This window comes from Rhodoferax sp., assembly GCF_028689295.1.
In the GTDB taxonomy this organism is placed as follows: domain Bacteria; phylum Pseudomonadota; class Gammaproteobacteria; order Burkholderiales; family Burkholderiaceae_C; genus Rhodoferax.
This window is the reverse complement of sequence record NZ_JAQTWL010000003.1, coordinates 174143-230712: the sequence shown is the minus strand read 5'-3', so window position 1 is coordinate 230712 and position 56570 is coordinate 174143. Positions and strand designations below refer to the sequence as shown.

Annotated in this window: 55 protein-coding genes (2 of these 55 running past the window's edge); 20 read left to right on the top strand and 35 right to left on the bottom strand. The window is 62.2% G+C overall.

What is annotated here, in order from left to right; translation table 11 throughout:
- The 3 genes from panC to PHF15_RS05040 all read left to right on the top strand — a co-directional run.
- Positions 1–99, top strand: partial view of a pantoate--beta-alanine ligase gene (gene panC / locus PHF15_RS05050; RefSeq protein WP_300119452.1) — the 3' portion only. It extends 750 nt beyond the left edge of the window; the window shows 99 of its 849 coding nt (coding positions 751–849); its start codon lies beyond the left edge, outside the window; its stop codon occupies positions 97–99.
- A 190-nt stretch (positions 100–289) separates the two neighbouring features.
- Positions 290–937, top strand: a complete 648-nt coding sequence (locus PHF15_RS05045; RefSeq protein WP_300119451.1) for a cyclic nucleotide-binding domain-containing protein — start codon at positions 290–292, stop codon at positions 935–937.
- 59 nt (positions 938–996) lie between these two features.
- Positions 997–2151: a cyclic nucleotide-gated ion channel gene (locus PHF15_RS05040; RefSeq protein WP_300119450.1), complete on the top strand. Its 1155-nt coding sequence runs from the start codon at positions 997–999 to the stop codon at positions 2149–2151.
- Between the two features lie 54 nt (positions 2152–2205).
- Here the strand turns inward: PHF15_RS05040 and PHF15_RS05035 are convergent, their stop codons facing one another.
- Genes PHF15_RS05035 through hemC form a run of 4 tightly spaced genes read right to left on the bottom strand, consistent with a single transcriptional unit; the run spans position 2206 to position 6333 of the window.
- Positions 2206–3492, bottom strand: a complete 1287-nt coding sequence (locus PHF15_RS05035) for a heme biosynthesis HemY N-terminal domain-containing protein (protein ID WP_300119449.1) — start codon at positions 3490–3492, stop codon at positions 2206–2208.
- A 2-nt stretch (positions 3493–3494) separates the two neighbouring features.
- Complete coding sequence (locus tag PHF15_RS05030; RefSeq protein WP_300119448.1) at positions 3495–4574, bottom strand: uroporphyrinogen-III C-methyltransferase; 1080 nt, start codon at positions 4572–4574, stop codon at positions 3495–3497.
- Complete coding sequence (locus tag PHF15_RS05025; protein WP_300119447.1) at positions 4571–5380, bottom strand: uroporphyrinogen-III synthase; 810 nt, start codon at positions 5378–5380, stop codon at positions 4571–4573. The genes PHF15_RS05030 and PHF15_RS05025 overlap by 4 nt, the downstream gene beginning before the upstream one ends.
- Before the next feature lie 2 nt (positions 5381–5382).
- Positions 5383–6333, bottom strand: a complete 951-nt coding sequence (gene hemC, locus PHF15_RS05020) for a hydroxymethylbilane synthase (RefSeq protein ID WP_300119446.1) — start codon at positions 6331–6333, stop codon at positions 5383–5385.
- A gap of 103 nt (positions 6334–6436) precedes the next feature.
- On the opposite strand from hemC, the gene ppc reads away from it, so the two are divergent.
- A complete protein-coding gene (gene ppc, locus PHF15_RS05015) occupies positions 6437–9286 on the top strand; it encodes a phosphoenolpyruvate carboxylase (protein WP_300119444.1) in 2850 nt (949 codons plus the stop codon).
- 12 nt (positions 9287–9298) lie between these two features.
- Here ppc and PHF15_RS05010 read toward each other — a convergent pair whose 3' ends face one another.
- On the bottom strand, positions 9299–10042 hold the full coding sequence (locus tag PHF15_RS05010; RefSeq protein WP_300119442.1) for a LytTR family DNA-binding domain-containing protein: 744 nt from the start codon (positions 10040–10042) through the stop codon (positions 9299–9301).
- A 19-nt stretch (positions 10043–10061) separates the two neighbouring features.
- Positions 10062–11105, bottom strand: coding sequence for a histidine kinase (locus PHF15_RS05005; RefSeq protein ID WP_300119440.1), 1044 nt, complete (start codon positions 11103–11105; stop codon positions 10062–10064).
- An 87-nt stretch (positions 11106–11192) separates the two neighbouring features.
- Here PHF15_RS05005 and argH point away from each other — a divergent pair, with 87 nt between their 5' ends.
- Both argH and PHF15_RS04995 read left to right on the top strand, forming a co-directional pair.
- The gene (gene argH / locus PHF15_RS05000) at positions 11193–12644 is read left to right on the top strand and encodes an argininosuccinate lyase (RefSeq protein WP_300119438.1); all 1452 of its coding nucleotides are present in this window, start codon (positions 11193–11195) and stop codon (positions 12642–12644) included.
- Positions 12645–12648: 4 nt separating this feature from the next.
- The gene (locus PHF15_RS04995) at positions 12649–13164 is read left to right on the top strand and encodes an anti-sigma factor (protein WP_366520579.1); all 516 of its coding nucleotides are present in this window, start codon (positions 12649–12651) and stop codon (positions 13162–13164) included.
- A 63-nt stretch (positions 13165–13227) separates the two neighbouring features.
- On the opposite strand, the gene PHF15_RS04990 is transcribed toward PHF15_RS04995, so the two are convergent.
- Positions 13228–14355, bottom strand: coding sequence for an FAD-binding oxidoreductase (locus PHF15_RS04990; protein ID WP_300119434.1), 1128 nt, complete (start codon positions 14353–14355; stop codon positions 13228–13230).
- Between the two features lie 97 nt (positions 14356–14452).
- Here PHF15_RS04990 and PHF15_RS04985 point away from each other — a divergent pair, with 97 nt between their 5' ends.
- Complete coding sequence (locus PHF15_RS04985; protein ID WP_300119432.1) at positions 14453–15607, top strand: alpha-hydroxy acid oxidase; 1155 nt, start codon at positions 14453–14455, stop codon at positions 15605–15607.
- 21 nt (positions 15608–15628) lie between these two features.
- Here the strand turns inward: PHF15_RS04985 and mdcH are convergent, their stop codons facing one another.
- Genes mdcH through dctP form a run of 10 tightly spaced genes read right to left on the bottom strand, consistent with a single transcriptional unit; the run spans position 15629 to position 24748 of the window.
- A complete protein-coding gene (mdcH, locus tag PHF15_RS04980; RefSeq protein ID WP_300119430.1) occupies positions 15629–16546 on the bottom strand; it encodes a malonate decarboxylase subunit epsilon in 918 nt (305 codons plus the stop codon).
- Complete coding sequence (gene mdcB / locus PHF15_RS04975; protein ID WP_300119428.1) at positions 16543–17529, bottom strand: triphosphoribosyl-dephospho-CoA synthase MdcB; 987 nt, start codon at positions 17527–17529, stop codon at positions 16543–16545. Before mdcB ends, mdcH begins: the two co-directional genes overlap by 4 nt.
- Positions 17530–17589: 60 nt before the next feature.
- Entirely contained in the window at positions 17590–18315 is a 726-nt protein-coding gene (mdcG, locus tag PHF15_RS04970; protein ID WP_300119426.1) for a malonate decarboxylase holo-[acyl-carrier-protein] synthase, read from the bottom strand.
- Complete coding sequence (gene mdcE / locus PHF15_RS04965; RefSeq protein WP_300119424.1) at positions 18299–18997, bottom strand: biotin-independent malonate decarboxylase subunit gamma; 699 nt, start codon at positions 18995–18997, stop codon at positions 18299–18301. Before mdcE ends, mdcG begins: the two co-directional genes overlap by 17 nt.
- Positions 18994–19890: a biotin-independent malonate decarboxylase subunit beta gene (locus PHF15_RS04960; protein WP_300119423.1), complete on the bottom strand. Its 897-nt coding sequence runs from the start codon at positions 19888–19890 to the stop codon at positions 18994–18996. The genes mdcE and PHF15_RS04960 overlap by 4 nt, the downstream gene beginning before the upstream one ends.
- Entirely contained in the window at positions 19887–20222 is a 336-nt protein-coding gene (gene mdcC, locus PHF15_RS04955; RefSeq protein WP_300119422.1) for a malonate decarboxylase acyl carrier protein, read from the bottom strand. The genes PHF15_RS04960 and mdcC overlap by 4 nt, the downstream gene beginning before the upstream one ends.
- A 17-nt stretch (positions 20223–20239) precedes the next feature.
- Entirely contained in the window at positions 20240–21892 is a 1653-nt protein-coding gene (gene mdcA, locus PHF15_RS04950) for a malonate decarboxylase subunit alpha (RefSeq protein ID WP_300119420.1), read from the bottom strand.
- 12 nt (positions 21893–21904) lie between these two features.
- Positions 21905–23212 carry a TRAP transporter large permease gene (locus PHF15_RS04945; protein WP_300119418.1) on the bottom strand — a complete coding sequence of 436 codons (1308 nt, stop codon included), beginning with the start codon at positions 23210–23212 and terminating at the stop codon, positions 21905–21907.
- Positions 23209–23754 (bottom strand): TRAP transporter small permease, encoded by a 546-nt coding sequence (locus PHF15_RS04940; RefSeq protein ID WP_300119416.1) that lies wholly within the window; start codon positions 23752–23754, stop codon positions 23209–23211. Before PHF15_RS04940 ends, PHF15_RS04945 begins: the two co-directional genes overlap by 4 nt.
- Positions 23744–24748, bottom strand: coding sequence for a TRAP transporter substrate-binding protein DctP (dctP, locus tag PHF15_RS04935; protein ID WP_300119414.1), 1005 nt, complete (start codon positions 24746–24748; stop codon positions 23744–23746). Before dctP ends, PHF15_RS04940 begins: the two co-directional genes overlap by 11 nt.
- Before the next feature lie 173 nt (positions 24749–24921).
- Here dctP and PHF15_RS04930 point away from each other — a divergent pair, with 173 nt between their 5' ends.
- From PHF15_RS04930 to PHF15_RS04920, 3 genes are read left to right on the top strand one after another with little or no spacing between them, the layout of a single operon-like run.
- Positions 24922–25584 (top strand): GntR family transcriptional regulator, encoded by a 663-nt coding sequence (locus tag PHF15_RS04930; protein ID WP_300119412.1) that lies wholly within the window; start codon positions 24922–24924, stop codon positions 25582–25584.
- Positions 25585–25602: 18 nt separating this feature from the next.
- A complete protein-coding gene (locus tag PHF15_RS04925; RefSeq protein WP_300119410.1) occupies positions 25603–26850 on the top strand; it encodes a rhodanese-like domain-containing protein in 1248 nt (415 codons plus the stop codon).
- 23 nt (positions 26851–26873) lie between these two features.
- The gene (locus PHF15_RS04920) at positions 26874–27497 is read left to right on the top strand and encodes a flavin reductase family protein (protein WP_300119408.1); all 624 of its coding nucleotides are present in this window, start codon (positions 26874–26876) and stop codon (positions 27495–27497) included.
- 56 nt (positions 27498–27553) lie between these two features.
- Here PHF15_RS04920 and PHF15_RS04915 read toward each other — a convergent pair whose 3' ends face one another.
- Positions 27554–28477 carry a DUF808 domain-containing protein gene (locus PHF15_RS04915; RefSeq protein WP_300119406.1) on the bottom strand — a complete coding sequence of 308 codons (924 nt, stop codon included), beginning with the start codon at positions 28475–28477 and terminating at the stop codon, positions 27554–27556.
- Between the two features lie 143 nt (positions 28478–28620).
- Here PHF15_RS04915 and PHF15_RS04910 point away from each other — a divergent pair, with 143 nt between their 5' ends.
- Complete coding sequence (locus PHF15_RS04910; RefSeq protein ID WP_300119404.1) at positions 28621–29739, top strand: beta-ketoacyl-ACP synthase III; 1119 nt, start codon at positions 28621–28623, stop codon at positions 29737–29739.
- Positions 29740–29746: 7 nt separating this feature from the next.
- Here the strand turns inward: PHF15_RS04910 and PHF15_RS04905 are convergent, their stop codons facing one another.
- Positions 29747–30277 (bottom strand): GNAT family N-acetyltransferase, encoded by a 531-nt coding sequence (locus PHF15_RS04905; protein WP_300119402.1) that lies wholly within the window; start codon positions 30275–30277, stop codon positions 29747–29749.
- Positions 30278–30363: 86 nt separating this feature from the next.
- Entirely contained in the window at positions 30364–31212 is an 849-nt protein-coding gene (locus PHF15_RS04900) for a 3-hydroxybutyryl-CoA dehydrogenase (protein ID WP_300119400.1), read from the bottom strand.
- 128 nt (positions 31213–31340) lie between these two features.
- Between PHF15_RS04900 and ipdC the strand changes: the two genes are divergently transcribed.
- Positions 31341–32963 (top strand): indolepyruvate/phenylpyruvate decarboxylase, encoded by a 1623-nt coding sequence (gene ipdC / locus PHF15_RS04895; protein ID WP_300119398.1) that lies wholly within the window; start codon positions 31341–31343, stop codon positions 32961–32963.
- A 38-nt stretch (positions 32964–33001) separates the two neighbouring features.
- Here the strand turns inward: ipdC and PHF15_RS04890 are convergent, their stop codons facing one another.
- From PHF15_RS04890 to PHF15_RS04880, 3 genes are all read right to left on the bottom strand, one after another.
- Positions 33002–33397: a hypothetical protein gene (locus tag PHF15_RS04890; RefSeq protein WP_300119396.1), complete on the bottom strand. Its 396-nt coding sequence runs from the start codon at positions 33395–33397 to the stop codon at positions 33002–33004.
- A gap of 53 nt (positions 33398–33450) precedes the next feature.
- Positions 33451–33930 (bottom strand): hypothetical protein, encoded by a 480-nt coding sequence (locus tag PHF15_RS04885; RefSeq protein ID WP_300119394.1) that lies wholly within the window; start codon positions 33928–33930, stop codon positions 33451–33453.
- Positions 33931–34031: 101 nt separating this feature from the next.
- Positions 34032–35402 (bottom strand): tryptophanase, encoded by a 1371-nt coding sequence (locus PHF15_RS04880; RefSeq protein ID WP_300119392.1) that lies wholly within the window; start codon positions 35400–35402, stop codon positions 34032–34034.
- Positions 35403–35614: 212 nt separating this feature from the next.
- Here PHF15_RS04880 and PHF15_RS04875 point away from each other — a divergent pair, with 212 nt between their 5' ends.
- Positions 35615–37723, top strand: coding sequence for a bifunctional diguanylate cyclase/phosphodiesterase (locus PHF15_RS04875; RefSeq protein WP_300119390.1), 2109 nt, complete (start codon positions 35615–35617; stop codon positions 37721–37723).
- Between the two features lie 9 nt (positions 37724–37732).
- Here PHF15_RS04875 and parC read toward each other — a convergent pair whose 3' ends face one another.
- Both parC and PHF15_RS04865 read right to left on the bottom strand, forming a co-directional pair.
- Positions 37733–40105: a DNA topoisomerase IV subunit A gene (gene parC / locus PHF15_RS04870; RefSeq protein ID WP_300119388.1), complete on the bottom strand. Its 2373-nt coding sequence runs from the start codon at positions 40103–40105 to the stop codon at positions 37733–37735.
- A gap of 135 nt (positions 40106–40240) precedes the next feature.
- Positions 40241–42211 carry a DNA topoisomerase IV subunit B gene (locus PHF15_RS04865; protein ID WP_300119386.1) on the bottom strand — a complete coding sequence of 657 codons (1971 nt, stop codon included), beginning with the start codon at positions 42209–42211 and terminating at the stop codon, positions 40241–40243.
- A gap of 109 nt (positions 42212–42320) precedes the next feature.
- Between PHF15_RS04865 and PHF15_RS04860 the strand changes: the two genes are divergently transcribed.
- The 5 genes from PHF15_RS04860 (at position 42321) to bamC (ending at position 46329) form a co-directional block, all read left to right on the top strand.
- A complete protein-coding gene (locus PHF15_RS04860) occupies positions 42321–43541 on the top strand; it encodes an MFS transporter (protein WP_300119384.1) in 1221 nt (406 codons plus the stop codon).
- A gap of 4 nt (positions 43542–43545) precedes the next feature.
- The gene (locus PHF15_RS04855; protein WP_300119382.1) at positions 43546–43671 is read left to right on the top strand and encodes a hypothetical protein; all 126 of its coding nucleotides are present in this window, start codon (positions 43546–43548) and stop codon (positions 43669–43671) included.
- 56 nt (positions 43672–43727) lie between these two features.
- On the top strand, positions 43728–44258 hold the full coding sequence (locus PHF15_RS04850; protein WP_300119483.1) for a class I SAM-dependent methyltransferase: 531 nt from the start codon (positions 43728–43730) through the stop codon (positions 44256–44258).
- Between the two features lie 28 nt (positions 44259–44286).
- Positions 44287–45180 (top strand): 4-hydroxy-tetrahydrodipicolinate synthase, encoded by an 894-nt coding sequence (gene dapA, locus PHF15_RS04845; RefSeq protein WP_300119380.1) that lies wholly within the window; start codon positions 44287–44289, stop codon positions 45178–45180.
- A gap of 66 nt (positions 45181–45246) precedes the next feature.
- The gene (bamC, locus tag PHF15_RS04840) at positions 45247–46329 is read left to right on the top strand and encodes an outer membrane protein assembly factor BamC (protein ID WP_300119378.1); all 1083 of its coding nucleotides are present in this window, start codon (positions 45247–45249) and stop codon (positions 46327–46329) included.
- On the opposite strand, the gene PHF15_RS04835 is transcribed toward bamC, so the two are convergent.
- The 6 genes from PHF15_RS04835 to PHF15_RS04810 form a co-directional block, all read right to left on the bottom strand.
- Positions 46322–46978 (bottom strand): nitroreductase, encoded by a 657-nt coding sequence (locus PHF15_RS04835; protein ID WP_300119481.1) that lies wholly within the window; start codon positions 46976–46978, stop codon positions 46322–46324. The genes bamC and PHF15_RS04835 overlap by 8 nt on opposite strands.
- A 65-nt stretch (positions 46979–47043) precedes the next feature.
- The gene (locus tag PHF15_RS04830; protein WP_300119376.1) at positions 47044–47475 is read right to left on the bottom strand and encodes a thioesterase family protein; all 432 of its coding nucleotides are present in this window, start codon (positions 47473–47475) and stop codon (positions 47044–47046) included.
- A 3-nt stretch (positions 47476–47478) separates the two neighbouring features.
- Positions 47479–48912 (bottom strand): LutB/LldF family L-lactate oxidation iron-sulfur protein, encoded by a 1434-nt coding sequence (locus PHF15_RS04825; protein ID WP_300119374.1) that lies wholly within the window; start codon positions 48910–48912, stop codon positions 47479–47481.
- Positions 48909–49631: a lactate utilization protein gene (locus PHF15_RS04820; RefSeq protein ID WP_300119372.1), complete on the bottom strand. Its 723-nt coding sequence runs from the start codon at positions 49629–49631 to the stop codon at positions 48909–48911. Before PHF15_RS04820 ends, PHF15_RS04825 begins: the two co-directional genes overlap by 4 nt.
- Positions 49628–50446, bottom strand: coding sequence for a (Fe-S)-binding protein (locus PHF15_RS04815; RefSeq protein WP_300119371.1), 819 nt, complete (start codon positions 50444–50446; stop codon positions 49628–49630). The genes PHF15_RS04820 and PHF15_RS04815 overlap by 4 nt, the downstream gene beginning before the upstream one ends.
- Before the next feature lie 110 nt (positions 50447–50556).
- Positions 50557–51507 (bottom strand): histone deacetylase, encoded by a 951-nt coding sequence (locus PHF15_RS04810; protein ID WP_300119369.1) that lies wholly within the window; start codon positions 51505–51507, stop codon positions 50557–50559.
- Between the two features lie 256 nt (positions 51508–51763).
- Here PHF15_RS04810 and PHF15_RS04805 point away from each other — a divergent pair, with 256 nt between their 5' ends.
- Positions 51764–52306: a phasin family protein gene (locus PHF15_RS04805; protein WP_300119367.1), complete on the top strand. Its 543-nt coding sequence runs from the start codon at positions 51764–51766 to the stop codon at positions 52304–52306.
- Between the two features lie 193 nt (positions 52307–52499).
- On the opposite strand, the gene PHF15_RS04800 is transcribed toward PHF15_RS04805, so the two are convergent.
- The gene (locus PHF15_RS04800; RefSeq protein ID WP_300119366.1) at positions 52500–53435 is read right to left on the bottom strand and encodes a DHHA1 domain-containing protein; all 936 of its coding nucleotides are present in this window, start codon (positions 53433–53435) and stop codon (positions 52500–52502) included.
- Positions 53436–53543: 108 nt separating this feature from the next.
- On the opposite strand from PHF15_RS04800, the gene PHF15_RS04795 reads away from it, so the two are divergent.
- Positions 53544–53840 (top strand): 2Fe-2S iron-sulfur cluster-binding protein, encoded by a 297-nt coding sequence (locus PHF15_RS04795; RefSeq protein ID WP_300119364.1) that lies wholly within the window; start codon positions 53544–53546, stop codon positions 53838–53840.
- Positions 53841–53842: 2 nt separating this feature from the next.
- On the opposite strand, the gene ylqF is transcribed toward PHF15_RS04795, so the two are convergent.
- The 3 genes in view from ylqF to yegQ are tightly spaced (at most 31 nt apart) and all read right to left on the bottom strand, a layout consistent with a single transcriptional unit that may run on beyond the window.
- Positions 53843–54802: a ribosome biogenesis GTPase YlqF gene (ylqF, locus tag PHF15_RS04790; protein WP_300119362.1), complete on the bottom strand. Its 960-nt coding sequence runs from the start codon at positions 54800–54802 to the stop codon at positions 53843–53845.
- Between the two features lie 31 nt (positions 54803–54833).
- Positions 54834–55244 (bottom strand): alternative ribosome rescue aminoacyl-tRNA hydrolase ArfB, encoded by a 411-nt coding sequence (arfB, locus tag PHF15_RS04785; RefSeq protein WP_300119361.1) that lies wholly within the window; start codon positions 55242–55244, stop codon positions 54834–54836.
- Positions 55241–56570, bottom strand: the 3' portion of a protein-coding gene (yegQ, locus tag PHF15_RS04780) for a tRNA 5-hydroxyuridine modification protein YegQ (RefSeq protein ID WP_300119360.1). The gene runs 56 nt beyond the window's last position; only the last 1330 of its 1386 coding nucleotides appear in the window; its start codon lies beyond the right edge, outside the window; its stop codon occupies positions 55241–55243. Before yegQ ends, arfB begins: the two co-directional genes overlap by 4 nt.

Genomic DNA, 56570 nt, shown 5'->3' with positions numbered 1-56570 from the left:
GCCGATCAGGTCACGGCACTGGCCAAAAACGAAGGTCTGGTGGTGCTTGGCGCCGCCAAATTGGGCAGCACCCGGCTGATCGACAACCTGGAAATTTGACCGGAAATCGGGCGGCGCCCTCAATGGCAGTCGCCACATGTGACTCGCCAAAACACGACTGGTCGTGCGGTGATACCATCTCGTTGCAGGGTTTTTCATGCAAGCGCAAACCTGAAATGCCCGGCCACCGCCAGCTCGCAGCCTGGGCCAAAGGACTGCGCTCTCAATCTCCTACCGATGGCGTCACGACATGACCGATATCAACATTGCTTATATCTACGGTTTCATCGGCGCTGGCTTGATGGTGACCAGCTATCTGATGAAAAGCATGCTGCCGCTGCGCGTGGTGGCCCTGGTCGCCTGCCTTTTCCTGGTGCTCTACGGCTACTTCGCTGCCGCCATGCCGACCTTGTTGCTCTATGGCGCGCTGATCCCGATCAACATCAAGAAGACGCTGCAGATCCACAAGCTGGTCAAGGCCATCGAAAACGCCAAATCCGATACGCCCATCTCCGAATGGCTGCTGCCGAACATGACGCGCCGAACGGCCAAGGCGGGCACGAGGCTGTGGAAAAAGGGCGACGTGGCCAAGGAGATGCTGTATCTGGAGTCCGGCAGCTTGCGCTTGGTGGAATACGATGAGGTGCTGGCGCCGGGCAGCCTGGTCGGTGAAATTGGTCTGTTCGCGCCCGACAATATCCGCACACTCAGCCTGGAATGCGTCACCGACTGCACCCTTTTCAGCCTTTCGGCCGAAGGCATGGCACGCCTGTATTACCAGAACCCAAAGCTGGGCTTTCACGTCATGCGCCTGATTGTGGCGCGCCTCATGCACGACACGGAAAAGGCGCGCCGCGAGGCCACTGCCAGCAGCTTCGGGCCGCTGGATCCGGCCTAGCAATGATTCTCACCCGTTAACTGGTCCAGTCGTTGAGACTCAAGCATTTCGGGACACCCATGGCTGCTACCACGTTACGCCAGCAGGTTTACGCGGCATTGCCCGTCGGCGAGGACCATCGCGGCGCAGCCTGGATGGCTGCGCTGGTCATTGGCAACGTCGTGCTGGCCACGGCGGCGACCCTGCTGCAGTCGGTGCCGGAGTTGCAGCCACACATTGCGACCAACACCTCGATCGCGTTATTGCTTTGCGGCAGCATCTTTTTTGCAGAACTCTTGCTGCGCTTCTGGACGGCGCCAGAATGTGATCGACTGTGGCGCACGTTTCCGGTGCTGGGCAAGTGCGGCGCCTATCTGTTCAGCTTTCACGGCGTCATCGACCTGCTGGCCTGCGTTCCGCTGGTCTTTGTCCTGGCCGGCTTTGCGTCCACCGGCTGGCTCAGTCTGTTCGGGGTGATTCCGCTGTTCAAGCTGTCAAGGTATGTGACATCGCTTGAGTTGGTGGGAGCGGCCATTCACAACGAACGGCACACCTTGATGGCATTGGTACTGACCCTGGGACTTTTGCTGGTTGTGTTGTCAACTTGCCTCTTCCTGATCGAGCGTGAGGCGCAGCCCGCGCAATTCAAATCGATTCCGCACACCATGTGGTGGGGCATCGTGACATTGACCACGGTGGGTTACGGTGATATGTCACCCGTCACCCTGACGGGTCGCATTCTTGGCGGCATGACCATGCTGATCGGCATCGGCATGCTGGCCATGCCCACTGGCGTGATCGCGCTTGGCTTTGCCAACGAGCGCAGGCGCCGGGAATTGCTGCAAAATTGGAAAATCGTATCGGGCCTGCCTTTGTTCAAAGGCCTGGACGCCAATTGGATATCGGAAATTTCCGGTCTCCTGCGAAGCTTGATCGTTCCCGCCCATGTGATCGTCATCACCAAGGGGGAGTTTTCAACTTCGCTGTTTTTCATTGTGGACGGCGAGGTCGAGATCGACCTTTTCCCCGCCCCGCGCCGCCTCAAGAGCGGCGACTTCTTTGGTGAAGCGGGTCTGCTGCAGAACAAACCGAGAAGCGCCACGGTGACCACCGTCAAGCCAACGCGTTTCCTGGTGCTGGGGTTGGCGGAGTATCAAAGCCTGATTTCCCGCGCGCCGGATTTGCGTCAAAAACTTGAAGAAACAGCGGCTCAACGAACCCGAGAAAGCCGCTAAACCTCCATCCAAGGTCAGCTGCGCAGAACATGGCCCACAGGCAAACTGCCCGACTCAATCTTCCGGACGCAATGCCATTTGTGCGGCTTGTTGCCAGGCATCGGCAGCCCGCGCGGAATCGCCCTGGCGCTGCGCCAGATCAGCGAGCATCAGCAAGGCGCTGGCAGCCAGTCGGTGATCGTGCAAACGCGGCAAAGCCTGGCTGATCAACTGCTGGGCCTTGCCCCAAAGTTCCAGTTGCAGGCAGGCCACGCCGGCCAGATACTGCAAAACGGCGTCTCCAGGTTGCGCCATTTGTGCCCGCTCGATACGCGCCAGCCACGTCGCATCGACTGCGCCGGCAAATGCCGTTTCCAGCACCCGTATCAGAGCAATCTTCTGGCTTTGACTCAACGCATTCGGGGCTTTGACCATGCGCTCCCACACTGGCAGCAGCCATGCCAGCGCGGTGGCCTGGTCGCCTCCCAAAGGCAGCCAACGTGAAGCCGCCAGACCGGCCACTTCGGGCATGGTCTGCTCGGCTGACTCGAGCTTGTGCCAGATCCGTTGCAACTGCTCAGTATCGCGAGCCGCCCGGATGTTTTCCAGCGCCAGGGCGCGCACCAGGCCGCGACCTGAATCCTCGGAAAAGGCGCGGTGCTTGACCAGCAGGCGCGCCGTGTCCAGCGCCAGGCTCGATTGGCCTGTCAAACGCGCCAACTTGAGCCGCAAACGCAAGGCCAGGGTGCGCCGCGCGACCCCCTGCGGTAACTGGGCAAACCAATCCTGCGCTGTCGCTGCATCGCGGTCGCGCAGCGACCAGCGCACGGCGCGCAGCAACAAGCCCTCGCGGATGCCCGTCGCGCCCAGGCTGGCAGACTGTGCCAGGGCCTGCTGAAAATGGACATCGCGCGCAGTTTTGTCCTGCAATGCCTGCGAGCTTTCTGCGGCCAGAAGACTGGCCAAGACTCGCAAACGCACGGCAGCAGAACCCGCATCGCCATTACGCGCCAGCGCCGCTTCACGCGCCAGCACTTCAAGCGCCGACTTTCTGGCCCGCAGGTAGCGGCCAGCGACAAAATGTGACAAGGCATCCAACAGGGTGGCATGCATGGCCTGCTCCTGGTGACGCACCCGCCACGACAGCGCCTGCCCCGGCAGGGCGAACAGGGCCGCCAGCGCCCTGAGCGCCAGATGCAACAATAGAAACAACAAGCCCAGCAACACCACCACCATGTTGAGCGACAGATCGACCCGGTGCGGCGGCCAAAATACGGTGATCGTGCCGGCGTTGCTGCTGACAAACAGGGCCAGCAACACCGCCACGCCGAACAAGCCCAGGAACCACAAAGCCACACGCATGGTCAGCGCCCCGCAACGGCGGTGGCCAACACCGCCAGCGTCTCGTCGATGCGCGGAAGCTGCAGGGTGCGCATCTGCGTCTGCAACTGTTGCAGCAAGGCAGCAGCGGCCTGGGTTTTGCGCGCATTGGACTGAAAGTATTTTTTCAGCATGGCTTCCGCATCGGCCAGATCGGAGCGCGCCGATTCAATCTGCCGTGCCAGTAGCCCCAGGCGGGCGTTGAGCAGCTTGAGCTTGAGGTTTTCACGCAGAAAAAAGGACTGCTCCGGTGACAGCAGCGCCGCATCCGGAGACTCGATGCGGCTCACCCTGACCAGGTTGCGCGCCTCCCCGAGCACCATCTGGAAACCAGTTTGCCACCAACTCACGGGCGCTTTCGGTGGCACGACCAGGTTTTTCTCAACCTGGCGCGCGGGTGCCACCGCATTCGCCAGCACCAGTTCATCGGCCAGATGCACCAGTTCGTCGAGCTTGATCAGCAGCGTGGGTGTGTCGCTGACCGCCGAAGCCTTGACGCGGTCGATGTCGCGTGCAATGGCGCGCTGCAACAAGGCCAGCCGCGGTTGCGCCGCCCGAACAATGCGCTGGTCGGCGCTTTTGAGGGCTGCCAGCATCGGCTCCACGCTGCCCGTCAACTGCGCCTGTTGCTGGGCCAGGCGCAAGGCGGCTTCAATATCCACCACCAGATTTTCATCACGGGAACGCGACATGCTTTGCATCAACTCGTCGAGCTGGCTGCGCTGCAGGGCCACCTCGCTCAAGCGAGAATCCAGCACGGCCGCGCGCGCCGCTGCCTCTTGCGCCAAGGACACGGCCTGTTTGGCCAGCGCCCGCGCCTCCGAAGACTGCGATTGCGTTTCAGCACTCTGGCGCGCCAGTTGCTCCTGCATGCCGGTCACTTTTTGCCATAACAGGGCAACCGTCAACAGGGCCAGCACGGCCAGCACCGCTGACGGCCACACGGCCCATCGAGCTGCTGGTGCGCTTTTGGCAGCGGCGCCAACCGTAGTCGATGTCGCACTGGCGCTCGGCTCAGCGGGGCTTGGCGGGTTGGCAGATTCGGGGGGAAGCTCGGGGTTCATGCCGGGGATTCTACCGACGCCAGCACCTCTTCCCAGGTGGGGCGTGACTGCGTGACCACACCAAAGCCCAGGTCCCGGGCCGCTGCCGCGATCCGGGGATGGGTCGCATGGGCGCGGGTCGATGACCAGTTCTGCCCGGGCAGCAGGCCACGCAAATGGCCTAGCGCCTCGGCGCTGCTGAACAGCCAAACCGAGCCGTCCGAGGCGGCGTCGCACGCCAGCTCACGCTGCCGATCTCCCCAAAAAGGGGCACCGCGCTGATACGCCACCACAAAGTCCACCTGCGCACCGGCTTGGCGCAGACGCCCGGCCAGCCATTCGCGGCCCACGCCCTGGTCATTGTCGGCCGTGGTGCTGCCGTCGGGCGCCACACTGTCGCCACGCACGATCAGCACCTTGTCGCCCGGCCGCACCCGGGTCTGCACCAACTGCCAAAGCGCCTCGGAGTCAAATTGCCCGGCCAGCTCCGGGGGTGTGTCCATCAAAGCCGGGGCAGCGCCGTGTTCCAGCAAGGCTTTGGCGGTGCCCGGGCCGGTTGACCAGAATCGCGTGGTTTGAACTGCCAGCGGCTTGCCAGTGGAAAGCGGCCCTGGTTGTTCCTGAAAGAAAAAATCGACCGCATGGCGGCTGACAAACATCGCCGCCGCGTAACCGGGCATCTGCTGCCAGGCCGCGTGCACCGCGGTGGTGTTGTTCAAACCGCGCACCTCGATCAGCGGCAGCACCAGCGTCTCATGGCCCCTGGCGGCAAAGCGGTCTGCCCAGTGCTGCGCCTGCGGCTGCACCCGGGTCACGATGATGCGCACGCTCAACCCGGTTGGCTGGCGGCTGCGGCCAAATGGGCCAGCGTGCCGCCCTGGGCCAGCACCTGGGTGCGCAGGGTATCTGCCACTCGCTGGCCCAAATCGGCCGCGCTGGCCAGGTCGGTCACCGGACCGGCCAGATGCACACGCACCAGCGGCAAAAGACCCTCGGTGTCGCCCCAGGCGGCGTCGATCGTCAAAAGGTTGTCGCTGAGCGTGGCGTAGGCCGCCAGCGGCATGGAACAGCTGCCACCCATGGCCCGGCTCACGGCGCGCTCGGCGGCCACCGCCAGCCAGGACGTCTGGTGCACGAAAGGGGCCAGCGCCGCCACCACGTCGGTGCGGTCGGAGCACACTTCGATGCCGAGCGCGCCCTGGCCGGCCGCCGGCAGCATCACCGAAGGCTCGAACACCGCTCGAATGCGTGTTGCCAACCCCAGGCGCTTGAGGCCGGCCGCAGCCAGCACAATCGCGTCGTACTGGCCTTCATCGAGTTTGCGCAGACGCGTATCCAGATTGCCGCGCAGGGGTTCGATGCGCAGGTCGGGCCGCAAGGCGCGCAGCAAGGCCACGCGGCGCAGGCTCGACGTGCCCATCACCGCGCCCTGCGGCAGGGCATCCAGATTGGCATATTTGTTGGAGACAAAAGCATCGCGCGGGTCTTCGCGCTCCATCACACAGGCCAGACTGAAGCCTTCAGGCAGTTCCATCGGAACGTCCTTGAGTGAATGCACGGCCAGGTCGGCGCGCTTTTCTTCCAGAGCCACTTCCAGTTCCTTGACAAACAGGCCCTTGCCGCCGACTTGGCTCAGCGCGCGGTCCAGTATCTGGTCGCCCTGGGTAGTCATGCCCAGCAGGCTGACCTGATGGCCCTTGGCACTCAAAAGGGTTTGTACATGCTCGGCCTGCCACATGGCCAGGCGGCTTTCTCGTGTTGCGATGGTGAAGTGCTGCATAGTGCGGGGCTGAAAAGCCGTAACCTTTTCGTAATCTTGTTCAAGCCGAGAATGCTAGCATGGCTTTTGCTTAAGCTTTTGCCTACCGACTTTGAAAACTGCCATGCCCAAGCCCACCCCTGCATCCAAAACAAGCACGCTCCGCAACAGCGAGCGCCCGCTGGTCGAAAACATCCGCCTGCTCGGGCGCATTTTGGGCGACGTGATACGCGAGCAGGAAGGCGACGCCGCTTATGCCCTGATCGAGCAGATCCGCCAGCTTTCGGTCACCTTTCGCCGCCACGCCGACCTGGTGGCCGACAAGGCGCTCAACAAGTTGCTCAAGTCGCTCAGCGGCGACCAGACCGTGAGCGTGGTGCGGGCCTTTACCTATTTCAGCCACTTGGCCAATCTGGCGGAAGACCGTCACCACATCCGCCGCCGCGCGGTGCATGAGCGCGCCGGCAGCATCCGCCCCGGCAGCATCGACATGACGCTCAAACGACTGGCGGACAAAGGCATCACGCCGCAAGCCATCAGCGACATGCTGGCGCACAGTTTTGTCTCACCGGTGCTCACGGCCCACCCCACCGAGGTGCAGCGCAAGAGCATCCTGGATGCCGAACGCGCGATTGCACAACTGCTCACCGCGCGCGACGACATCCTGGCGCAGGCGGCGGCCAGCAAGGTGGCGCACGATGCGCTCACGCCACGCGAACTGAGCCAGAACGAAGCCCAGTTGCGCGCCCGCGTGCTGCAGTTGTGGCACACCCGGCTGCTGCGCTTTTCCAAGCTCACCGTGGCCGACGAGGTGGAGAACGCGCTGAGTTATTACGAATCGACCTTTCTGCGTCAAATTCCCAAGCTCTACGCCAGCCTGGAGCAGGCTCTGGGGCCGCACCCGGTGCACAGTTTCCTGCGCATGGGCCAATGGATTGGCGGCGACCGCGATGGCAACCCCAACGTCAACGCCCAGACCCTGAGCCACGCCTTAAGCCGCCAGGCCGACATGGCGCTGCGGCATTACCTGACCGAGGTGCACTACCTGGGCGGCGAACTGTCTCTGTCGGCCATGCTGATGGACTTTCCGCCCGAGATGCAGGCGCTGGCGGCCCACTCGCCCGACAGCAACGAGCACCGCAAGGACGAGCCCTACCGGCGCGCCCTGATCGGCGTTTACGCGCGACTGGCGGCCTCCCTGAAGGCGCTCAGCGGTGGCGAGGCCGCCCGTCATGCGGTGGCGCCGCAGAACCCTTACCTCAAGCCTGAAGACCTGCTTCGCGACCTGCGCATCATCGAATCGTCGCTGCTGGCGCAGCACGCCCAGGCGCTGGTGACACAGCGTCTGCAGCCACTGATCCGGGCGGTGGAAGTGTTTGGCTTTCACCTGGCCAGCGTCGATCTGCGCCAAAGCTCGGACCAGCACGAAGCGGTGCTGGCCGAACTGCTGGCCACGGCGCGCATCACGCCGCATTACGGCCAGCTCGACGAGGCCGCCAAGCGTGAATTGCTGATGCGCCTGCTGTGCGACGCCCGCCCGCTGCGCGTGATCGGCCACGCCTACAGCGCCCACACGTTGAGCGAGCTCGGCATCTTCGAGACCGCCAAACAGTCACGCGCGCTGTTCGGGACGCAGGCCATTCGCCACTACATCATCAGCCACACCGAAACCGTGAGCGACCTGCTCGAAATAATATTGCTGCAAAAAGAAGTGGGGCTGATGCACGGCACGCTCGACACGCATGCCACTTGCGACCTGATCGTGGTACCGCTCTTTGAGACCATCGACGACCTGCGCAACGCATCAAGCATCATGCGCGAGTATTACGCCCTGCCCGGCGTGCTGGCCATGGTGCAGCGCGGCGCCCAAGACCAGTATGGCGAGCAGGACATCATGCTGGGCTACTCCGACAGCAACAAGGACGGCGGCATTTTTACCAGCAACTGGGAGCTGTACCAAGCCGAGATCGCGCTGGTGGACATGTTCGACGGCATCAACCAGAGCGCCCACGTCAGCCCGATCCGCTTGCGCATGTTCCACGGTCGTGGCGGCACCGTGGGGCGAGGCGGCGGCCCGAGCTTCGAGGCCATCCTGGCGCAACCCCCGGGCACCGTGCGCGGCCAGATCCGCCTGACCGAGCAGGGCGAGGTGATCGGCTCCAAATACGCCAACCCCGAAATTGGTCGGCGCAACCTGGAAACGCTGGTGGCGGCCACGCTGGAGGCCACGCTGCTCAACCCCACCCAATCGGCCAAGCCTGCTTTCCTGCAGGCGGCCGCCGAGCTGTCGCTCTCCAGCATGGCGGCCTACCGCAAGCTGGTGTACGAGACCCCGGGCTTTACCGAATATTTTTTCGATGCCACGCCGATCCGCGAAATTGCCGAGCTCAACATCGGTTCGCGCCCGGCGTCACGCAAGGCGACGCAAAAAATCGAAGACCTGCGCGCCATCCCCTGGGGCTTCAGCTGGGGCCAATGCCGCCTGACGCTGCCCGGATGGTTCGGTTTCGGCGCGGCGGTGGATGCGTTCCTGAATCCGCTCGGGGCTACCCCCAAGCTCAGCCAGCAGCGCTTGGCGCTGCTGCAGCAAATGCACAAAAAATGGCCGTTCTTCAGCTCGCTGCTGTCCAACATGGACATGGTGATGGCGAAGAGCGACCTGGCGCTGGCCTCGCGCTACGCCGAACTGGTGGAGGACAAGCGCCTGCGCAAGAAAATCTTCAGCGCCATCGAGCTGGAATGGCACCGCACCGCGCACGCGCTGGAGCTGATCACCGGCGACAAGCAGCGCCTGGCCAACAACGCCGCGCTGCAACGCTCGATCCGCCACCGTTTCCCCTACATTGACCCGCTACACCATTTGCAGGTGGAACTGGTGCGCCGCTTCCGCGCCGGTCAGACCGATGACCGGCTCAAGCGCGGCATCCACATCTCGATCAACGGCATTGCCGCAGGGCTGCGCAACACCGGTTGAAATCGTTTGCCATCAGGCCGCGCTCACCAGCGCCCGCACGGCGGCAAGCTGGCGGCGCGAAACGAACAGCGTTTCCTCGACGCCGTCCAGCTGCACTGCCCACCCCTCTCCCTCTTCGGGGTCGTGGTGCCTCTCCAGCGCCCGCACGGCGCGCCGGGCCACCAGCGCATTGCGGTGAATGCGCATGAAGCGGCTGGCGTAGCGGGCCTCCAGCTCGGACAGCGCGCCCTCCAGCAGGTAGCTGCGGCTGGCGGTGCGCACCGTGATGTATTTCAGCTCGGCCTTCAGGTACAGCACCTGCGCCAACGGCACGCGCTCGGCGCCGCCGCGCTCCTGGATCACCAGCACTTCCTCAAGCCATTCTGCTGGAGCTTGCGGCACAAGCTGCGTCACACGCGCTATTTTTTGCAGTGCGGCCTGCAGGCGCTCCAGCCGCACCGGCTTGGTGAGGTAGTCCAGCGCCTCCAGCTCGAAAGCCTGCACCGCGTGTTCAGCGTAGGCCGTGACAAAAACGATGGCGGGCGGATGGGGCAACTGGCGCAGCGCCTGCGCCAGCATCAGGCCATCGGCGCCGGGCATGTGGATGTCAAGCAGCACTGCATCGACCGCATGGTGCTGCAAGAACTCCACCGCCTGCACCGCATTGGCAGCTTCACCAAGCACCTGCGCACCAGGCTGGCCGCAATCGCCCAACAGCGCTTTGAGCCGGCTGCGCGCCAGGCTTTCATCGTCCACCACCAATACGCGGATCATCATGCGGCCTCCTCTGCGCTGTTCAAGCGGGCACCTCGATCCTGACCTGATAAACACCGTCTTTCAAGCCGCTTTGAAAACGGGCCTGCACGTCGTGCAACAGGCCCAGGCGCTCGCGCACATTGGCCAGCGCCAGCCCATTGCCTTGTGCGCTCCTCGAAGCTGGCGTGGTGTTGCTGACCTTGATGACCACGCGCGAGCCCCGGAGCTGGGTGCTGACTCTGATGTCGGCCCCGCTGGCGCTGGGTTCCACCCCATGCTTGACGGCGTTTTCCACCAGCGGTTGCAACAGCAGGGGCGGCAAACGGGCCGAACCGGCTGCTGCGTCGAGCACCCACTCGATGCGGATGCGCTCGCCAAAGCGCACCTGCTCGATCGCCAAATAACGCTGCGCCAAGGCAATTTCTTCCGCCAGCGTGACCGACTCGCCCTGTTCCATCAGGGCATGGCGAAACAGGTCACTCAGGTCTTCGAGCAGCGTTTCGGCACGGCGCGGCTCGGCGCGCACCAGGGCAACAGCGCTGTTCAGGGTGTTGAACAAAAAATGCGGCCGGATGCGCGCCTGCAGCTCGGCCAGGCGCGCCGCCGCCGCTGCCGGCGCCTTGCCCTTGGCGCGCAAGACCAGCGCGGCCACCAACGCAGCCGACAGCATGGCCCCGGCAAAAGCACTGGCCCACCACGGCGCGGCTTGCAGCGAGCCGACCATGGCCAGCATGGCACAACCGTACAACCCCGCCAGGGCGCCAAGGATGATGCCGGCCGCCTGTTGCAGCGCAGGACTCAGGCGCGCCAGCACTTGTTTCAGGCTGCACGCCACGATCAGCCACAGCAGGGTGGCGGGCAAGGTGGCGCCAGTCATCAGCGACAGCCGGGTCAACCAGTCGAGCGGTGTGGCGGCACCGAACATGGCCGCCACCGCCACCACCGACTGCACAAACAGAACGGCGCGCAACACCACGCCCACATGGCAGGCGTCGAACACCAGAACGGCAGGGCGCGGCACGGCATTCCCGGTCGGCGCCGCGGCCGGGTCATGGAAGCCCGATAAAATTTGGGTATCTTTCATTCATCTGCCTGATACGCGGCCGGTTTGGTCACTGCGGCAATTATTGATGATTCTCGGGCACAGCGCCCTCAACTAACTTGATTTTCGATGAGCCAAAACCAATTCGACAAAAAGTCCCAAGCCTGGTCGGCGCTGTTTTCAGAGCCCATGAGCGACCTGGTCAAGCGCTACACCGCCAGCGTTTTTTTTGACAAGCGCCTGTGGCAGGCCGACATCGCCGGCTCGCTGGCCCATGCCGGCATGCTGTCGGCGCAGGGCATCATCTGCGCCCAGGACCTGGCCGACATCGAGCGCGGCATGGCTCGGATCAGCGCTGAAATCGAGTCCGGCGCCTTCGAGTGGAAGCTCGACCTGGAAGACGTGCACTTCAACATCGAGGCGCGCCTGACCCAGCTCATCGGCGACGCCGGCAAGCGCCTGCACACCGGGCGCTCGCGCAACGACCAGGTGGCCACCGACGTGCGCCTGTGGCTGCGCGGTGAAATCGACCTGATCAGCGCATTGCTGCTAGACCTGCAAACCTCTTTGATTGACGTGGCAGAGCAGCATGTCGAGGTGATCCTGCCCGGCTTCACCCACCTGCAGGTGGCACAACCTGTCAGCTTTGGCCATCACCTGCTGGCCTATGTGGAAATGTTCAGCCGCGACGCCGAGCGCATGACCGAGGTGCGGCGTCGGGTCAATCGCCTGCCACTGGGCGCGGCCGCGCTGGCCGGCACCAGCTACCCGCTGGACCGCGAGCGTGTCGCCGTGGCACTGGGCATGGTCGATGCGCAGGGCCGACCGCAGGTGTGCCAGAACTCGCTCGATGCGGTCAGCGACCGCGACTTCGCCATCGAGTTCAGCGCCGCCGCCGCGCTGTGCATGGTGCACATCAGCCGCATGAGCGAAGAGCTGGTGTTGTGGATGAGCCAGAACTTCGGCTTCATCAAAATCGCCGACCGCTTCACCACCGGCAGTTCCATCATGCCGCAGAAGAAAAACCCCGACGTGCCCGAACTGGCGCGCGGCAAGACCGGCCGCGTGGTCGGCCACCTGATGGGCCTGATCACGCTCATGAAAGGCCAGCCGCTGGCCTACAACAAGGACAACCAGGAAGACAAGGAGCCACTGTTCGACACGGTGGACACGCTCAAGGACACGCTGCGGATCTTTAGCGAGATGATCGGCGGTCAGATGAACCCTGCCACGGGTCAAAAAGAAGGCGGCATCACGGTCAACGCCCCCGCCATGGAACAGGCCGCACTGCGCGGTTACGCCACCGCCACCGACCTGGCCGACTACCTGGTCAAGAAAGGCCTGCCGTTCCGTGATGCGCACGAGACCGTGGCGCATGCCGTCAAGGCCGCCATCACCCACCAGGTGGACCTGTCTGAACTGCCATTGGCGGTGCTGCAGGGCTTCAATGCGAGCATCGAGAAAGACGTTTACGCGTGTTTGAGCCTGCGCGGCTCGCTCAACGCCCGCGACATCCTGGGCGGCACCGCGCCCAAGCAGGTGCGCTCACAAATTGCCAAGCACCGGGCCCGACTGGGTTGAGCACATGACAACACCTGAAACAAAAGAACCCATCCCGCCTTACACCACCGGCTGGCGCTTGGCCACCATCATCTGCGTGGTGTTGCTGGCCGTGGGCAGCGCGACCGGGGTCAGCCTGTACGAGATGTTCAACGCGCAAATCACGCACCTTCAGGGCAAGCTCAAAAATGTTCCGCAAACCAAATACATCGCCGTGCTGCTCGACGCCCAGCAGGCCCCCGGCGTGCTGGTCACGTTCGACCCGCTGGATGGGTTTTTGCAGTTGCAGCGCCTCACCGACATCAAGGAAGGCCAGAACGACAGCATGCAGCTGTGGGACACCAGCGTTCCCGGCCAGCCCAAATCGTTGGGGGTGCTGACGCCCAAAATCAGAACGGCGCAATTGCCCGCCACCGATAAATCGCTCGCCAAAGTGACCCACCTGTCCATCAGTGTCGAAAACCGGGGCGGTGCCGAAGCCGGCGCACAGCCGCTGCTGCCCTACCTGTACCGCGGTGCACTGGTGCAGAAAGCGCTTTAAAAACCTGAGACCTTGCGGGACAGACCAGGATTTGCGCAGCAAATTTGCTCTGTCCTCAACTGATTAGACCCAGAACCGACTGGCCGCCAGCGCCTCCTGCCGCACGCCCATCGCCGCCATGGCCGACGGCACCGGCAGACCGCGCACCAGGGCTGAAGCCAGTTCGCCCATGGCGGGTGCGGTCTGGATGCCGTAGCCGCCCTGGCCCGCCAGCCAGAAAAAGCCGGGGGCATCGGGGGCGAAGCCGACCACCGGGGTCTTGTCGGCAACGAACGAGCGCAAGCCGGCCCATTTGCGCCGTACCCGGCGGATCTGCAGGGTGGTGGCGGCCTGCAGCCGGTCCACGGCAATCGCCACATCGAGTTCCTCGGGCTGCACATCTTGCGCCGGCACCGGGTCGGCATTGGCGGGCGACACCAGCAGCAGCCCGGCCTCGGGCTTGAAGTAAAACGTCTCGCCGGCATCAATCACCAGGGGCCAATCCTGGATCTGCGCGGATGCTGGCACCTCGCAGGTGAAAGCAGTGCGCCGCATCGGCACCAGCCCCACTGGCCTGACGCCGGCCAGCAGCGCCAGTTCATCGCACCAGGCCCCCGCCGCGTTGACCAGAACGGGGGCGCAAAAACGCCCGGCGGGCGTGCTCACGCGCCACTGGCCGTCGTCAAAGCTGATCTCACTGACCCCGGCGTCGCACACGGTTTGCGCCCCGGCTGCCTTGGCGCCGCGCAAAAAACCCTGGTGAATGGCGTGCACGTCCATGTCCATGGCGTCGGGTTCATAAACACCGCACACCGCGGCCTCGGGTCGCAGCACCGGCACGCGCTGCAAGATGTCGCCCTGGCTCCACCATGCAATGTTGGGCACCAGGGCACGCATGGCGTCCAGCGTCTGGCGCAGCGCGGGATGGTCCGCCTCCGCGCCAACGATCAAGGCACCGCGCGGCGACACCAGCGGAAACGACGAAAAGCCCTCGGGTGGCTGGAAATAGAAAGGTTTGGACGCGGTGGTGATGGCACGCACCGTGGCGTTGCCATAGGTTTCCGAATACAGCGCGGCCGAGCGCCCGGTGGCGTGGTAGCCGGGTTGCGACTCGCGCTCGAGCAGAATCAGCCTGGCATGGGGTGCCAGAAAATAGGCCGCCGAAGCACCCGCCATGCCGGCGCCGATGATGAGAACGTCTGTGCTTTGCATGAACTGACCCGGAACATGGGATGCAGTCACTTTAACGCATCAGGAGAGCTCACTGGCGCTGGCATTACCATGCAGGCACTTTTTTCAGGAGACTCTGATGCCCATCATCACCAACATCGAAGACCTGCGGCTGCTTGCCAAAAAGCGCGTGCCGCGCATGTTTTACCAATACGCTGACTCCGGCTCCTGGACCGAATCGACCTACCGCGCCAACAGCGACGATTTTCAGGGCATCAAACTGCGCCAGCGCGTCGCCATCAACATGGAAAACCGCAGCACCGCCAGCACCATGATCGGCCAACAGGTGGCCATGCCGGTGGCCATGGCGCCCGTCGGCCTGACCGGCATGCAATGCGCTGACGGCGAGATCAAGGCGGCCAATGCGGCGAAGAAATTCGGCATACCGTTCACGCTGTCCACCATGAGCATTTGCTCGATCGAAGACGTGGCCAGGGAGACCGGCGGCCATCCGTTCTGGTTCCAGTTGTATGTGATGAAAGACCGCGACTACATCGAGCGCCTGATCGACCGCGCCAAGGCAGCGAACTGCTCGGCGCTGATGCTCACCTTGGACCTGCAGATCATCGGCCAGCGCCACAACGATATCCGCAACGGTCTGTCGGCACCACCCAAACTCACCGTGCGCAACATGCTCAACATGATGACCAAGCCGCGCTGGGGACTGGGCATGCTGGGCACGCCGCGGCGCGGCTTTGGCAACATCGTCGGCCACGTCAAGGGCATCGAGACCATGGGCACCCTGAGTGAGTGGACCGCCAAACAGTTCGACCCGGCGCTCAACTGGGGTGACGTGGAGTGGATCAAGCAACGCTGGGGCGGCAAGCTGATTTTGAAAGGCATCCAGGACGTGGAGGACGCCCGCCTGGCCGTTGATTCTGGCGCCGACGCGCTGATTGTGAGCAACCACGGTGGCAGGCAACTCGACGGCGCGCCATCGTCCATCACCGCCCTGCCCGCCATTGTCGATGCGGTGGGCAGCCGGATCGAGGTGCACATGGACGGCGGCATTCGCAGCGGCCAAGATGTGCTCAAGGCGCGCGCCCTGGGTGCGCGCGGCACCTACATCGGCCGCGCCTTTTTGTACGGACTGGGCGCCATGGGCGAGGCCGGTGTGACCCGGGCGCTGGAGATCATCCACAAGGAACTTGATTTGACCATGGCCTTTTGCGGGCGCACACAGATCGACAGCGTGGACAAGGGGATTCTGCTGCCGGGGACCTACCCGACATAGGCACCTTCGCGAATTCAACTTTCACCCGTTTCGCAGAACCCATTGCACAGCCCCTTGGGCGTGCTGGAACTCATCGAGGGAACGCGCCGGGATGTCGGGAAAGCGCTCGTTCCACATTTTGGCCAGCGCTGACCCGGCGCCGATTTCCAGCACACAGGCCACCTGCCGTTCTGCGATTGATTCCATGCAGGCGGCCCATTGGACTGTGCTGGCCAGTTGGCGGCTCAGGGCCTGGCGCAGCGTGGCCGCCTGCCGGCTTAGCGTGCCATCAGCATCGGTGGCGATGGGACACAGCGGAGCGGCGAATGGCAACCCGACCAATGCCTTGGCAAAGTCCTGTGCGGCTGGCGCCATCCATGACGAATGCGAGGCCACGCGCACGTCGAGCCGCTTGCACACTGCACCCAGCGCCACCAGCAGGGGCGTGGCCTGGTTCAGGACGATGTCGGTCGCCGCGAACACCGACTGGTGGCGATGAATGCGTATCGCACATTCGAGTCCCAGACCGGCACAGACTGCAAGTACCCTGTCCTCTGACAAGCCTGTCACGGCCATCATGCCGGTCTGCCAGCCCAGCACCGCCAGATCCATCAACTCAGCCCGCTGCTGCGCCAAAGCGATGGCCTGCTCTGTCGAGAACACACCGGCACAGGCATAGGCCGCGAGTTCGCCCACGCTGTAGCCAGCGACGACAGCGGGGGCCTGCGGCAATTGGTCCTTGATGGCTGCCCATGCCGCCAGCGAGGTGCCGGTGATGAGCACTTGGGCGAAAGTGTTACTGCTGCGGCTGGCCTCGTGCTGTAGCGCATTGCGCCAATCGGTGCCAATGCGCTGGCTCATGGCGCGCAAGCTTGCCGCGGCCAGGGGTTCGGCTTCGAGCCAGGGCAACATCGTCGGATGCTGGCTGGCCTGACCCGAAAAGACGAGGGCGTAACTCATGCGGCAAGCTCGGGCGGTGTTTTGAGTGAATCGCTCTCGTCATTGCGAACGCAGTGAAGCAATCCATGTAGTCCGGACTGCCGCGTCGCTAACGCGCCTCGCAGTGACGGTTCAGGATCCATTTGCAGGCGCGACTGAACCCAACAGGCACTCGCCAATACGTCAGCGGAACCGCCCGGAGAAAGTCGACGTGCCACGAATGCAGCATGGATGGCACGGGCATGGGACAGCCAGTCGGTTTGCATGACACCGCCCGCCCGCAAAAACTGGAGCGCCGACGCCTGAACAAAGCGCAGACCGTCGATGCCGCCGCGGTGGACACAATTGGTGTCGTCCAGCGCGGTCATGGTGGCAAACAGGGTTTGTACACGGGCCGCGCGATCGCCCGCCCCCGCCTGCAAAGCGGCTTGCAGGGCAGGCAGGGCGACGTCGAACAGCACCGGGAACGCCTGCGCCGCCTCGTCGCCCGCGCTGCGCAGCCCAAAGCGACGTGCCGCCGCTTGACCATGGGACACCGGCGCGGTGAGCCGTGCGGCATTCGCGCGCCGCGTCAAGGCGTCGCCCCAGGTGGATGTCAGCACGGCACGCAGATGCTGCGGCGTGACCAGCACACCCTGGGCCAGCAACCGGCCCGCGCTGGCGCACAGCAGACCCAGGCAAAAAATGGCGCCGCGGTGGGTGTTGATGCCACGGGTGGCTATCAACATGCGGGCTTCGGCGCTTTGTCCCAAGCCTTCCAGAACAGCAAAGGGTGCACCGGCAAGACCTGCCCACACCATGCGAGGGAAATAGCCGCGCAAGACAAACAGGCTGCGCACGAAGGTCTGGGCAGTCATGTCGGTATGGCTGCCGCAGTCCCGAAAAGACACCAGTCCCGGTTTTGGCTCCAGCGCCACCTCCGCGTAAAGTGCGCGCACCGCGGCCAGCCCAATACCGTACACGGCGTTTGAACGATGGTTTGGCAGCGGTTGATCAGCCCGCATTTGGACACGCCTCCGTCATCGCGAGGTGAGCCGCGCCGTGGCGATCCATGTGGCGGGGAGTCATGGATTGCCGCGCTTCGCTCGCAATGACCTTCCCCAAATCTTCAGCTCTGCCAACGTGGCCAGCCCGATACTTTGACGGTCTTTGAGCATGACCTGCGCTGTGTGCCCGGCCAGAAGACGCTGCAATTCGCGCCAGGCAACGGCCTGACCGCCCGGGAAAACGACTTCGCCATCGAGTCGCGGCCCCAACTCAGCCCTAGCCAGCAACGCCGTCGCCCCGCAAGCCGTCTCGAAATCCGGCACGTTCAGGCTGATATCGATGTCCGAAGCTTCGTGCACATAGGGCATGTGGGTGAGCCACTGCCAGCCGTGCGAGCCGTAAACCCGTGGCGTCACAGCCAGTGGTGTCAGCTTTTCATCCAACTTGAATGCGGCAGGCTCCCACGGCATGGCCTGCGCCACTTGCCGCAGGGTGGGAAAGGTCGCAACGGCAGCCACCTGATCCAGCCCAAGCTTCAGCGCCAGGCGCCGCCGGGACCATTGCCGTGGTGCCGGCAAACCCAGGCAAACCTGCGCTGATTCAACATCAATGCGCTGGCGGCACACCACCAGCGGCAGCTTGTTGCGCTGCCAATGCGCCAGAATGGCTTGCGCCTCAGCGTCCCAGGCATGGGCTTGCAGCTGCGCCCAGCCCTGCGCATGAAGGCAGACCAATTGGTTGCGTCGCAAGTCCTCCATGCCGTGCACCACGCTGGCCTGACACGATTCAGGCGTTGACCACACGCATGGCAACTTGTTCGGCCAGCAGGCGCCCGCCACGTGCCGCGCCCTCGGCCGCACGCGTGTCCACGGTCGTGGCCTGCTGCAATGCCGCAACCAGGCAGGCTTGCAGATCACCGCGCCAAAGCGCCTCAATGCCGCCCATGGCCACATAGTTTTCCACGCCCGGCGCGAACACCGGATTGGTCTTGGAGAGCTCGGCCAGGCGTTGCTCGTCAAGCTTGGTCACGCGCGCCATGGCTGGCAGACGCATGACACGGATCTCGGCCTCGGGCAGCGCGTAGCAGGCATCGGCCATCAGGCCCGAGGTGATGAAGCCGCCCGACAGCGCCTGGTCATAGACCAGGCCAATCACACGGTGCCCCTGCTGACGCGCCAGCGCGATGCAGCAACCCATGTGCGCCATATAGCGGTTGATACCGAGCAACTCATCGCGGTGGCGCAAGCGCTGGCCTTGGGTGTCCACCAGCAGCACAATGGCCCGCCCAGGGAAATCGCGCACCACATCCAGCACCACACGCGCCTGCGCCAGGGCGAGTTCGACGCCAATGGCGGCGTGGTGGGTGGTGCCCACCAGCGCGAGGGTTCGGCCATTCAGTTGGGCGCTGCCGTGCAGCAGGTCACCATCACACTGCACATCGTGCGCCGCGCCGAACAGCGCGGTAAGCAGTGCTGTCCAATTCATGCCGGTACCCTGGGTTGGTCTTCGATCAGCGCCTTCAGGGTCACAATCTCATCGGCCTCCATGTCGGTCACCCGCAGCGGCACTGGCACACCGTCGCGCTGCCAGATGTCCAGCGCATCGCGGCAGTCGCCATAACGCGTCAGGCGCTCGGTCAACAGCGCGTGTTCAGCCTCCAGCGCGGCTAGGGTCAGAGGCCGGGATTGATCGAGCAAGCCAATGGCAGCACTCCGAAATTGGGCTACGTCGTCTTCCACCAGCGCGTCGCAATCGCCCATCAGGTAACGGTGCTTGCCACCGGTAGTGCGCCACACCAGCGCACGGTCGCGGGAGTCGAATTCCTCGACGCCGTGGGACGACTCGATCACTTCGGGGCCCGACATGGCCAGACGACCGATGTCGCTCATCACCACCCAGTCGGCACAGCGCGCAATCAGGCCCATGCCGCCAAAACAGCCGTTGGCACCGCCAATGAGCATCAGCACCGGTATGCCCGCCGCGCGCACCGCCAGCAAGGCGCGCATCACCTCCGACACCGCGATGAGTCCGGCATTGGCCTCGTGCAGGCGCACGCCGCCGGACTCGGCCAGCACGATGACGGCAGCAGGCCTGCAAACCAGCGCGCGCTGAAGCAGGCCGACCAGCTTGGCGCCATGCACCTCACCCACGCCACCGCCCATGAACTCACCTTCCTGCGCGGCGAGAAAGACCGGTTGACCCGCCAGCAAGCCACTGCCGATCACGATCCCGTCGTCGAACGCCGAGGGCACGCCCAGCAGCGCCAGGTGCGGGCTGACGACGCGCTGGGCCGGTCCCAGAATCTCGTGAAAACTGTCGCTATCGAGCAGATGGGTAACACGTTCGCGGGCGGTCAATTCGGCAAAACTGAGTTTCATGCCAAGGCACCTTTGGCTGGGGAATGAGCTGCTGGCAGCGCCGCTGCGGCCTGGTCCAGCCGCAAACTCACCACGGAGGGCGTGGCCCCCATGTCATTGATCGACACGGCCACCCCTGCCAGGCCATGGCGCGCCTGAAAATCGTAAACCACAGCCTGCCAGATCGGTGCAAAACCGCGCGCCGAGGTGGTGATATCGATCTGGCAAGCGGTGCCTTGGGGCGTCGGCTCGATCATCACCTCCAGATTGCCCGAGCCCACCACGCCCACCAGCACGGGGGCGAACTGACCCGGGGCGCGATGCCCGGCAAGTTCGTAGTGCAATTTTTCCATGCTGTCTTCCTTGCGCGCTACCAGTTGCGAAAACGTTTGGGCGGGTCGTAGAGTCCACCGGAGGCACGCACCAGATCGCGCATGTTGCGGGCAGCCAGCAGGCTGCGGGTGGCGTCGCGCTTGTCGATGCCAAGGTCTTCGGCGCGCACGACGATACCGCGGTCGCGCAGGTTTTCCACCATGGCCTTGTCGCGCGCCAGACCCACCGGGGTGAAGCCGGCCACGCCGCGAATGGCCTGCTCGCGCTCTTCGTCGCTGCGGCACAGCAGCAAATTGGCAATGCCTTCCTCGGTCAGGATGTGGGTCACGTCGTCGCCATAAATCATCACCGGCGGGATCGCCATGTGCGCCTGCTCAGCCAATTGCCAGGCATCAAGCGTTTCGACAAAGGCCGGCTGCATGTGTTCACGAAAGGTTTCCACGATTTGCACCACCAACTTCTGGCCGCGCGGCATGCTTGACACCCCGGTGCGGCCCTGGCGTGCCTGGGCACCGGCCTTGAGCCAGGCCGGCGTGGCGTGGCGGCGTCCGCGCGCGTCGGCGCCCATGTTCGGCGCGCCGCCAAAGCCGGCAATGCGCCCGGTAGTGGCAGTCGAGCTGTGGCCGTTCAGGTCAATTTGCAGCGTGGAGCCAATGAACATGTCGCAGGCATAGTGGCCCGCCGCCTGGCACAGCGCCCGGTTGCTGCGCATGCTGCCGTCGGCCCCGGTAAAAAACACGTCCGAGCGCGCCTTGACATAATTTTCCATGCCCAGCTCGGAGCCGAACGAGTGCACCGAATGCACCCAGCCCGCCTCGATGGCCGGGATCAAAGCCGGGTGCGGATTCAGCGCCCAATGCTGGCAAATCTTGCCCTTCAACCCCAGCGACTCGGCGTAGGTTGGCAGCAGCAGTTCGATGGCCGCCGTGTCAAAGCCAATGCCGTGGTTGAGGCGCTGCACGCCGTATTCGGCATAAATGCCCTTGATGGCCATCATCGCCATCAGCACCTGAATTTCGGAAATTTGCGCCGGGTCGCGCGTAAACAAGGGCTCGATGGCATGCGGCTGCGGCGCCTGGATCACAAAATTGACCCAGTCGCCCGGAATATCCACCCGCGGCAGCGTATCCAGCAACTCATTGACCTGGGCAATGACAATGCCGCCCTTGAACGCCGTCGCCTCCACGATGGCGGGCGTGTCTTCGGTATTGGCGCCGGTGTAAAGGTTGCCTTGGGCATCTGCAGCCTGTGCGCAAACCAGCGATACACGCGGCGTCAAATCGACAAAGTAACGGCTGAACAGCTCCAGGTAGGTGTGGATGGCACCGATCTGAATCTGCCCGGTCGTCACCATCCTGGCGAGCCGCGCGGCCTGCGGGCCCGAGAAAGAAAAATCGAGCTTCGAGGCAATGCCGTTGTCAAAAATATCCAGATGCTCCGGCAGCGCCAGCACCGATTGCAGCATGTGCAGGTCGTGAATGTGCGCCGGGTCAAGTCGGGTCAGGCAACGCGCCAGAAAATCGGCCTGCTTCTGGTTGTTGCCCTCGATGCAGACCCGATCCCCCGGCTCCAGCACCGCCGCCAGCAGTGCCGTGGCCAGGTCGGCCGGCACCCGCTTGCCTCTCACCAGACTGGCCGCCCGCGCCAGTCTGGAATTGCGGTTGTTTGCCAAGCTGCTCCAGTTACGCATGAGCGCCCCGCATTAACCCATGACTTTGGTCGGCAACCAGGTGGCTATTTCGGGGAAGACGCACAAAATCAGAATGGCCACCACCATACACACCATGAAGGGGAAGGCGCCTTTGAGAATGGTGGTCAGCTTGATGTCGGGCGAGATGCCGTTGATGACAAACAGGTTCAGGCCGACGGGCGGCGTGATGAGGCCCAGCTCCATGTTGATGGTGAGCACCACACCAAACCAGATCGGATCAAAACCCGCTGCCGTGATGACCGGCATCAGGATCGGCGTGGTCATCAAAATGATGGCTGCCGGCGGCAAAAAGCAGCCGGCCACCAGCAGCATCAGGTTGATGGCGGCCAGCACCACCCAGCGGTTCACCTGCAAGGCACCAATGGCTTCGGCCACCGACTGTGTCACCTGCAACGACGACATCATGTAGCCAAACAAAATGGACGTGCCGATGATCAGCAGCAGCATGCCGGACTCGCGCAGCCCGTCGCGCAAAATGTGCCACATGTCGCGCGGACGCCAGACCTTGTAGATCACGGCCACCATCAGCAGGCACAGCATGGCCCCGACCCCCGCCGCCTCCGACGGTGTGGCAATGCCGCCATACAGCGCATAGACCACGCCCGCAATCACCGCCAAAAAGGGCAACAGGCGCGGCAGCAGTTCAACCTTTTCCTTGAGCGAATAAATACGGTCCTTGTCGATCAGCACGGTGCCGCGCTTCCAGCTCAAAAACAACGCCCAGGCCATGAACAAGAGGGTCAACATCAGGCCCGGCAGGATGCCCGCGATAAACAGGCGACCAATCGAGGTTTCCGAGGCGATGCCATACAGGATCATGGTGACGCTGGGCGGAATCAAAATGCCCAGGGTGCCGCCCGCTGCGATGGCGCCGGTGGCCAGGTCGGCGTCGTAACCGCGCTTGCGCATCTCGGGGATGCCCATCTTGCCAATGGCGGCGCAGGTGGCGGGGGAAGAACCGGTAAGCGCCGAGAACAGCGCGCAGGCGCCGATGTTGGAGATCACCAGCGAGCCCGGCACCTTGTGCAGCAACCGCGCCAGCGCTTCGTACAAATCACTGCCAGCGCGCGAGGAGGCCACGGCAGCCCCCATGATGACAAACATGGGCAGCGACACCAAGGTGAAGTCATCCAGGCCCGAAAAAATGGTTTCCGGCAAAAAGTGGACGCTCGACCAGCCGTCAAAAATAATCATGAACCCCAGCGCCACCGCCCCCAGACCGAAGGCGATGGGCAAGCCAGTGGCAAGCACCAGCATGGTGGTGGAAAAGACCAGAACACCAATCAACAACGGGCTCATAGGTGGACTCCAGGCGTCATGCCGTAGGGTTCTTCTTTTCCGGTCCAGACCAGCCAGATCTCGGTCAGGTACTGCAGACACAACAGCCCCAGCCCGACCGGCACACTCAGATGCGGAATCCACAGCCTGGCACGCCACATCGACGAGGTGGTGTGGCCCGAGCTCCAGGTTTCATACCACCAGGACAGCGAGGCATAAAAGAACAGACCGCAAAAGGCAAGCGCAACAAAGCTGCCGGCAAAGTAGAGCGCGCGCCGCTTGTTGCCATCCACCATCATCGGCAAGAGGTCCACCGCCACATGGCCGCGCGTGAGCAAAATATAGGGCGCACCGAGAAATGTGGCGCCCAAAATGGCAAAAGTGGCAAACTCCGTCTGCCAGATCGATGACTGGCCGAGCACTGCCCGCACAAACACCATCTGACACACCACCACAACGGCCAGCACGATCAGGCAGGCGGAAAATACCCCCAGGGCGCGCGAAACGGCATAAACCGCCTGCACCCACAGGGGCAAAGCCAGTTCCTGCTCCTTATTTAACACTGAGCGCCTTCTCGATCAGCTCCTTGCCACCGGGTACTTTTTCTGCAAACACCTTGTACGAGGTCTTGTTGGCCACGGCGCGCCAGGCTTCGGCATCGGCGTTGGACATGGTGACCACCTGAACCTTGTTCTTCTTGAAGGTTTCGACCATTTCGTCGTCCAGTTTTTTCGACTCGACATTGAAGTAGTCTTCGGCTTTTTTGGACGCCGTGGTCAGGGCTTTCTTCTGCGCGTCATTGAGCTTGTCCCAGCTTTTCTTGGAGATCAGCACCGGCTCGTACATGAACCACATGGCGTTGTCGCCAGGGGCAGTGATGCACTTGACCTGCTCGTACAAACGGAACGACACAAAACTGCCGGTCGAGGTGTCGGTTCCGTTGATCACCCCTTGTTGCATGCCGTTGTAGACCTCGTTGGACGGGATCGACACCACCGAAGCCCCGGCGCCAGCCCACATCTGCGCGAATGTGGCGCCGGCTGAACGCACCTTCATGCCGGCCGCGTCTTCGGGCTTGAGAATGCACTTGTCCTTGCCCGCAAAGGCACCCGCCAGCCAGGCATCAGCCAGCACATGGGCGCCACCCTGTGCAATGATGGCCTTGATGTCCTGCATGAAGGGCGAGGCATTGATGCGCTGAGCGTGCGCATGGTTCTTGACCAGGCCCGGCATCAGCGTGGCGCCAAATTGCGGGTGAATGCCCGAGGCGTAGTCCAGCGGCAGCGAGGTCATGTCGATCTGACCCGTCTGCATGGCCTTCCACTGGTCTTGGGCCTTCACCAGGCTGGCACCGGGAAACACCTTGATGGTGAGATCGACGTTGGCAGCGGCGACCTCCTTGGCAATCATCTGCACCATTTCGTCGCGCACGTCGCCCTTGCCACCCGGGAACTGGTGCGAAGCCTTGAGTGTGATGCTGTCGGCCAACACAGCCGTCATGGGCAGGGCGGCGACCAGCAAGCCGGTTAAAGATTTGGCAAGGGTGGGGCATTTCATGGGTTTGTCTCCTGGTTTTGAGTGTGAATACATCTAGGGGTGAAGCGTCCAACGCATTCAATCAATGCGATGAATGTGTCCGTTAATGTATATTTTGTATTTATTAAACGCATTGGTGAATACCCTAGGACATTTCTTGAATTTTGTAAAAACAGAAGTGAGAGAATTCAACGATGAAAATTTCCGACCAAGTGTGCGAAAAAATCGAGGAACAAATCGCCACCGGCGAGCTGCCACCGGGCTGCGCACTCGACGAAGCTAGGCTGGCCGAGCAGCACGGGGTGTCGCGCACACCGGTCAGGGAAGCGCTCATCCAGTTGGCCGCCGAGGGCCTGATAGAAATCCGGCCGCGTCGCGGCGCCATCGTGACGAGCATCGGTCCGGCCCGGCTGCTGGAAATGTTCGAAGTCATGGCCGAGCTCGAAGCCATGTGCGGGCGTTTGGCGGCACGGCGCATGAGCGAGGGCGAGCGCGCCGATCTGCTGGCCGCCCACCAAGCCTGCGAAGCCGCGCGCACCGCCCAGGATTCGGACGAATACTTTTATTGCAACGAGCGCTTCCATGCCGCCATCTACGCCGGCAGCCACAATGCCTTTCTGGGCGAGCAGGCGCAGCAGTTGCACCGTCGTTTGCGCCCCTATCGACGCCTGCAATTGCGCGTGCGCAACCGCATCAGCACTTCATTTGACGAACACGATGCCGTTGTCCGCGCCATTGTTGCCGGCGATGCCGCCGCCGCAGCCGCTGCCCTGCACGACCATGTCGTGGTGCAGGGTGAACGCTTTGGCGACCTGCTGGCCTCGCTGGCGGAGCTGGACCTGCCGGTCCATGCCTGAACCTGGCACAGAAAACGAATGCCCACCCCCTTCCCTTTGATGACCTGCCAGGCGGTACGCCAGGCCCTGCTGAACAAGCAGGAGATCGCGCTGCTCGACGTGCGCGAGGAAGACGTGTTTGCCCAGGCGCACCCGCTGTTTGCCGCCAATCTGCCGTTGGCGCGCCTTGACCCGGATGCCCGCCGCCGCATCCCGCGCCTTGACACGCTGATCGTGGCCTATGACGATGGTGAAGGCCTGGCCCAAGCCGCCGCGCAAATCCTGCAACAGCTCGGCTACAGCCAAGTCCACCTGTTGGACGGTGGCCTGCAAAGCTGGCAGCAGGCCGGTGGCGAGCTGTTCAAGGATGTCAACGTGCCGAGCAAGGCTTTCGGCGAGCTGGTCGATGCACAACGCCACACCCCCATGCTGTCCGCCCAGGAAGTCAAGGCCCTGCTCGAAGCCCAAGCCAATGTGGTCGTGCTCGACGCCCGCCGCTTCGACGAATACCAGACCATGAACATTCCCACCAGCATCAGCGTGCCCGGTGCCGAACTGGTACTGCGCGCCACCGCAATGGCGCCCGATCCATCCACCCGCATCATCGTCAACTGCGCCGGACGCACCCGCAGCATCATCGGCACGCAGTCGCTGGTGAACGCGGGCATCGCCAACCCGGTGGCAGCCCTGCGCAACGGCACCATCGGCTGGAGCCTGGCCGGGCAAACACTCGAACACGGCGCCGGACGCCAAGCAAACCAAGTGCCCGAGACGCAGCGCCTGGCCGCTGCGCAGCGGGCGCGGGCGGTGGCGGATCGCGCCGGGGTCAAGCGTGCGCAGCTGGCGGATGTGGCGCGCTTTCGCAGTGAAACAATGCGCACCAGCTACTGCCTTGATGTGCGCACACCAGAGGAATTTGCCGCTGGCCACCTGAGCGGCTTTGCCAGCGCGCCCGGTGGCCAACTGGTGCAGGAAACCGATGTCACGATGCCGGTGCGCGGCGCACGCGCAGTGTTGGCCGACCTGGATGGCGTGCGCGCCAACATGACTGCCTCATGGCTGGCGCAAATGGGCTGGGAGATGTGGGTGCTTGACGGCCTGCAGGCCGCCGATTTCAGAGAAACCGGCCAGCTGCCCCCGCCGGTATCGCCCTCCCCGCACCGCTACCGCCGCCCCTACGAAGGCACCAACAACCCGCATGCGGCCATGCAGGCCTATCTGGACTGGGAATATGGCCTGGTGGCGCAACTGGCGCGCGACGGCACCCACGGCTTCAAGGTGCTTTGAGCCCGCTCGCCCCCGATACAACCATGCCTGAGGCCAGCCACTTTTACGAGCCGCGCCTGGGCCATGGCCTGCCCCATGACCCATTCAACGCCATCGTCGGCCCGCGCCCGATCGGCTGGATCTCGACGCGCAGCGCCCACGGCACGCTCAACGCTGCGCCCTACAGCTTTTTTACCGCCTTCAACTACACGCCACCCATCGTCGGTTTTTCCAGCATCGGCTACAAGGATTCGGTGCGCAACATCGAACAAACCGGCGAATTCGTCTGGAACCTGGTGACACGGCCGCTGGCCGAGGCCATGAACCAGACCTGCGCCGCCGTGGCGCCTGAGATCAGTGAATTCGAACTGGCCGGCCTGACCCCGCTGGCCTCACGCCTGGTGACACCGCCGCGTATTGCCGAGAGCCCGGTGTCTTTTGAATGCCGCCTGACGCAACTGCTGCAGTTGCAGGATGCCAGCGGCCAAAAGCTGCCCACTTGGCTGGCGCTGGGCGAAGTGGTCGCCGTGCACATTGCGCGGCGCCTGCTGGTCAACGGCGTTTACGACACCGCGCGCGCCGAGCATGTGCTGCGCGGCGGTGGCGCGGCGGACTATTTTTCGGTGGGACCAGAGCAGTTGTTCAGGATGCATCGACCGCGCGGATAAAGGACCCGCGGAGCGCGTCTCAACATCCGGCGGTAGTACGGCAGAAGCATAGCGCCCTAACGCAATTTCACCTTGAGCCGCTGCCCCAGCGTCACCACCAGCAGCGCCAAGCCGCCGGCGAGCAAACCCAGCGCCATGTTGAGCAACACACCCAGCACCGGTTGCAGCAGGCTGCCCGCCAAAGCGCTGAGTTGCTCGATGCCCTGCCCCACGTCGTGCCAGCCATGCGCCAGAATGCCGCCACCGACCAGAAACATGGCCAGCGTGCCCAGCACGGTCAGGCTTTTCATCAGCAGCGGCGCGGCCAGCAGCAAGCCGCGACCCAGTTTTTGTTGCAAAGCTTGCGCCACGCTGCTGGTGCGCTGGCTCAGGTACAGGCCCAGGTCGTCGATCTTGACAATGCCTGCCACCAGACCATACACGCCCACCGTCATCAGCAGCGCCACCCCGGCCAGCACGGTGAACTGCGTCATGAACGGACTGGCCGCCACCGTACCCAGCGTGATGACGATGATTTCGGTGGACAAAATAAAGTCGGTGCGCACGGCACCCCTGATCTTGTCCTTTTCCACGGCCACCAGATCGACCGTGGGGTCAAGCAGGGCGTTGACCAGTTGCTCGTGCTCGGCAGCATCTTCGGCAGGTTTTTGCAACAGCTTGTGCGCCACTTTCTCGAAGCCCTCAAAACACAAAAACAGACCGCCCGCCATCAGCAGTGGCGTGATGACCCAGGGCGCTATGGCGCTGAGCACGAGCGCGCCGGGCACCAGAATGGCTTTGTTGATGAGGGAACCCTTGCACACCGCCCACACCACGGGCAATTCGCGCTCGGCCTTGACACCGGCCACCTGTTGGGCGTTGAGCGCCAGATCGTCCCCGAGCACACCCGCCGTTTTTTTGGCGGCCACCTTGGTCAGCAAGGCCACGTCATCGAGCACTGTGGCAATGTCGTCGAGCAACACCAAGAGACTAGTGGCCATGGGAGACCTCTCCAGACACGAAAAATTGATGTTTCATAACGGCACATTGTCGCGGATACGACGCTGACGACCCTCTCCGATCGGTTGGATAATGGCGCATCGGCACAAAAACCTGTGCATCGACCCTCTCAGAAAGAACCTTTATGCACCGCGTTTGTATCAGCAGCACCGGCCTCTATAACCCGCCAGAGATCATCACCAATGCCGAATTGGTGACCGCTTTCAATCAGTTTGCCGACCTGGACAATGCAGCCCATGCCGCTGAGATCGCCGCAGGCACCCGTGCCGCCATACCTTATTCCAGCGTGGAGTTCATCGAAAAAGCCTCCGGCATCCAGCGCCGCTACGTGGTGGAAAAGTCGGGTGTGCTCGACCCCACGCGGATGCGCCCACGGCTGCGCGTGCGGCCCGACAGCGAGGTCTCGCTGATGGCCGAGATCAGCATCGCCGCCGCCCGTGACGCCCTGGCCCGCGCGGGCAAACAGGCCGGCGATGTGGACGCCGTGATCTGCGCGGCGGCCAACATGCAGCGCGCCTACCCGGCGCTGGCGGTTGAAATCCAGGCTGCGCTGGGCATTCAGGGCTTTGGTTTCGACATGAACGTGGCCTGCTCGTCAGCCACCTTCGGCATCGAGATGGCGGTCAACGCCGTCAAATGCGGCAGCGCCCGCGCCGTGCTGGTGGTCAACCCCGAAATCACCTCACCGCATCTGGCCTGGAAGGACCGCGACTGTCACTTCATTTTTGGCGATGTCTGCACCGCCATCCTGATTGAGCGGCTGGACAACGCGCCAGCCGGCGCTTTTGAGGTTCTGGGCACGCAGCTGCTCACCTCGTTTTCCAACAACATCCGCAACAACGCGGGCTATATGTGGCGCAGTGAAGACCGCAACCCGGACGACCGCGACATGCTGTTCTATCAGGAGGGGCGCAAGGTGTTCAAGGACGTCTGCCCGCTGGCTGCTGCGCACATCAGTAGCCACCTGGGCAAACTGGGGTTCGCACCGAATGGCGTGCGTCGCTTCTGGCTGCACCAGGCCAACCTGGCGATGAACCAACTCATCAGCCGCAAACTGCTCGGACACGATGCCACGGCCGATGAAGCGCCCGTGATCCTGAACGAGTTCGCCAACACCGCCTCTGCGGGCTCCATCATCGCTTTTCACCGTCACCATGACGACTTCAAAACAGGCGAGGTGGGCGTGATCTGCTCTTTTGGCGCAGGTTATTCGATTGGCAGCGCGGTGTTGCGCCGCACCTGAATCCCGGTCAACTCAGGTCGCGCTTGAATCGGATTTCTTCAACCCGGGTGTCACCCATCGGCACGGTTTTGATGCTGGTCATTTCGCGCTTGAAACCGGCCATGTCAAAAAAACGCAAGGCGCGCTCGAAGCCCAGCGGCACCCAGGCGCTGACCTTGGTGCAGCCTTCATAGAGCAGGCCTTCACGGGCGGCGTCCCACAGCGCCAGCCCGACGCCCTGGCCCCATTGCTCAGGCGCCACATACAGCGCCCAGATCTCGCCCATGGTGTTGGGCGTCTTGGGGTCGCGCGAGCGGTCGAAGCCGACAAAACCCACCACCGTTGATTTCTGCACCGCCACCAGCACCTGGGGTTCGCTGTACTCAATGGCCTCGCGCCAGTACACCAGGCTGTGCTCGGGCGAGCCGCCCACCGGCAAGGTCTCGCCGGGGAACACAGCCTTGAAGGCGGCCTGGCTGGAGCGGGTGCGGATGTCGGCAATGGACTTGGCGTCGCGCAGAATCGCGGGGCGCACCTCGGTAGGCGTAATCAGGGACATAACAAGCGCCGGGGACGAACCCGGCCATCAATCAAAATAAGCAGGTGATTGTCGCCGCAAGACGACAAGGCGATGGTTCCTGAAGATCAGTAGGTGTAAACACCCTGTCCGGTTTTGCGGCCCAGGCGGCCGGCGGCCACCATTTCCTTCAGCGAGGGACAGGCGCGGTATTTGCTGTCGCCAAACTCGCTCAAGTACACCTCCATCACCGCCAGACAGACGTCGAGACCCACCATGTCGGCCAGCGCCAGCGGGCCGATCGGCTGGTTGCAGCCCAGTTTCATGCCGGCGTCGATGTCCTCAGCCGTGGCCAGGCCCTCGGCCAGCACAAAGAAGGCTTCGTTGATCATCGGCACCAGAATGCGGTTGACCACAAAACCGGGTGCGTTTTTGACCGTGATCGGGGTTTTTCCCAGGGCGGTGGCCATGGCGTGCACCGCGGCGTGCGTGGCATCGCTGGTTTGCAGGCCGCGAATGATCTCGACCAGCGCCATCATCGGCACCGGGTTGAAGAAGTGCATGCCGATGAATTTGTCGGCGCGGGTGGTCACAGCGGCCAGCTTGGTGATGGAAATCGACGAGGTGTTGGAGGCAATGATCACCTCCGGGGCCAGCAAGGCATCAAGCTGCTTGAGGATTTTGACTTTTAGATCGTAGTTTTCAGTGGCAGCTTCAATGACCAGTTGCGCGCCCTTGAGGTCGTCGTAGCTGGTGCTGCCATGGATGCGTGCCATGGCCGCGGTTTTGTCATCCGCAGTGATCTTTTCTTTCTTGAGCAAACGGTCCAGGCTACCCGACACGGTGGCGACACCCTTGGCCACAGCGGCTTCCGAAATATCGATCATCACCACCTTGATGCCTGACACGGCGCAAGCCTGTGCAATGCCGTTACCCATGGTGCCCGCGCCAATGATGCCAACTGTTGTGATACCCATCTTGAAAACTCCTGAAAAATGAAGCTGCAATGGTAACGGTTTGAGCCCCGGTAAACCCTGACGCAACAGGGGTCTCAAGCACGATGGACTGTGATAATGCAGGCACCTTAAACCAGGAGACATTCCACATGAATCTCACCGAACAACTGCTGACCGCGCTCAAAAAGCACGGTGCGCGGCAGATTTTTGGCATCCCCGGCGACTTTGCCCTGCCCTATTTCCGCATCATCGAAGAGTCGCAGATTTTGCCGCTCTACACCCTGTCGCACGAGCCCGGCGTGGGTTTTGCGGCCGATGCCTCGGCGCGCATCAATGGCAGCCTCGGTGTGGCGGCGGTCACCTACGGCGCGGGCGCCTTGAACATGATCAATTCGGTGGCGGCCGCCTTTGCCGAAAAGTCGCCGCTGGTGGTGCTGTCGGGCGGGCCGGGCAAGAACGAGTCGCGCTCGGGCCTGCTGCTGCACCACCAGGCCAAGACGCTCGACAGCCAGTTTCAGATTTTCAAGGAAATCACCTGTGACCAGGTGCGCCTGGACGATGCCGAGCGCGCCCCGGCTGACATTGCCCGCGTGCTGGCCAACTGCCTGCGCCACTCCGAGCCGGTGTACATCGAGATTCCGCGCGACATGGTGGCCGTGCCCTGCCTGGAGGTGGTGCCGGAGCCAGAGTTCAAGGTGGACCCGGACGCGCTGGATGCCTGCGTCGATGAAATTCTGGCGCGTTTGGCCCAAGCCCAATCACCCGTGCTGATGGCCGGTGTGGAAGTGCGCCGCTACGGTCTGGAAGACAAGGTGGCCACCCTGTCACGCCGGCTGGGGCTGCCGGTGGTGACCAGCTTCATGGGTCGCGGCCTGCTGGCGGACCAGGACGCACCCTTGGTCGGCACCTACATGGGTGTGGCGGGCTTCCCCGAAGTGACGCAACTCGTGGAAGGCTCCGACGGCCTGTTTTTGCTGGGTGAAATCATCTGCGACACCAACTTTGCCGTGTCGGAGACCAAGATCGACATGCGCAAGACGATCCAGGCCTTGAACGGCCAGGTCAACATTGGCTACCACACCTATGCCAATCTGCCGCTGGCTGCAGTGGTGAACCGCATGCTGGAACGCGTGCCCGGACCCGACAAAGCCTTCAGCGTGACGCGGCAAAGTTTTCCCACCGGCCTGGCTGAAGACGACCAAAGCATCACCCCCACCGACATTGCCACGGCCGTGAACGACCTGATGGCCAGGCACGGCAAGATGCCGATGGCTTCCGACATGGGCGACTGCCTGTTCACCGCCATGGAAATCAGCCACACCGCGCTGGTGGCGCCCGGCTATTACGCCACCATGGGTTTTGGCGTGCCCGCGGGCCTGGGCCTGCAAGCCGCCACCGGTGAACGCCCGCTGATTCTGGTCGGCGACGGCGCCTTCCAGATGACCGGCTGGGAGCTGGGTAACTGCAAGCGCTACGGCTGGGACCCGATCGTGCTGCTGTTCAACAACGCCAGTTGGGAAATGCTGCGGACCTTCCAGCCCGAATCCGGCTTCAACGACCTGGGTGAGTGGGGTTTTGCCGACATGGCGCGTGGCCTGGGAGGGGACGGCGTGCGGGTTCGCACCCGAGCCGAACTCAAGGCGGCACTTGATGCAGCCATGGCCACAAGCGGGCGCTTCCAACTGATTGAAATCATGATCCCAAGCGGCGTGTTGTCCAACACGCTGGCGCGATTTGTGGCGGGGGTCAAGCGCTTGAATGCTGCCAAGTAATAGCAGAATTCTTGAGGCCATTGAACAGCATCTTCCGGCTACGCATCAAGCTGTTTGAATTGCACCACATTGCCCTCCGGATCGTGGCCATCCAGCACGGTGGCACCACGAAAATGCCACGCCCCTTCCATGGGCTTCAAAAGGCCACCAGTGGCCAGCGCCGCGACACGCACCGCCTCCAGACTGGTCACTACAAAGGTCGGCTTGATCGGCGTGTCTTCGCGCACCGCTGGCGGTTGGGTCATCTGGATCTCTGCGGCAATCTTGCGTGGAATGGCGTGAACCACCACCTCCAGACCATGACCACGCAGCACATCATGCGACGGCGCTTCTTCAAGCGCCTGCAGGTCCAGCGTGCCGCGGTAAAACGCAGACACCTTCTTCTTGTTCTTGGCAAAGATCACCACGCCTTGATGGATTGGGGTGTCGCTCACATGGCTCCTCTCAAGTGGTTCGTCAATAAGAATTCAGGACGCACTTCAATGACTCACGCCGCTGACAGTGCTGGAACCACTCGCAGCGTTGCAAGCAAGATGTCTTTTTCCTCTGGGTCCGGCAAAGCGTCGATCAACGCTTGCGCTGCCCGGTAGTGCAACGCATGCCGCAGTTCGTCGTCAGCGCAATGCGCCGCATTGGCAAGCACCGCGTGGGCCAACGCCATTTCCCAAGGCTCACAAATTTGAACTTCGAAGTAGTCAAACGCCGAACTCGCATAGTCAATGGCATACGACGCATTGCCCAGTAGCGCATGCACCTGGCCCAGAAGAAGGCAACCCAGCCTATAGTTTTTGTCGTTGCCAATCGGGCGCCAAAGGTGCATGGACGCGTGCGCTGCGTCGAGCATTTCCTGATCTTCCTCCGGCGTGCGCGTCAACTGCTCAGTGAGCGCCCAGGCACGGTTGTTTGCCTGCGAGGCAAACATGCGCCGCCATGCGATTTCGTCTTCCAGATGATGGGGGGAACTCATGCGCCAGGACCTTTCGAGTGTGACTCATCGGCAAGGGTATCAAGCAATATCGGACCATGATAACCCGGTCGCATCAGTCTGGAGAAAGCTTGCCTCAAGCATCAGACCCAGGCACATTCGCAAGTGAAATGCCGCAAGAACTGGGGCTGTTTGGTGATCTTCACCCCGCGGATGCTGGCCGCTTTTTGCTTGACTTCGGCAATCACCTCGGCGGCATAGTCGAAGTGGCTTTGCGTGTACATGCGACGCGGAAAAGCCAGGCGCACCAGTTCCATGCTGTGAAACGTTTCCGTGCCGTCGGCCAGGCGCTTGCCGAACATCACCGAACCGATTTCCACACCGCGAATGCCGCCCTCCAGATACAGCGCGTTGCACAGCGCCCAGGCCGGGTAATGGGCCACGGGCATGTCGGGCAGCACGGTTCGGGCGTCGATGTACACCGCGTGGCCGCCGGTGGGTTTGACAAAACTCACGCCGGCCGCCTCCAGACGCTCGCCCAGGTATTCGGCGGTGCGCAGGCGATAGCGCAGGTAGTCTTCCTGCATGCCTTCCTCCAGGCCCACGGCCAGCGCTTCCAGGTCGCGCCCGGCCAGGCCGCCGTAGGTGGGAAAGCCCTCTGTCATGATCAGCACGTTACGCACCGCGTCCATCCACTCCTCGCTTTTGAGTACGATGAAGCCGCCAATGTTGACCATGCCATCCTTTTTGGCGCTCATGGTGGCGCCGTCGGCGTAAGAAAACATCTCTTGCACAATTGATTTGATGGGCGTGTTCTCGTAGCCCGGTTCGCGCATCTTGATGAACATGGCGTTCTCTGAAAAACGGCAGACATCCATGATGAAGGGCTTGCCATGGTTTTTCAGCAGCTGGGCGTAAGCGCGGATGTTGGCCATCGACACCGGCTGGCCACCGCCAGTGTTGTTGGTCACGGTGATCATGCCAAACGGGATGCGGTCGCCCTGCTCCTTCAGGAGTGTCTCGACCCGCTCCAGGTCAATATTGCCCTTGAACGGATGAAGGGTGGCAGGCTGAAGACCCTCGGGAATCACCAGGTCCAGCGCTTGCACACCCAGGTATTCGAGGTTGGCGCGGGTGGTGTCAAAGTGGCAATTGTTGGGCACCACATCCCCCTTTTTGCACACCGCCGTGAACAGCACCTTTTCTGCGGCACGGCCCTGGTGCGTGGGCACAAAGAACTGCATGCCGGTAATGTCCTGGATGACTTTCTCCAGCCGGAAAAAGCTGCGCGCACCCGCATAACTTTCGTCGCCTTCCATGATCGCGCCCCACTGACGCGAAGACATGGCGCCGGTGCCGGAGTCGGTCAGCCAGTCGATCAGCACGTCTTCGGCGTGTAACTTGAACACGTTGAGCTTGGCGGCCTCCAGCAGTTGCTCGCGCTCAGGCTGAGTGGTCATGCGGATAGGCTCGACACTTTTAATGCGAAACGGCTCGATCAGGGTTTTGGGCATGGTGTTTCCTTGCGGGATTTCAAAAAAGCACGACGGTAGCACCGCCAAAGGGGGCGTAGTGTCGGTTATTTCCAACATGGGCAACCGTATGTGCCTGCTTGCGCCAAATGGACAAGCTCGATTAGCAGTAGTCAAGCCAGGCCGAAAAATACTTGCCTTGCCTCACTGCCATTAACATAAGGGAACAATTGACTTTGGGGAGGGCAATCAAGATGTTCACCACACCGCTCACAGCTGCCGCACAGGCACGGGAAAGCGCCAGCAAAATTGCCGATTTGCGTTTTCAGAAACTGTTTGAAGACGCGGATGCCATGTCAATTCAAGGCTACCTCGTCGACGGGACGGTGGTCTATTGGAACCGTGCGTCAGAGACCATTTACGGATACAGCGCCGACGAAGCCCTCGGGGGCAACCTGCTGGACCTGATCATTCCAGCGGAGATGCGTGCCCCGGTTGAGGGCGCTGTGCGCTGGATGTTCGAGACCGGTCAGGGGATACCTCCGAGTCGCATGACGCTTAGGCACAAGGATGGCCGAGATGTGCCAGTCTATTCCAGCCACACCGTGGTTTCAATTCCCGGGCAGTCAGCTGTCATGTTCTGCATGGACGCCGACATGAGCGTCCTGGCCAAGGCAGAAGACGATTTGCGTATTGCAGCCACCGCCTTCGAGTCACAGCAGGGAATGAGCATCACCAACGCCGAAAGTGTGATCCTGCGCGTCAACCAGGCCTTTACGCAGATCACCGGCTACAGTGCGGCCGAGGCCGTGGGTCAGAACACGCGCCTGCTCGCCTCTGGCCGCCATGATGCGGCGTTCTTCAACGCCATGAGGGGAGATATTGCGCGGCAAGGCTCCTGGCAGGGCGAGATCTGGAACCGGCGCAAAGACGGTGAGGTGTATCCGGAGTGGCTCACAATCAGTGCGGTCAAAGATAAAGACGGGCGGACAACGCACTATGTGTCCATCTTTTCAGACATCAGCGCGCACAAAGTCGCAGAAGAGCAAATAAAAACCTTGGCTTTTTATGACCCTTTGACGCATTTGCCGAACCGTCGGCTGTTGCTGGACCGGCTGGCGCAGGCGCAGGTCACCTGCTCGCGGCGCGCGGGTCAAGGCGCCGTGCTGTATGTTGATCTGGATAATTTCAAGACTCTGAACGACACGGTGGGCTATGTTCAAGGCGACTTATTGCTGGAACACGTGGCCAACCGTTTGACCGCCTGCGTGCGCGAGGGCGACACCGTGGCGCGCCTGGGTGGCGACGAATTCGTCGTCTTGCTCGAACATCTGGGTGAAAACGAGCTTGATGCTGCCAACGAAGCCAGATCGGTGGGTGAAAAGATTCGACAGGCGCTCGGCCAGATTTATACCCTCGGTGTTTTTGAGCACCACAGCACGACCAGTATTGGTATCACGTTGTTTGGTGCAGCGCAGCCCGAAACGACCGACGAACCCTTGAAGCGCGCCGAACTGGCGATGTACCAAGCCAAAACAACCGGGCGCAACACACTGCAGTTTTTTGACCCACAAATGCAAGTGGAGGTCACACAACGGGCAGGTCTGGAAAACGACTTGCGCGAGGCCTTGAATCAACACCAGTTTCTTCTGTATTACCAGGCGCAGGTGGTGGGTGATGGGCACCTGACTGGCGCCGAAGCGCTGGTGCGCTGGCAACATCCGCAGCGCGGGCTGGTGTCGCCAGGAGAATTCATCCCCTTGGCTGAAGACACGGGGATGATCCTGTCCTTGGGCCAGTGGGTACTTGAAACGGCCTGCTCTCAACTGGCGAAGTGGGCAGCGCAACCGGTTTTCAGCCATTTGACACTGGCGGTGAATGTGAGTGCCAAACAATTCCGCGAAGAAAAGTTTGTGCCGCAATTGTTGGCGTTGCTGACCCGCACTGGCGCCAACCCGAAACGACTGAAGCTGGAACTCACCGAAAGCCTTTTGGTGAGTGATGTGGAGGGCGTGATCACCAAGATGGCGGCGCTTAAAGCCTGCGGCGTGGGCTTCTCGCTGGACGACTTTGGCACTGGCTACTCCTCACTTTCGTACCTGAAGCGGCTACCGCTGGACCAGCTCAAAATTGACCAGGGTTTTGTCAAAAACATCCTGACCGATACCAACGATGCGGCAATAGCCAGGATGGTGATGGCCCTCGCCGACAGCATGGACTTGGCTGTGATTGCCGAAGGTGTAGAAACGCAGGCGCAAAAAGAATTTCTGGCGCACATTGGCTGCCAGGCCTATCAGGGTTATCTTTTCAGCCACCCAATTGCTTTGGCTGATTTTGAGAAGTTTGTCCAACAGGGGCATTGAGCCCTGGGTTCATTCCACCCGCGTAACCTTGTTGGGCTTGAAGCCCAGATCTGCCATTTTTCCCTTGCGCGCCCGGGCTGCACGGGCGTTGTTGAGGCTGCGGATTTCCAAAGTTTCCTCGCGCGCCTTGCCGCCGCGGCCGATGCCTTCGATGCGCACGCTGCGGGTGTAGGCAGCCGCACCGGCCAGCGTGTCCTTGTCCAGCAAATCGAGCAGCATCAGGCCGCGCCCGCCGTTGGCTTGTGTCTTGAGTTCGCTGAGCTCGAAGGTCAAAATGCGGCCTCCCGTGGACGCGCAGGCCACATGCGTGGCCGTCGGCACCATGGTGGCGGCATTGGCCACCAGCGAGGGCTGGCACAGGGTTTCACCCTCGTTCACCGTGACAAACGCCTTGCCCGCTTTCTGCCGCGAGACCATGTTGGCCACGGAGGCGGTGAACCCGTAGCCGGCCGAACTGCTCAGCAACAGGCTAGCCTCCATCGGTCCGGCAAAGTAGTACAGCAACTGGGTGCCCACTTCGAGTTCGATCAGGCTGGTGATGGGCTGGCCGTCTCCGCGGCCGCCGGGCAGCAGCGCCACCGCCACTGAATAGACCCGGCCATTGGAACCAAAGGCCAGCAAGGTATCGACGCTGCGGCACTCGAACGTGCCATACAGCGCATCACCCGCCTTGAATGCATATTCCGGCGCCGCCGTACCACTGAGGCGGTCCCGCGCACAGCCCTTTTGCGTGCGCACCCAGCCCTTCTGGCTCACCACCACGGTCACGGGCTCGTCCACCACTTTCACTTCGAGAACCACTTTTTTCTCGGCCTGGATCAGGGTGCGTCGGGCATCAGCAAAGGTTTTGGCGTCCGCCTCGATTTCTTTCACCATCAGGCGGCGCAGCGCCGCCGGGCTGCCCAGAATTTCCTCCAGCTTGTGCTGCTCATCACGCAGGCTGGAGAGTTCCTGCTCGATCTTGATGGTCTCCAGCCTGGCCAACTGGCGCAGGCGGATTTCCAGAATGTCTTCAGCCTGTCGCTCCGACAAGTTGAAGCGTGCCATCAAGGCCGCTTTGGGTTCATCCGCCTGGCGGATGATGGCGATTACCTCGTCGATGTTGAGCAGCACCAGCGCCCTGCCCTCCAGAATGTGGATGCGGTCCAGCACCTTGGCCAGCCGGTGGCGGGTGCGCCGCTCGATCGTGGTCTGGCGGAAGGCAATCCACTCGGTGAACATCTGGCGCAGCGACTTGAGCGTGGGCCGGCCGTCGAGCCCGATCATGGTCAGGTTGATGGGGCTGGAGGTCTCCAGACTGGTGTGCGCCAGCAAGGTGTTGATGAGCTCCTGCTGGTCGATCTTGCTGGTCTTGGGTTCGCACACCAGGCGCACGGCGGCGTCCTTGCTGGACTCGTCGCGCACCCCGTCGAGCACAGACAGCACAGTGGCCTTGAGCTGGTTTTGCTCCAGCGACAGGGCTTTCTTACCGGCCTTGATTTTCGGGTTGGTCAGCTCTTCGATTTCTTCCAGCACACGCTGCGTGCTGACACCCGGCGGTAGCTCGGTGACCACCAATTGCCACTGGCCTCGCGCCAGTTCCTCGATCTTCCAGCGGGCACGGCATTTGAGCGAGCCACGGCCAGTCCGGTAAGTCTCGGCAATTTCGGCGGCACTGCTGATGATCTGGCCGCCAGCGGGAAAGTCCGGACCGGGCACCAGCGCAAACAGTTCGTCGTCGGACAGGATGGGAGACTTGATCAGCGCCACGCAGGCATCGGCCACCTCGCGCAGGTTGTGGCTCGGGATTTCTGTGGCCAAACCCACGGCAATGCCGCTGGCGCCGTTGAGCAGGGCAAACGGCAGGCGCGCAGGCAACTGGTTGGGCTCCTCGGTGGAGCCGTCGTAGTTGGGCGAAAAATCGACCGTGCCCTCGTCGATTTCGTCGAGCAGCAGGCTGGTGATTTTGGCCAGCCGCGCCTCGGTGTAGCGCATCGCGGCAGCGCCGTCGCCGTCCCTGGAGCCAAAGTTGCCCTGGCCATCGACCAGCGGATAACGCAAAGAGAAGTCCTGTGCCATGCGCACCGCAGCGTCATACACAGACGAATCACCATGCGGGTGAAAGCGCCCCAGCACGTCACCCACCACGCGCGCGCACTTGACCGGCTTGGCCCCGGTGTTGCCATTGGCGCCGCCAAAGCCCAGGCCCATGCGGCTCATGGCATACAAAATGCGCCTCTGCACCGGCTTCTGGCCATCGGTCACGTCCGGCAAAGCCCGGCCCTTGACCACGCTCAGGGCATATTCAAGATAGGCGCGCTGGGCATAGCTGGCCAGGTTCAGCGCGTCGTCACCCTCAGGTGGGGCCGGGGCCGGGGGTTCAATAATGAGTTGATCAGTCATGGCAAACCAGTTTCCAATAATTCAAAAAAATCACAATGTTGCGTTATTTTTAACCCGCGAGGCAGAGGCCAATCCGCAAAAACTCCCAAGAGTCATGGATTGCCACGTCGCGACGCGCCTCGCAATGACGGCCAGTCAAACATCAATCTCCACCGAATCCCCGTGCAGTTCCATCAACTCACGCCGCGCTGCCGCCTCGCCCTTGCCCATCAGCTTGTTCATCAACGCTGAGGTCTGCGACACATCCAACGCGCCCAAATGCACTGGCAGCAAACGGCGCGTGTCGGGGTTCAGCGTGGTGTCCCACAACTGCTCGGCGTTCATTTCGCCCAGCCCCTTGAAGCGGCTGATGGTCCAGGCGGCTTCGCGCACCCCTTCCTTGCGCAGCTTGTCCAGGATGGCACTGAGTTCGCCCTCGTCAAGCGCATAGGCCTTGGACGCCGGCTTTTTGCCGCGCGCTGGCGCATCCACGCGAAACAGCGGCGGGCGGGCCACAAAGACATGTCCGGTGTCGATGAGCTTGGGAAAGTGCTTGAAAAACAGCGTCAGCAGCAGCACCTGGATGTGCGAGCCATCGACATCGGCATCACTCAAAATGCAAATCTTGCCGTAGCGCAGGCCACTCAAATCGGGGGCGTCATCAGGGCCGTGCGGATCGACGCCAATAGCCACCGCAATGTCGTGAATTTCATTGTTGGCAAAGAGGCGGTCACGCTCGACCTCCCAGGTGTTCAGCACCTTCCCACGCAAGGGCAGCACCGCCTGACTTTCCTTGTTGCGGCCCATCTTGGCACTACCACCGGCCGAGTCACCTTCGACCAGAAACACCTCGTTGTCGGCAATGTCGCGGCTCTCGCAATCGGTCAGCTTGCCCGGCAACACGGCCACGCCCGAACCCTTGCGTTTTTCGACCTTTTGGCCGGCCTTTTGGCGACTTTGCGCGGCCTTGATGGCGATCTCGGCCAGCTTCTTGCCGTATTCAACGTTCTGGTTCAGCCAGAGTTCGAGCGCCGGCCGCACGAAGTTGGAGACCAGACGCACCGCATCGCGCGAGTTCAGACGCTCCTTGATCTGGCCCTGAAACTGCGGATCCAGCACCTTGGTGGACAGCACATAACTGGCGCGCGCAAAGACGTCGTCGGGCAGCAGCTTGACGCCCTTGGGCAGCAGCGAATGCATTTCCACAAAACTCTTGACTGCCGCGTACAGGCCATCACGCAAGCCCGCTTCATGCGTGCCACCGGCCGGGGTCGGGATCAGGTTGACATAACTCTCGCGCACCGGCTGGCCGTCTTCGGTAAAAGCCACGCACCAGGCCGCACCCTCGCCTTCGGCAAAACTGTCGTGGAGGGCATCGGCAAACCCTTCGCCTTCGAACAGCGGAATGACGGGCTCGCCGGTCAGGGTTTGCGTCAGGTAATCGCGCAAGCCACCCTTGAACAGCCAGGTCTGGGTTTCCTTGGTCTTTTCCTCTACCAAAGTCACCGACACACCCGGCATCAGCACCGCCTTGCTGCGCAGCAGATGTTCCAGATGCGCCATGGGCAGCACCATCGACTCAAAATATTTGCCGTCGGGCCAGACCCGCACCGTGGTGCCCGACTTGCGGTCACCATCACCCGCTGGACGCACGCTCAAAGGCTCAATCACGTCGCCACCGGCAAACACCAAGCGCGCCACCTGGCCTTCGCGGTAGGTGGTGGCCTCCAGGCGCAGCGACAAGGCGTTGGTCACGCTGACCCCCACGCCGTGCAGACCACCGGAAAAGCTGTAGGCACCGCCCTGACCCTTGTCGAACTTGCCACCGGCGTGCAATTGGGTAAACACCAACTCGATCACCGGCGCATGTTCGGTGGGGTGCATGCCGAACGGAATGCCGCGGCCGTCGTCTTCCACTGTGATCGAGCCGTCGGCATGGACGATGGTCCTGATCTTCTTGCCGTGCCCGGCCAGCGCCTCGTCAGCGGCGTTGTCCAGCACCTCCTGAATGACGTGCATCGGGCTGTCGGTGCGTGTGTACATGCCCGGGCGCTGCTTGACCGGCTCCAGCCCTTTCAGCACACGAATCGAGTTTTCGGAATATTCAGTTTCAGGTTTTGTTGCCATAGCGGCGCATTGTAATCAGGCAGCCCCAAACAACTGGATATATAACCAGCTTCGCCAAGGATTCGTTCAAGGCAAAACTGCTCGACGACAGATTCGGTATATTCCGCCCATGCCAAATGCTTCAAAAACACTTTCCATGACCCAGGTGCTGCTATGCGGTGCCGCCATCGTCACGCTGTCCATGGGTATCCGGCACGGCTTCGGGCTGTGGCTGCAGCCGATGACGCAAAGCCTCAACTGGAGCCGCGAAACCTTTGCCTTTGCGCTGGCCATCCAGAACCTGGTGTGGGGCTTTACCGGCATCTTTGCCGGCATGCTGGCCGACCGCTTTGGTGCCTTTCGCGTGCTGGTGGGCGGTGCCCTGCTGTATGCGCTGGGGCTGGTCGGCATGGCCTATGCCACCACCGCGCAGTTGCTGAGCTTGAGCGCCGGGGTGCTGATCGGCATGGCACAAGCCGGCACCACCTACGCCATCATTTACGGCGTGATCGGTCGCAACATCAGCGCCAGCAAGCGCTCCTGGGCCATGGGTGTGGCGGCGGCAGCGGGCTCCTTCGGCCAGTTTCTGATGGTGCCGACCGAAGGTTTTCTGATCGACAGCCTGGGCTGGCAACAGGCGCTGGTGGCGCTGGCGCTGGCCGCGCTCTTGATCATGCCGCTGGCCTGGGGCTTGCGCGAGCCGCATTTCAGGGGCGGCGCCGGACATTTTCGCGAACAGTCCATCATGCAGGCGCTGCGCGAGGCCTTCAAATACCGAAGCTTCCAGTTGCTGATGGCGGGCTATTTTGTCTGCGGCTTCCAGGTGGTGTTCATCGGCGTGCACATGCCCAGTTACCTGAAAGACCAGGGGCTGGCCTCGAACGTGGCCAGCTACTCGCTGGCGCTGATCGGCCTGTTCAACGTGTTTGGCACCTATGCGGCGGGGGTGCTGGGCCAGCGCATGCAAAAGAAAAACATCCTGGCCTTCATTTATCTGACGCGCGCCATCGTCATCAGTGTTTTCTTGCTGGTGCCGCTGTCGCCCATGAGTGTCTATGTGTTTTCGGCGGTGATGGGCTTGTTGTGGCTGTCCACCGTGCCGCCGACCAACGCCACCGTGGCACAAATTTTTGGCGTGGCGCACTTGTCGATGCTTGGCGGTTTTGTCTTTTTCAGCCACCAGATCGGCTCCTTCATGGGCGTCTGGCTGGGCGGCTACTTGTTTGACCGCACCGGCAGTTACGACATCGTCTGGTACATCGCGATTGCGCTGGGCGTGCTGGCCGCATTGGTGAATCTGCCCATCAAGGAAGCCGCCATTGTGCGCACGCCTGCACCGCAAGGGGTATGAAGCCATGAAGCCGATCCAGAAATACCTGCTCTACGCCGTCCTGCTGGTGGTGCTGGGGCTGGTGTTTGCCATGTACGCCCGTCCCGACTTTGTCATGACGCTGGCCAACCAGGTGTGGGGCTGTTTTTAGTGTTGCAACACAATTTGAGTGAGCCGTCCGGCTGGGTGCAGCGCTGGCAGCATTTGATGCCAGCCTGCGCACGGGTGCTGGACGTGGCCTGCGGCTCTGGGCGGCACATGTCATGGCTGGCGCAACGCGGCTGCCATTGCACCGGCATCGACCGCTCGGCCGAAGCGCTGGAGACAGCCAGCCAGTACGGCAGCACCCTTCAGGCAGACATCGAAGGCGGCACCTGGCCCCTGCTCGACAACGGTGTGCCGCGGCAGTTCGACGTAGTGCTGGTCACCAACTACCTGTGGCGACCCTTGTTCCCGGTGCTGCTGCGAAGCCTGGCACCGGGCGGCTTGCTGCTCTATGAGACTTTTGCGGTGGGCAATGAGACCGTGGGCAAACCCGCCAGCCCTGATTTTTTGCTGCGCACCGGTGAATTGCTGCAGCTTTGCCAAAACCTGCGCATCGTGGCGTTCGAAGATGGATTTTTACCCAGCCCGGAGCGCTTCGTGCAGCGCATTGCGGCCATCCAGTCGCCACCTGCTGCCGCAACTTCAGGCCCCGTTGACACTCAACCCCTGCGCTACCCACTCTCGTTAAAATGAGCGGCTAAACCATTACACGCAAGACAACATGCCATACTCAAAGCCCTTCCTTACCGGCAGTATCGTCGCCCTGGTCACGCCCATGCACCCTGATGGCAGCGTGGACTACCCGGCGCTGCGCAAGCTGATCGACTGGCACATTGCCGAAGGGACAGATTGCATTGGCGTGGTCGGCACCACCGGCGAGTCGCCCACCGTGAGCGTGCAGGAGCACTGCGAAATCATCCGGGTGGCGGTCGAGCAAGCCAATAAGCGCGTGCCGATCATGGCCGGTTGCGGCTCCAACTGCACCGCTGAAGCCATTGAGCTGGCCAGGTTTGCCAAAAGCGTGGGTGCCGATTGCCAGTTGCAGGTGGTGCCCTACTACAACAAGCCGACCCAGGAAGGCCAGTACCAACATTTCAAGGCAATTGCCGAAGCCGTTGACCTGCCCATGGTGCTTTACAACGTGCCCGGGCGCTCGGTGGCCGACTTGGGCGTTGACACGGTCTTGCGCCTGGCCCAGGTGAGCGGCATTGTCGGCATCAAGGAAGCCACGGGCAATATCGACCGCGCCCAATGGCTGATCCGCCAAGCGCCCAACAACTTTGCCATTTTTTCAGGCGACGATCCCACTGCCGTGGCCCTGATGCTGTGCGGCGGTCATGGCAACATCAGCGTCACGGCCAATGTGGCGCCGCGCCTGATGCACGAGTTGTGCGTGGCCGCCATCGCTGGCGATGTCAAACGCGCCATGGAAATTCAATTCAAGTTGATGCCGCTGCACAAAAACCTGTTTGTCGAAGCCAACCCGATTCCCGTGAAATGGGCCGTGGCGCGCATGAATCTGTGTGGTGGCACGCTACGCCTGCCCATGACCGAGCTGACCCCGGCCAACGCGCCAGTGGTGGAAGCTGCCCTGCGCGAAGTAGGCCTGCTGTAACGCAAGGCCAACAACGCTTTTCCGCATTTCATTTGCCGACCCGATTCATCACCTGAAGGATTTTTTGTGAACCCTATTTCCAGACTCGCACTGCTTGGCCTGACCCTGACCCTGGGTGCCTGCACCGTTTTAGAAGGTGACAAAGTCAACTACAAAAGCGCCGGCAAAGCGCCATCGCTTGAAGTGCCACCCGACCTGACCCAGCTCTCGCGCGAAACGCGTTACGTGGTGCCCGGCAGCGCTGTCACCGCCTCTAGCTTCCAGATCGGCCAGACCAGCAGCCAGACCACGCCAACGGCGACCAGCTCGCTGGGTGATGTCCGCATCGAGCGCGCCGGCACGCAGCGCTGGCTGGTGATCAGCCGCCCCGCCGACAAACTGTGGGAACCGGTGAAAGACTTCTGGCTGGAAAACGGCTTTTTGCTGGTGATGGAGCAGGCCAACCTGGGCATCATGGAAACCGATTGGGCCGAAAACCGCGCCAAAATTCCACAGGACATCATCCGCAGCACCATTGGCAAGGTGTTCGATTCGCTGTATTCCACTGGTGAACGCGACAAGTTCCGCACCCGGCTGGAGCGCAACGCCAGCGGCGGCACCGAGATTTTCATCAGCCACCGCGGCATGGTCGAGGTCTTTAACAGCACGGCAAAAGACCAGACCGTTTGGCAACCGCGCGCCGCCGACCCCGAGCTCGAAGCCGAATTTCTGCGCCGCCTGATGGTCAAGCTCGGCGTTTCCCAGGAGCAATCCAAAGCCCTGATCGCCGCCGGAACAGCCACCCAGGGCGCCCGCCTCGACACCGTGAACGGTCAGCCCGTGGTGCGCCTGGACGACAACTTTGACCGCGCCTGGCGCCGGGTGGGCCTGGCGCTGGACCGCACCAACTTCACCGTGGAAGATCGCGACCGCAGCAAGGGCGTCTACTTTGTACGTTACGTGGCGCCCAGCGCCGACAAGACTGAACCTGGCTTCTTCGGCAAACTCTTCGGCAGTTCAACCAAGGACAGCGCGCTGCAAAAATTCAAGGTCTCAGTGGTCAGCCAGGACAGCACCAGCCTGGTGTCGGTGCAAAATGCCGACGGCAGCCCCGCCGCCGCCGCGGACGCACAGCGCATCGTGAAAGTGCTGGCCGAAGACCTCAAGTAAGAAAGCGGGTGAACTCTGACACCGGCACACGCGGCGTGTGGAAGCTGTTGACCGGCTGCCCGGCATCAGCGTAGCCCAGCGCCATGCCGCACACCAGCATCTCGTCGGTACCGGCACCAATGTGCGGCAGGATGAGGCTGGCAAAACCGTTCCAGGCGGCCTGCGGACAGGTGTGCAGACCGCGGGCACGCGCCGCCACCATGATGTTTTGCAAAAACATGCCGTAGTCGAGCAAGGAACCGCGCCCCATGACGCGGTCCATGGTGAACATCAGGCCCACCGGCGCGTCAAAAAACCGGTAGTTGCGCTGGTGTTGCGCGTGCATCTTGTCTTTGTCTCCCTTGCCGATACCCAGCAGGTTGTACAGGCCCCAGCCATTCTCGCGGCGCCGGTCGATGTAGGGACTGACCCATTTTTCGGGGTAATAGTCGTATTCCTCCCGGTACTCGGCGGCCAGCGCCGGGTTGGCGCGCAGCGCATCGTGGGCGGCGCAGACCTTTTCCACCAGCGCGTTGCGGCTGTCGCCTTGCAACACATAGACTTTCCAGGGCTGGGTGTTGGTGCCCGACGGCGCCCGGCTCGCCACCTGCAGGATGTCATACAGGGTTTGCTGCGGTACGTACTGCTGGGTAAAGGCGCGGGTGGACATGCGCGAGGTGATGGCGGTGTCCACCGTGGCCACGTGCAAATCCGAGGCCGGTAATTTTTCTGTCGTCAAAGGAGTTTCTCCAAAACGGTTTTGAGTGGCTGGGGGAGCGGTGTGGGCCGGCGCGTGGCACGGTCCACATACACGTGAATGAAGTGGCCCCTGGCGGCAGTCAGTGACGCGCCCTCGGCAAACAGACCCACCTCGTAGCGCACGCTGGAATTGCCCAGCCGCGCCACCCGAATGCCGGCGTCCACATTTTGCGGAAACGCCAGCGGCTCGAAATAGTTGCACTGGGTTTCGATCACCAAGCCGATGGTGCCACCGTGTTCAATGTCGAGCACGCCCTGCTCGATCAGGTAGGCGTTGACGGCGGTGTCGAACCAGCTGTAGTAAATGACATTGTTGACGTGGCCGTAGGCATCGTTGTCCATCCAGCGCGTGCTGATGGTCCGGAACACCTTGTAGGCGCTGCGCGGTTCAGGCTGTGGTTTAGGCATGATTCAGGATTTTCGCTCCTTCAGCAGGTCACGCAAACGCCTGGGCGCGGGCACCAGCGGCGTGCGGCTGCGCGTCCAGGCGCCCTGGTCGGACGGCGACAGGGCACGGCCCCGGCTCATGAACCACGACGCCAGCTTGTACAGGCCGGTGCGGCCATAGACCTGTGCCCAGACGTTCCACACCGCCGTGCTGGCCACGGTGCGCCCGGCGCCACTGCCGCGCAGTGTCGCCTCGTCGCTCTCGGGCTTAACCTGCGACTCGTTGCGCAGGCGCACCAGGATGTCGGTGATCGGGATCTTGACCGGGCACACTTCGACGCAGGCACCGCACAGGGTCGAGGCAAAGGCCAGCGGATAGGTGGCATCGAGCCCCAGCATGTGTGGCGAGATGATGGCGCCAATCGGGCCAGGGTAGGTCGTGCCGTAGGCGTGGCCGCCAATGCGCGCATAAACCGGACAGTGGTTCATGCAGGCGCCGCAGCGGATGCATTTGAGGGTTTCGCGAAGATCGTTGTCGGCATAGGCCTGGGTGCGGCCGTTGTCAAGCAGAATCAGATGCACTTCTTCAGGACCGTCCTTTTCACCTGGCTGGCGCGGCCCGCTGATCAGGTTGAAGTAGGTGGTGACGGCCTGACCGGTGGCCGAGCGCGACAGCAGGCTGTAGAGCGGCGGCACGTGTTCGAGCTTTTCCACCACTTTTTCAATGCCAGTGATGGCAATGTGCACCTTGGGCACGGTGGTGCACATGCGGCCGTTGCCTTCGTTCTCCACCAGGCAAAGGGTGCCAGTTTCAGCCACGCAAAAGTTGACGCCCGAGAGGCCGATGTCGGCATCGGCGAATTTGCGCCGCAGCACCCGGCGGCCAATGCGGATCAGTGCATCGACATCTTCGGTGTAGGCCACGCCGGGGATTTCCTTGGCAAACAGTTCGGCAATTTCCTGCTTGGTCTTGTGGATGGCCGGCATGATGATGTGCGACGGCGCCTCGCCCGCGAGTTGCACGATGTACTCGCCCATGTCGGACTCCAGAGCCTCGATGCCAGCGGCTTCCATGGCGTGATTGAAGCCCACCTCTTCGCTCACCATCGACTTGCCCTTGATGATGCGCTTGGCGTTGACCCGGGTGGCGATGCCCAGGGCGATGGCGTTGGCTTCATCGGGGTTTTGCGCCCAGTGCACCTGGACGCCGTTGGCGGTGAGCCTGGCCTCCAGTTGCTCCAGCAAGCGCGGCAGGTGCGCCAGGCTGTAGCGGCGAATCTGCGAACCCAGCTCGCGCAGTCCCTGCAACTCTTGCTCATCAGGAAACTGGGCGCGGCGCTTGGCCTGCAAAAAGTCCATGGCGCCGCGAAAATTCTTGCGCTGGCCCGGGTCGTTGAGCACGCCGCGGCTGCGCTCCTTGAAGTCTTCCATCGGGTGGATTTTGATGACCTGGCTCATGCGGCTGCTCCTGGTTTGACGGCTTGAGCGTGGCGCAACAGCACCACCAGTTCGCGCGGGCCGTGGGCGCCATAGGCCAGCGTTTGCTGGATGTCGGCGGTCTTGGACGGCCCGCAGATCAGCAGCGCATTGGTCGGCAAGCTGTCTTTCCAGTCCTCCGTGGTGATGGCCGAATGCAAATCGGCATGAATAGTGGCCACATCGAGCAGCACAAAGTGCACCGACGGCACCAGCGACATCAGCCGGGGCTCGGCAGGCGTCGGCCACAAAATCAGGCTGCCAATCTCGGCAATGGCGCTTTTGGCCAAGGTGAGAGAAGCATCGACCTCGTCGAACAGCACATCTCGCCAGGAGTCGATGGACTCGGCATAGCGCTTGAGTTCCAGATTGGCCGGCTGGCGTGATTCCAGCTCGGCGCCGTGCGGCGTGTCTGCGCCGATCAACAGGTTGCGCAATCCCTTGGCTGCGGCCAAGCGCACCAGCAGTTCGGGCCAGTCGGCTGCGGTAGTGTCGTGCACCTCGGTCTTGACGGCTTCCAGCGCGGCGCGCAAACGGGCCACACGCTGGGCGCTGTCTTCATGGCGCTGGTGCGCGTCGAACCAGGCCTTGACCCCGGGCAACGGCAGCGCCTCAGGGATGGCCGTGGCGCGCAGCCGCGCCAGGATGCTGCTGCGGGCGCCGGCTTCGGCCGCTTGTGTTGGGTTCAGGGTGGCGCTCATGCGAGGTCTCCGGTGCTGCCATGTTCGGTGGTTCGGCGCCACAAAAAGCTGGCCATGTGTTCGCCCGGCAAAGTTGCCTTGGGCAGGCCGGCCAACTCGTCCTGCTTGGCGGCGCGGCCGGTGATGTTGAGCATGCAGCCGCAGTCGGCGCTCACCACGCGCTCGGCACCGGTGTCGCGGATGGCGGCCACCTTGTCGCTGACGATGGCCTCGGAAATGTCGGGGTAGCGCATGGCAAAGGTGCCGCCAAAGCCGCAGCACTCCTCGATGCGCGCCTGCTCCACCACTTTGACCTGCGCCAGGCTGTCGAGCAGCGCCACACTGGTCTCGTGCACGCCCATCTCGCGGCGCGCGTGGCACGAAGTGTGCAGCGCGATGGTGCAGGGCGCACCCAGGTCGGGCTGGCTGAAATTGACCACGTGCACCAGAAACTCGGTGAGTTCATAAACCCGCTCGGACAGGTCCACCGCCCTGGCGTGCAGAACCGGGTCGTCGGCAAACAGATGCGGGTAATGCTTACGGATCATGCCGCCGCACGACCCCGACGGAATGACCACCGGCCAGGGCTCGACGAACAGGTTGAGCTGCTGCAGCGCCACGGCCCGCGCTTCATCCGGAAAACCGCTGCTGTGCGCCGGCTGGCCACAGCAGGTTTGCGCTTCCAGGTAATGCACCCGGATGCCTTCGCGCTCGAGCAAGCGCACCGTGTCCAAGCCCGCCTCAGGCGTGAACTGGTCGATCAGGCAGGTGGCAAACAGGTAAACGTCGGTCGGTTTGGGCGGATAAGTCCGCGCCTCAAAAGTGCTCGGGGCCATCAATCAGTCTCCTCGTTTTGGATTCCACGCATTTTGCTTGCAGGGCTGGATTGTGAAACATTTGGCCACTTCGAGCTTGTGATATTCGCTGCCCCCGCTTGTCAATAATTTCAAACGCTCAAAGCAGCCGCCTGACTGAGGCGCTGCTGCCAGCGCTGCGCATGGATTAGCCCCAGGTGAAAAGTGGCAAGTTGTATTTGCACCGTTGCCTCGATCTGGCGGCCATAGCCGCCCGCCATCACAAACGCCAGCGGAATGTGGCGCTGGGCGCACCAGTCGAACACGCAGCGGTCACGCGCCGCCAGCCCGTCTTGCGTCAAGGCCAGCCGACCCAGCCGATCTCCCGTGTAGGGGTCGGCCCCGGCCAGATACAGCACCAAAGCCGGCTCGAAGCGCTCGCTCAGCGTCTGCAGTGCCTGCGCCAGCGCGGCCAGGTAGTCGTCATCGCCGCAGCCGTCGGCCAGCGCCACATCCAGATCACTGGTCTCCTTGCGAAACGGAAAATTCTTGTCGCCATGCAGCGACAGCGTGAACACCGAATCGTCCTGTCGAAAGATGTGCGCCGTGCCATTGCCCTGATGCACATCGAGGTCGATCACCGCCACCTTCAACACTTGACGGTGCTGGCGCTGCCACTCGGCTTGCGCCAGCCGGGTGGCCACCGCCACGTCATTGAAAACACAAAAACCGCCGCCCTTGTCAGCGTAGGCGTGGTGCGTGCCGCCTGCCAGATTGGCCGCCACCCCTGTTTGCTGCGCCGCGCGCACCGCAGCCACCGTAGCCCCCACGGAGCGGCGCGCCCGCTCCACCATGAAGTCGCTCCACGGAAAGCCGATTTCGCGCAGCGCCGCGGCGCTGATCTGGCCGCTGACCATGAGTTCGATGTAATCCGGCGTGTGCACCAGGGTGAGTTCCGCATCACTGGCCGCAGGAGCCTCCAACAGTTCGACCTCTGGCAACTCCTGCGCAATGGCTTCGCGCAGCATCGCATATTTGGCCATGGGAAAGCGATGGCCCTCGGGCAGCGGCAGCACGAAATGATCCGAACAAAAAGCTTGCATGGTTCTATTTTGGCTTGATGACAAGCCCGGTATTTTGGGTATTTTGAGACTTTGTGGGTCAGACCACTCGCGCAGCGACGTGCTCTGACCCCAACTGATTAGGAAAGCGTCTCTAATTTGCTGCATTGCAACAAAAAAAGCTTGCGCAGCCTCGGGATAACCCTATAATTCACTCATGCTGCACTGCAACATTAATTGAGATCACCTCGGTTACGGCGCAGATACCCTTTTTACTTAACTTCCTGGAGAATTGAATATGCTGACCGTAGAACAAGTGATGGCCTCACAAAAAGCCAACGTTGAAACCCTGTTGGGTCTGACTGCCAAGGCCTTTGAAGGCGTGGAAAAGATCGTTGAACTCAACCTGAGCGCTTCCAAAGCCGCTTTGGCTGAAACCGGCGACACCGCCAAGGCCATGTTGAGCGTGAAAGACGCTCAGGAACTGTTGGCCCTTCAATCCGGCCTGCTGCAACCCCTGGCTGAAAAGACTGCTGCCTACAGCCGTCACCTGTACGAGATCGCAACCGGCGCTTCCAGCGAATTCACCAAGGCTTTCGAAGGCCAGGCTGCTGAAGCCCAACAACAATTTGCCGGCATGGTTGAAGCCGCCGCCAAAAACGCACCGGCCGGTTCTGAAACCGCCGTGGCCGTGATGAAGAGTTCGGTGGCTGCTGCCACCAACGCCCTGGAATCCGTGCAAAAAGCGGTCAAGCAAGCGACTGAAGTGGCCGAAGCCAACTTCAACACCATGGCTTCCACCGCCACCAGCGCTGCCAAGCCCGCTGCCAAAAAGCGTTAAGCGATTGACGCCGGCAAGTCAAAGGCCTATTAATTTAGAGTCTTTGCTTTAAAGCCAAGGGAAAACCCTGACTTGCTTGGTATGATTTGGAACATCGAAAACGAAAGTTTTCCAAGAGTTGTCTCCTCGGGTCCTTTCGAAACCTTCAGGTTCAGGGACTCCTTAGGGCTGATCGCAAGATCAGCCCTTTTTTTTAGGCCAGCGCCACAAAGGTGCTTGCCGTCAAGGTACCACTGAGCAGTTCCGGCAGACGGTCGGCCGTCATTTTGAAGCCGCAGGCTTGCGCGTGGCCGCCACCGCCCATGCTGGCAGCGAGTGGGATGCAATTGAAACCGGACCTGGAGCGCAAACCGCACTTGACTTCCCGGTTTTTGTCCACGCTCCAGATCAGGGCAAAGGTGCCGGATTTGCGGCACAACTGGTCGCCCACCAGACTGTGAAAAACTCCGGGCGCATTGACCATCAGGCCTGTCACGCCGTTGAAAACCACCGGGCTGGCATGCTCTGCGATCAACTCGGCCAGCTTGGAAAATTTCTCATCCATGGCATGACCGCGCTCGATGAAACTCGCCAGTTGCTGAGCGTCAAAGGCCGCAATCTGTTGCCAGCGCTCGAATTCGAAGGGCTCCATGTCGAGCGCCGCCAGGAAGGCGGCACTTTCCGGATAGCGCCAGAGCCAGATGTCGCGGTCTTCCACGAACCGGACCAAGGCAGGCAGGGGTTTGTCCGGCTGAAAAAATTCCCAGGCCAGGTGGGCGCCCGATTTCTTCATGTCGAAGTGCACCACGCCATAGCGACAACGAAAACCGGTCAGTTTTTCGGCGGCGCTCAAATGATGGTCCAGCATGACCAGTTTGGCCGCGCGCTCCTCCATTGGACGCAGGATGTATTCGGCAAATGAAAAGTCAAGAATGTAAACCGCGCGCCCGTCCAGCGCGGGCAAATCATCCACCGACTTGATGTCGCCGTGATCGAGTCCGATGAACTCGGCTTGGCCCTCGTAATAGAGCCAGGCGGCCAGCGCGGCGGCAAAACCATCGGGACAGTTGTGGCCGTGGTAGAGGATGAGCGGGCGGGGGTCGTTGCGATCAGGCTTGATCAGCAGATTCAGGGGCAAAACAGTTTTCATAAAAGCGTGATTGATTCAGCCCGTATTTTACAGTTCACAATTGATAGCAATGAATCCAAATGTAACAGGGGTTAAATGCTTATTCTTTTCGCTTTTTATAATCACAAAATGAGCATTGACCATCACGCAAAAATCTTCATCGGCCTCACCCAACCTGATGACCGGCAGTTCGATGCCTGGTCCAACCAGCCGCTGCTGCTCTCCATCGAACAAGGCGGTATCGACTGGCCCAGCTCGTGCCGCAATGGCACCTGCCGCACCTGCTTCAGCAAGCTGGAGCGCGGCGAGGTGCGCTACGAGATCGATTGGCCGGGCTTGAGTGCCGAAGAAAAAGAAGAGGGCTACGTGCTGCCCTGCGTGGCCTACCCCTGCACGGATGTGGTGCTGCAGCGCGAACCCTGTTGACATCAGCGCGACGGGCGCAAGTCCGGGCGCGGAATCTTTTTGAACCTGATCTTGCGGTCGAGTTCGATCGCGTCCTTTTTCACCTGACGCTCGGCATCGAGGGTTTGCCCCAGCTTCAGCCACTCGGCAAACTCTTCCGGCGTCTCCAGCGTCATGCGGCCCATCACGCCCGAGCGAAAGTCGTAAATCGCAATTTCGGCGGCCTTTTGCAGATTGATCTTCTGGCCGCCCTGCAGGGCGCCGCGTTTTTGGCCAATGGCGACCAATAATTCTTCATCGGCCATGCTGGCAGCCCGGTCGAGCTTGAAGCGCGCTTCCAGCAGCGCCGGGTAGTGCGTCTTCAGATAATCCAGCAGTTCCAGCGCCACCTCTTCTTCGTCGAACGCATTGCGGCCAATCGCGCCGCTGGCCGCCAGGTTGTAGCCGCTCTTGGCCACAATGATGCGCGGCCACAGGATGCCCGGCGTGTCGTACAGATAAAAGTCGCTCGCCAGGCTGATGCGCTGCTCCAACTTGGTGATGCCGGCCTCGTCGCCGGTCTTGGTGGCGCGTTTGGCGGTCAGGGTATTGATCAGGGTCGATTTGCCCACGTTCGGGATGCCGCAGATCAGCACGCGCATCGGCTTGACCATGCCACCGCGGTTGGGGGCCAGCTCGAAACTGGCCTTGATCAGCGCCTTGGCAGGTGCCGCCACGCTGGCATCCAGGCCGATGGCGCGGGTGCCGCTCTGGCTGTTGTAATGCGCCAGCCAGGCTTCGGTGCGCAGCGGGTCGGCCAGGTCCTGCTTGTTCAGCACCTTGAGCGTCGGCTTGCCGTGCGTGAGTTCGGCCAGCATCGGATTGGCGCTGGAGCCCGGCAAGCGGGCATCGAGCAACTCAATTACCACATCGATGTTTTTGATGCGCTCGGCAATCGCCTTTTGCGTCAGGTGCATGTGGCCGGGAAACCATTGAATTGCCATGTCTTAATAATCCGGTTCGGGCCGCAGCCCATCAATGCTCAGGCTGAACCCGGGCACGGGTAGCCTTGACTTCGGCGCGTTGGGTCTTGGCTTGGCGCACGCGCCTGATCGAGGCCCGCGTCGGCTTGGTCGGTTTGCGCGTTTTGGGGGGCTCGGCCACGCTGTTGACCAGTTCGTGCAGGCGAATCAGCGCATCGAAGCGGTTCATCTCCTGAGTGCGGTGCTGCTGGGCCTTGAGCACCAGCACACCTTCTTTGGTAATACGGCTGTCATGCAGCGCCAGCAGGCGCTCCTTGACATCGTCGGGCAGGCTGGAAGCCATGATGTCAAAGCGCAAATGAATCGCGCTCGACACCTTGTTGACATTCTGACCGCCCGCGCCCTGCGCCCGGATGGCGCTTAAGCTCACCTCGTCTTCCGGTACGTGCAGCGGCTCGGTCACGGCTGGGCCTGTCCCTCTGGCGCGTGAACATAGCGCGCCACAAACGCACCCACGGCGCGCTCGGGCAGGGCCAGCCACACGGTATGGCCGCTGCCGGGGGCCACCGCCACGGCGCTGCCGTCAGCACTTTCCATGCGGCTGAGCTGCACATCAAAATTGCCGGCGGGGTGAATGATCTCAAGCCAGTCATCCAGCGCAAAGCGGTTCTTGACACGCACCTCGACCAGCCCGCGCGTGGCATCGAACGCCACCGCGTCGCCCACGTACAGGCTGCGCCCCGACTCGGAGTACCCGCGTAAATAATTCTGCGTGGCCTCGGGCGTGTGGCGCTGGAAGAACCCCGAGGTGTAGCCCCGGTTGGCCAGGCCTTCAAGCTGCCCCAGCAAGGCTGGGTCCAGCTCGCGCCCGGCCACCGCGTCGTCAATCGCACGGCGGTAGCTTTGCACCGTGCGCGCCACGTAATACGGACTCTTGGTGCGGCCCTCGATCTTGAGTGAATCAACGCCAATCTCCACCAACCGCTTGACGTGCTCGATGGCGCGCAGGTCCTTGGAGTTCATCACGTAGGTGCCGTGCTCATCTTCCTCGATCGGCATGTAACTGCCCTCGCGCTGGCTTTCCTCGATCATGTAAACCTGGTCGGCCTCTGGCGAGCGCGGAATGTCGCCCTGACCAGGCAACACGCCACCGCTGGTGCGTTCGTCCTGTTCGCGCGCCATGGCTGCCTGGCGCGTGAGCACATCGCCAGAGGCATCGACCACGCCTTTTTGCGTTTTGTAGTCCCAGCGGCAGGAGTTGGTGCAGCTGCCCTGGTTGGCATCGCGGTGGTTGAAGTAGCCTGAGAGCAGGCAGCGGCCCGAGTAGGCGATGCACAACGCGCCGTGCACGAACACTTCGAGTTCCATGTCCGGGCAGTCCTGGCGGATTTCGGCCACCTGGTCCAGCGACAACTCGCGCGACAAAATCACCCGCTTCACGCCCACAGACTGCCAGAACTTGACGGCCGCCGAATTGACCGTGTTGGCCTGCACCGACAAATGGATTTCCATCTCGGGCCAGGTTTCGCGCACCATCATGATCAGGCCGGGGTCGGACATGATCATGGCGTCGGGCTTGAGCGCAATCACCGGCGCCATGTTGTCGATGTAGTGCCTGATCTTGTTGCCGTGCGGGAAGATGTTGGACACCAGAAAAAATTTGGCGCCCTTGGCATGTGCTGTGCCGATGCCCTGCCTGAGCACGTCGATGTCGCCAAAGTCGTTGTTGCGCACCCGCAAGCTGTAGCGCGGCTGGCCGGCATAAATGGCCGAGGCGCCAAAAGCCAGC

Coding starts and splice junctions, on each gene's coding strand:
- PHF15_RS05045 (WP_300119451.1), top strand. CDS start 290: ATGACCGATATCAACATTGCTTATATCTACGGTTTCATCGGCGCTGGC.
- PHF15_RS05040 (WP_300119450.1), top strand. CDS start 997: ATGGCTGCTACCACGTTACGCCAGCAGGTTTACGCGGCATTGCCCGTC.
- PHF15_RS05035 (WP_300119449.1), bottom strand. CDS start 3,492: ATGCGTGTGGCTTTGTGGTTCCTGGGCTTGTTCGGCGTGGCGGTGTTG.
- PHF15_RS05030 (WP_300119448.1), bottom strand. CDS start 4,574: ATGAACCCCGAGCTTCCCCCCGAATCTGCCAACCCGCCAAGCCCCGCT.
- hemC (WP_300119446.1), bottom strand. CDS start 6,333: ATGCAGCACTTCACCATCGCAACACGAGAAAGCCGCCTGGCCATGTGG.
- ppc (WP_300119444.1), top strand. CDS start 6,437: ATGCCCAAGCCCACCCCTGCATCCAAAACAAGCACGCTCCGCAACAGC.
- PHF15_RS05010 (WP_300119442.1), bottom strand. CDS start 10,042: ATGATGATCCGCGTATTGGTGGTGGACGATGAAAGCCTGGCGCGCAGC.
- PHF15_RS05005 (WP_300119440.1), bottom strand. CDS start 11,105: ATGAAAGATACCCAAATTTTATCGGGCTTCCATGACCCGGCCGCGGCG.
- argH (WP_300119438.1), top strand. CDS start 11,193: ATGAGCCAAAACCAATTCGACAAAAAGTCCCAAGCCTGGTCGGCGCTG.
- PHF15_RS04995 (WP_366520579.1), top strand. CDS start 12,649: ATGACAACACCTGAAACAAAAGAACCCATCCCGCCTTACACCACCGGC.
- PHF15_RS04990 (WP_300119434.1), bottom strand. CDS start 14,355: ATGCAAAGCACAGACGTTCTCATCATCGGCGCCGGCATGGCGGGTGCT.
- PHF15_RS04985 (WP_300119432.1), top strand. CDS start 14,453: ATGCCCATCATCACCAACATCGAAGACCTGCGGCTGCTTGCCAAAAAG.
- mdcH (WP_300119430.1), bottom strand. CDS start 16,546: ATGAGTTACGCCCTCGTCTTTTCGGGTCAGGCCAGCCAGCATCCGACG.
- mdcB (WP_300119428.1), bottom strand. CDS start 17,529: ATGCGGGCTGATCAACCGCTGCCAAACCATCGTTCAAACGCCGTGTAC.
- mdcE (WP_300119424.1), bottom strand. CDS start 18,997: ATGAATTGGACAGCACTGCTTACCGCGCTGTTCGGCGCGGCGCACGAT.
- PHF15_RS04960 (WP_300119423.1), bottom strand. CDS start 19,890: ATGAAACTCAGTTTTGCCGAATTGACCGCCCGCGAACGTGTTACCCAT.
- mdcC (WP_300119422.1), bottom strand. CDS start 20,222: ATGGAAAAATTGCACTACGAACTTGCCGGGCATCGCGCCCCGGGTCAG.
- mdcA (WP_300119420.1), bottom strand. CDS start 21,892: ATGCGTAACTGGAGCAGCTTGGCAAACAACCGCAATTCCAGACTGGCG.
- PHF15_RS04945 (WP_300119418.1), bottom strand. CDS start 23,212: ATGAGCCCGTTGTTGATTGGTGTTCTGGTCTTTTCCACCACCATGCTG.
- dctP (WP_300119414.1), bottom strand. CDS start 24,748: ATGAAATGCCCCACCCTTGCCAAATCTTTAACCGGCTTGCTGGTCGCC.
- PHF15_RS04930 (WP_300119412.1), top strand. CDS start 24,922: ATGAAAATTTCCGACCAAGTGTGCGAAAAAATCGAGGAACAAATCGCC.
- PHF15_RS04925 (WP_300119410.1), top strand. CDS start 25,603: ATGCCCACCCCCTTCCCTTTGATGACCTGCCAGGCGGTACGCCAGGCC.
- PHF15_RS04920 (WP_300119408.1), top strand. CDS start 26,874: ATGCCTGAGGCCAGCCACTTTTACGAGCCGCGCCTGGGCCATGGCCTG.
- PHF15_RS04915 (WP_300119406.1), bottom strand. CDS start 28,477: ATGGCCACTAGTCTCTTGGTGTTGCTCGACGACATTGCCACAGTGCTC.
- PHF15_RS04910 (WP_300119404.1), top strand. CDS start 28,621: ATGCACCGCGTTTGTATCAGCAGCACCGGCCTCTATAACCCGCCAGAG.
- PHF15_RS04905 (WP_300119402.1), bottom strand. CDS start 30,277: ATGTCCCTGATTACGCCTACCGAGGTGCGCCCCGCGATTCTGCGCGAC.
- PHF15_RS04900 (WP_300119400.1), bottom strand. CDS start 31,212: ATGGGTATCACAACAGTTGGCATCATTGGCGCGGGCACCATGGGTAAC.
- ipdC (WP_300119398.1), top strand. CDS start 31,341: ATGAATCTCACCGAACAACTGCTGACCGCGCTCAAAAAGCACGGTGCG.
- PHF15_RS04885 (WP_300119394.1), bottom strand. CDS start 33,930: ATGAGTTCCCCCCATCATCTGGAAGACGAAATCGCATGGCGGCGCATG.
- PHF15_RS04880 (WP_300119392.1), bottom strand. CDS start 35,402: ATGCCCAAAACCCTGATCGAGCCGTTTCGCATTAAAAGTGTCGAGCCT.
- PHF15_RS04875 (WP_300119390.1), top strand. CDS start 35,615: ATGTTCACCACACCGCTCACAGCTGCCGCACAGGCACGGGAAAGCGCC.
- parC (WP_300119388.1), bottom strand. CDS start 40,105: ATGACTGATCAACTCATTATTGAACCCCCGGCCCCGGCCCCACCTGAG.
- PHF15_RS04865 (WP_300119386.1), bottom strand. CDS start 42,211: ATGGCAACAAAACCTGAAACTGAATATTCCGAAAACTCGATTCGTGTG.
- PHF15_RS04860 (WP_300119384.1), top strand. CDS start 42,321: ATGCCAAATGCTTCAAAAACACTTTCCATGACCCAGGTGCTGCTATGC.
- PHF15_RS04855 (WP_300119382.1), top strand. CDS start 43,546: ATGAAGCCGATCCAGAAATACCTGCTCTACGCCGTCCTGCTGGTGGTG.
- PHF15_RS04850 (WP_300119483.1), top strand. CDS start 43,728: ATGCCAGCCTGCGCACGGGTGCTGGACGTGGCCTGCGGCTCTGGGCGG.
- dapA (WP_300119380.1), top strand. CDS start 44,287: ATGCCATACTCAAAGCCCTTCCTTACCGGCAGTATCGTCGCCCTGGTC.
- PHF15_RS04835 (WP_300119481.1), bottom strand. CDS start 46,978: ATGTCCACCCGCGCCTTTACCCAGCAGTACGTACCGCAGCAAACCCTG.
- PHF15_RS04830 (WP_300119376.1), bottom strand. CDS start 47,475: ATGCCTAAACCACAGCCTGAACCGCGCAGCGCCTACAAGGTGTTCCGG.
- PHF15_RS04825 (WP_300119374.1), bottom strand. CDS start 48,912: ATGAGCCAGGTCATCAAAATCCACCCGATGGAAGACTTCAAGGAGCGC.
- PHF15_RS04820 (WP_300119372.1), bottom strand. CDS start 49,631: ATGAGCGCCACCCTGAACCCAACACAAGCGGCCGAAGCCGGCGCCCGC.
- PHF15_RS04815 (WP_300119371.1), bottom strand. CDS start 50,446: ATGGCCCCGAGCACTTTTGAGGCGCGGACTTATCCGCCCAAACCGACC.
- PHF15_RS04810 (WP_300119369.1), bottom strand. CDS start 51,507: ATGCAAGCTTTTTGTTCGGATCATTTCGTGCTGCCGCTGCCCGAGGGC.
- PHF15_RS04805 (WP_300119367.1), top strand. CDS start 51,764: ATGCTGACCGTAGAACAAGTGATGGCCTCACAAAAAGCCAACGTTGAA.
- PHF15_RS04800 (WP_300119366.1), bottom strand. CDS start 53,435: ATGAAAACTGTTTTGCCCCTGAATCTGCTGATCAAGCCTGATCGCAAC.
- PHF15_RS04795 (WP_300119364.1), top strand. CDS start 53,544: ATGAGCATTGACCATCACGCAAAAATCTTCATCGGCCTCACCCAACCT.
- ylqF (WP_300119362.1), bottom strand. CDS start 54,802: ATGGCAATTCAATGGTTTCCCGGCCACATGCACCTGACGCAAAAGGCG.